Raw genomic sequence first — 57,671 nt, 5'->3', positions numbered from 1 at the left:
CGCGACAAGCTCTAACAGGTAGCTACCTGTTGCTGCCGGTGCGGTAATGGTGGTGGGGCTGCTTTCCGCACTGGCGACCAGGCCACCATCGATATAGATGTTGGCACCGCTGCTTTTGCGCTGGTTGAAAGCGACGGTGATTGTTTCTTCTACCAAGTATTCACTACCGGAAGTCGGCGTCACGATATCCAGCACCGGATTATCATTGCCGTAAAACTCGCTTACCGTAATACCTGTTTCACTGCTGCCAAGTGGCACCTGGTGATCCAGGCCTACAAACTTGCCATCCGTGTTCTGCCACAGTGCCGGTTTGAGCAGCGCGTACTTTTCTTCATCCCAGGTTTTCCAGTCATAGCCCCAGAGACCGCCGGTATCGCCGGAGTTGGGGTTCAAGCACCAGAAGGTGTGGTGCAGCTTGTGCTCCACAATCAGATCGCGGGCGTAGGTCATCCATTTTTCGTTCTGACCGCCGTCCATAAAGCCGCCCCATTCACCGAACAGCAGCGGCGAAATTCCCTGTTCATACAGGTAGAACCAGTTGTCTCTCCAGGCGTCCTCCATCAGGGATTCATAGGTAAAGTCCGGCTCAAACCAGGGCTGAAGGTAGACCGACGGACCGTAGATATGGGGTGAGTAGACTAGCTGATCCTGGTGCGGGCCGAGATCGATCGGGTGATCTGCCACACCGCGCAGGTTGCCGCCCCACCAGTAGTTGTGAAAATCTTTACTGGAATCGCTGTCCCAGGTCACGCCGTCCTTCGGGTAAGACTCGATGCCTTCGCACAGAACCAGCACGTTGGGATTGATGGCGAGAATACGCTTGGACGCAGTTTCGCAGGCGTATTTCCAGTTGTTTTCGTCAGTAGAGCTGTCCCACTTGGCGTAGGGAGAATCCGCCCAGGGTTTGCCGTGAGGCTCGTTCTCAATATCGAATGCAATGACGGTGTCATCATTTTTATAGCGATCCGCCATCCACTCCCAGGTTTCGTAGAAAATTTCGGAAGTGAGCTCTTCGTTGTACCACATGGGCGCGAAGTGACCGGAGTTATCCGCTTTGGCACTGTGTACATCCACCATGATTTTGACGCCGTACTTTTTCGCAAGCGCCACTGTGGTGTCGAAAATCTCAAGTGTGGTTTTCCCGGCAATCTCCGGGTTGGCGTAGTCGTTGATGCTCGGCACTGCGGCCATACCGCTTTGCCACTCGTAAATCAGTTCCGTGGAAATGGGAACACGGAGAATATTGATACCGCGGCTGGCGATATCCGCCATAGCGTTTTCGAGGTTTATTGCCCACAGGCCGTGAAATACCCGCTCACTGGCGTTGAATCCGAACCAGTTGGCGCCGGTCAGCCATACCGGGTTGCCCTGTTGATCGACAATCTGGTTGCCTTCCACACGCAGCCAATCGTCATCTGGCAGTGCCTCGGAAAATGACGGAGCAGAGAGGGACGCGGCCAGCGCAGTGGCCAATGAAAGTGTTGTCAATGTCTTCATTGTATTTTCAAGACTCTAATTAATATTTGAAGAGAAACGGAAAAACACCCGACAGACGCGATGTCTGTCGGATGCTCATTGTGGGTGCTACCGGATATCAGTCAGCGCTACAGGTTGGCAGGGCGAAGTCGCCATTGTGTCCGCCCTGGAAGCCGGCACTGGCAGAGGCGCCCGGTTGCAGGTTTCCATTCCAGGCGGCGTTGGTGACGCTGACGCTGCGGCCATCAGAGGACAGTTGGAACTCGCCGTTCCAGCCATTCACGATGCTGATGGGGTTGGCAAACGTAAGCGTTACTTCCCAGCTGCTGATGGCGCTATCACCGTTGTTTTCCACAACGATGTTATTGATGACAAAGCCGGTGTTCCAGCTGTCGGCAGTGTCCACGGAGCACTGCACACCTTCTCCACCACCGGAAGATTGCTCTTCCACGACGATGGAAACGCTGTCGGTAGCGCTAAGCTCTTCACCATCGTCCACAGCGCGCACTTCGATCACGTGGTTGCCGAGTGAGGGGGCATCAATTACCAGGTCGGTGGCACCATTGGCACTGCCGGTGAGCGCTCCGTCCAGGTACAGGTTTACACCGTCTGCATATTGCAGGGTGTACTGCACGGTAATGTCTTCCCCTTCCTCAAAGGTACTGCCGTTGGCCGGCGAGGTGATGCTGACCGCAGGGATGGGCGGGGACTCTACATCGATGGTCACGGTGGCCGGTGCGGAAACAGCGCCGGCATCGTCACTGACGGTGTAGGTGAAGCTATCGATGCCGAAGAAGCCGGCATCCGGTGTGTACAGCAGTTCTGCGCCAGTGCCACTCAGGCTGCCGTTACCCGGGGAGGTTTCCACGGTGTAGCCGGTGATGCTGCCGTCGCGATCGCTGCCGGACAGGGTTACCATCACCTGAGACTCGAATCCGGTTTCAACGAAAACGTCGTCAGCCACCGGAACACAGTTCACACCGGAGCTGCCGCCGCAACCTTCACCGGGCTCCTCACCCCAGACCAGATTGCCGTCGTCGTAGAGGGCAATGCGCGGCGCTTCTTCACGGCTGCTGCCGTAGTTGTCCCAGGATGGATCATTGCTCTGATCCCAGGGCAAACCTTCGCGCACGCCAATCCGGAACTGGGATTCCTTTTTGCTATCGGACTGGCCGCCGGGGAAGATATCCACACCCTCGAAAGACACTTCGACGTAGTAGATATTGTCTGCGGGATCACCCCAGGGGTGCGGGCCGGTAAAATCACTGCCCTGGTTGTAGGCGGTATTCAGTTCCAGGTCGCTGGCAGAATAGCCGGCATCCACCAGCTCGGAAATATCCACCCAGTAACGCAGGCTCAGGTTGTCGGTCAGACGTGCCGGCCAGGCGCTGCGGTTATGCGGGCGCGCGCTGATTTCGGTGTGGCGCGGGCCGGTGGAATTCAGCTTCGCATCTACGAAGAATTCTGTATCCCGCTCTTCCGGTGCCGGGAAGCTGTCTTCCGGAATCGGGTTGCCGCCAAAGTCCATCCACAGGCGTGCCAGGGCGCCGGTGAAGCCGGCGTTATAGTCGGTGGTTACTTCGTTGAGAATGTAATCGCCGCGGTCATTTTCAAACCCATCACTGGCATCCGGACCGCCCACCAGTGCACCCACCAGAGTGTGGCGGTTATCCACCGGGTCAGACAGGCTGTCGTTCCAGGAGCCGTGTGCGGTGCGGTGGTGCGGTGATGTGGGATACACAGAGCCGTAGCCGATCTGATAGCTCATATTCATCGGGTTGTCGCCGAGCAGATATTCCATCTGGCTGACGGCGAAGTCGTAGTAGGTCTGTGCCTTGGGGTTGTCCGCATCGTTTGCTTTCAGGTAGTCGGAATAGATCAGCGCGATGAAAGCGGTGTTGGAGGCATAACGGGCGGCGCCCCAGCGATCCAGGTGCGCCAGGCCACCGGGGGTATAGGTTACGCGGTTGCCTTCATAGCCGGTGGTCCAGTAGTCCAGCCAGCGCTCGGCGTCAGCGCGATACTGGGGGTTGTCGGTGAGCATAGACATCAGCACGTAACTGCCATAGCCCTTGTCGTCCCAGGCGTGGGTCCATTTGTAAGAGCGCACTGGCGACTGTGGCTCGGTCGAGAGGTTGTCGTAATAGCTGTTGGCTTTATCCAGATAGGACTGGTCGCCTGTGGCGCGATAGAGCCACGCCGCACCCCAGACCAGCTCGTCGTTATAACCGCTCCAGGAATTGTAAAACGCGGTGGCATCGGTGATGCAGTCGCTATATTTCCCGCGATAGTTATCAGCAAAGCTGTAGAGTTGCTTGGCGTGCTCCAGCAGGGTCGCTGAATACTGTGGGTCGGAATTTTCGAAAACCATGGAAATCGCAGCCAGTGCCGCAGCGGTTTCACCGGCCAGATCCGAGCCCGGACAGTTCTCGTCAATTTTGTAGGATGGACGTGGCATCTGCATCACTTCCGCAGAGCCCCACCAGGCGTGATCCACCGCACCTTCACCCACCTGTCCATACAATTCGTTCGGCGCGGTATGCGCCTTTACGAAATAGTCAGCGACAAATTTCAGGTTATTTTTCAGATGTTCGAGCTGACCGGTCTGTGCATAGGCCGCCTGGTTCTCAATGGCACCCCAGGCGAGCATGGTCGCTGTTGCTGCCATCGGGAAACCGAACTTTACATGGTCGCCTGCGTCGTACCAGCCACCGGTGAGGTCTACGTTGTTGTCGGCACCATCCTGCATGCCGGAGTCGCCGCGCCATTCGTTACGGTTCCAGCCAGGGATGGGACCGGATTGTTGAGCCTCATAAAAATAGATGGATTTTTGCAGTGCTTCACCGTAGTTGGCAGCGACGGCACCAGTAGAAAACAGGCCGATGCCCGCCATGCTTACACCGGCGATCGCGGCTGCAAGCGGTTTTGTGGTTCGAGTCATTCGCTTCATGGGACTTCCTTCATTTTTGATTCTTTATCTGCGGGCAGGATCAACTGCCCAGCGAATCTATAGTTCGCAACAGAAGGACGTGTATGTAACCGCTGCTGGAATGAAATTTACGCCAGCGTTTTTGAAGTGTGACGAGATCCCCGTTGCCATGGCGACGGGGTTAAAAAGGGGAGGGAGACTTCGATTTTTTGATTAAATTTTTACAGCGTCGACAGGGTTTTGCACATGGCAGAAGTGAGCGAACTTAGGTCGCCTGTACTAATTATGTATGGGGGCATGGTGTACACGAGCTTTCCAAATGGCCTCAACCAGATACCTTGATTGATCAGGCTTTCTTGCACGGTTGTATTATTTACGGGCTTTTGCATTTCCACGACACCAATGGCGCCGAGTACCCGAACGTCGGCAACGCCCTCGGCATTTTTCAGTGGGGTCAGTTCCGCTTTCAGTTGGGTTTCAATTCGATCAACCTGCTGTTGCCAGTTTCTTCGCAGTAGCAAGTCGATACTGGCGTTGGCCACGGCGCAGGCCATGGGGTTGCCCATAAAGGTGGGGCCGTGCATGAATACACCGGCTTCGCCGTTGCAGATTCCGTTGGCCACCTTGTTAGTGCACAGGGTGGCGGCGAGGGTCATGGTACCGCCGGTGAGGGCTTTGCCGAGGGTGAGGATGTCGGGGGATATTCCGGCGTGCTCGCAGGCAAACATTTTGCCGCTGCGGCCGAAGCCGGTGGCGATTTCGTCGGCGATCAGGAGCAGATCGTATTGGTCGCAGAGTTCACGCACACGCTTCAGATACTCCGGGGAGTAAAAGCGCATGCCGCCGGCGCCCTGGACAATGGGTTCGAGGATGACGGCGGCGAGGTCTTGGTGGTTCTGTTCGATCAGTTGTTGCAGTTCGGCGGTGTCTTGCTCTGTACAGGGTTCGTCAAATTTTGGTTTGGGGGCGGGGGCGAACAGGTGTTGGGTGAGCTGGCTGGCGAACAGGTGGTGCATGCCGGTGACGGGGTCACAGGTGGCCATGGCGCCGAAGGTGTCGCCGTGGTAGCCGTTGCGCAGCGCGAGCAGTTTGTTTTTTTCCGGGTTTCCCTGGGAGTGCCAGTATTGCAGGGCCATTTTGATGGCGACTTCGACGGAGACGGAGCCGGAGTCGGCGAGGAAGACTTTCTGCAGTGGCTCCGGGGTGAGGGCGACGAGTTTTTTGCAAAGTTCGATGGCGGGTTCATGGGTGAGGCCACCGAACATGACGTGGCTCATTTTTTCCATCTGGTTTTGCATGGCGGCGTTTAGTTCGGGAACGTTGTAGCCGTGCAGGGTGCTCCACCAGGAACCCATGCCGTCGATCAATCCGCGTCCGTCTTCCAGGTAAATTCTGACCCCTTCGGCGCGTGCGACGGGGTACACGGGCGGTGGATTAATCAAGGAGGAGTAGGGGTGCCAGATATGGTTTTTATCGAACTCTAAATCCATCATGGTTTGGTGGAATTCTTCTTTATCAGGTTTTGTGGCGGCCGGTCGCCGGGTATTCATTTTCAGAACCGCTGTGAACCCATCCCTGGGCGCTGCGGCGCAAACATCCTGTTTGCGACGCTTCTGAAAATGAATACCCGGCGCCCGCCCTTCGCATTTGATTTCTGTACTTCGTAAGCCCTGTTTTATCGTCATTCCGGCGCAGAGCCTGTGCCGGACTTGATCCGGTACCGGAATCCAGAGCTACGAAGCCGCTAATCAAGCCAATTCCCGCAGAACTTTAAGCGGCGGCTGACTAACCGCACTGCGACACGCCAGCGTACCCGCGGTACCAACCAGCAATGCCCCAACCAGCGGCCCGATCAGCCACAGTCCCGGGTGGAAATTAAACGGCATATCAAAGACCCGCTGGGTCAGTACCGCCAGTGTGGCTTCGGTCCCAAAGGCAGCGAGTAATCCGGCGGCAATACCCAGCAAGCCGAACTCGATCATCAGGCTGCGCATCAGCAGTTGCCGGCGGCCGCCCAGTGTGCGGATTACGGCGGCTTCCTGCAAACGTTCGGCGATGCTGGCGCGGACCCCGGCGATCAGTACGAGTACGCCGGCGACTAACATGAGCGCGAGAACGGACTCGACGGCGATGGCGACCTGGCCGATGGTTTCGCGAATATTTTCCAGGATTTTGTCCAGTTCGATGATGCTGACGCTGGGGAAGTTTTTCACCAGTTCGTTGACGAACAGTTTGTCTTCCGGCGGCAGGTAGAAGCTCTGGATGTAGGTGGCGGGGAAGGTGTCGAGGCTTCCCGGGGCGAACAGCATGAAGAAGTTGGGGCGCATGCTGTTCCAGTCCAGGGTGCGCAGGCTGGTGACGGTGGCTTCGGTTTCGAGGCCGCCGATGGAGAAGCGCAAGATGTCGCCGAGTTGGAGACCGAGGCGGGCGGCGACTTCGACTTCGACCGAAACACCTTGGGGAGAGACGCCTTTGTTGAGGTCTTCATCCCACCATTCACCGGCGACAATTTTATTGTCGGCGGGGAGGGTGTCGGTCCAGCTCAGGTTGAGTTCGCGGCGGATGGCGCCGGTTTGGTGTTTCCGTTCGTCCACAGGGGTGCCATTTACGGCGATAAGTCGGCCGCGCACCATGGGGTAGAAGTCGGTGCCTTCGAGGTTTTTGCCTTCCACTTTTTGCTTCACGCCATCCAGCTCGTAGGGGGCGATGTTGACGAGGAAGTGGTTGGGGGCGTTTGCCGGGAGTTGCATCTGCCATTCGTCGATCAGTGCGGTGCGCGCGTAGTACATGGCGAGCATGGCGAGCAGGCTGGTGCCGAAGGCGGCAATCAGCAGAGTATTGAAGCCGGCACGGCGTTGCAGGCTGCCCAGTGCAATACGCCAGCTGCCGCCGAGGGACGCGAGTCTTCCGCGCACCAGCAGGCGGTTGATCAGGGCGGCGCCAGCCACGAGCAGGCCGAGGCCGGCGAGCAGGGCGACGGTGATGGCGATGCTGCCGGAGAGCCACCAGATCAACAGCAGCATGGACAGGGGGCCGGGGGTCAGGCCGAGCCATTCCCGCTTGTCCGGATTGCTCCAGTCCTGGCGCAGGGTCTGCATGGGGGCGGTCTGGGCGAGGCGGAACAGGGGCGGCAGGGCGAAGCCGATCACGCAGGCGACGGCGGTAGCAAGACCCACGAGCAGAGGTTGCAGGCCGCTGGGGGGCGGGGTAACCGGGAAGAAGCCTTCCAGCAGGTTTACCGCCTGGGACTGGATGAGGGAACCGAGGGCGAGACCGATGGCGGTGGCGATCAGGGCCAGGGCGGTCATCTGGCCAATGTAGATTCCGAGTATTTTGCTCTTGCCGGCGCCGAGGCTTTTCATCACCGCCACGTAGTTGGCGTGGCGCAGGCCGTAACGGCGGGCGGCGAGGCCGACGGCAACACTGGCGAGCAGTACCGCGAGGCTGGCCGCCAGAAACAGGAAGCTCTCTGCGCGATCCAGAGTGCGGGCGACACGGGGTTGGCCCTCTTCCAGGTCGATCACCCGCTGGTGGTCAGTGAGCTGGGGTTTGAGCCAATCGAAATACTGGTCGAGAGTCGAGTCGTCACCGGCAAACAGGTAGCGATAGGTGACGCGGCTGCCGGGCTGCAGGATGTTGGTGGCGGCGAGATCCGACTGGTGCATCATCACGCGCGCGCCCATGGAGAAGAGATTGGCACCGCGGTCCGGTTCGTGGTCGAGGATACCGGCGACCCTGAGATCGGTGTCACCCAGCTGCAGGTCGTCGCCGATCGACAGATTCATCAGCGGCAGCAGGCGCGCTTCCAGCCACACTTCTCCGGGAGGTGGGCCCTGATGGATCTCGCGGGAAATGTCATCCGCACTTGCACGCATTTCCAGGTGGCCGACCAACGGATAGTCATCACTCACGGCTTTTACCGAGGCGAACTGGAATTCATCTCCGGCGGAGAGCATGGAGGCAAAGGTGGTGGTCTGGGCCTGCTTCAGCCCCAGTTCATCGGCTTTGGCCAACCATGCCTGTGGGACTTCCTTGCTGCTCTGTACCACCCGCTCTGCAGCCAGGAAGCTCTGGGACTGGATATGCATGGCACGAGTGAGTCGGTCGGAAAAGTGGGCGATTGCGGTGACACAGGTGACCGCCAGCACCAGGGCGGTGGCAATGAGAGCCAGTTCACCGCCGCGCCAGTCGCGGCCGAGGAGTTTCAGTGGCAGCATCAGGCGGACACCTCCGTCTGATCACCAAACTGATCTCCTAAAAACGAGTCGGGAATATCGGCACTGGTGATTTCACCGGCGGCCATGCGCAGGTGGGCACCGCAGCGCTCGGCGAGGCGCTGTTCGTGAGTGACCAGTACCAGGGTGGTACCGGTCTCGGCATTGAGGTTGAACAGCAGGTCGATGACTTTCTCACCGTTATTGGCGTCCAGGCTGCCGGTGGGTTCGTCGGCGAACAGAATGCCGCTATTTATTCCGGAAGAGGTGTCAGAGCTCTGGTTGGCAATACTGCGTCCGCCGGCAGCGATACTACAAAAGGCGCGGGCGATGGCGACGCGCTGCTGCTCGCCACCGGACAGCTGGCGCGGGTAGTGGTGCAGGCGATGGCCGAGGCCGACGCGCTCTAAAAATTCCTCGGCGCGCTTGCCGGCGTTGCGCTCGCCGCGAAGTTCGCTTGGCAGCATGACGTTTTCCTGCGCGGTGAGGCCGGGCAGCAGCTGGAATGTCTGGAACACGAAGCCGACACAGCGGGCGCGCAGGGTGGCACGCTGCTCTTCGTCCATGGCGGTGATTTCCTCGCCCGCGAGCCAGATCTTGCCTTCGGTGGGGCGATCGAGGCCGGCCAACAGGCCCAGCAGGGTGGATTTGCCGGAGCCGGAAGCCCCGGTGATAGCCAGGCTCTGGCCGGGGGGAAGTTGCAGGGAAATGTCGTTCAGAAGGGTCAGCGGGCCTTCGCTGGTACTGACGCGGTGTTGAAGGTTTTCGGCTTTGAGCATCACTGACATGGCAAGTCCCTGTAATTCCTGCAAAATGTGCGTGTTCAGAAGTGGAGAGTATGACATGGCGGCAGTTTTTTTCCGGCACCTTGCCCCCGGTTTTATCGTGTGTGGTCTGCTGTTGACCGCTTTGTGTTACGGGTACACGGCGAGAGCGGATGAGCCGGCTGCAGAAGAGGGCACTCTGTTGATACTGGGAGATAGTATCAGTGCGGCCTATGGCCTGGATGAGCGCGAGGGTTGGGTGCAGTTATTGCGGGACCGGCTAGCCGAACAGGAGCTGGCGGTGAAGGTGGTGAACGCCAGTATCAGCGGGGAAACATCCGCCGGTGGCCTGACCCGTTTGCCACGCTTACTGAGTGAGTATTCACCCGACTGGCTGGTGCTGGAGCTGGGGGGCAATGATGGTCTGCGCGGTTACCCACCGCGGGCGCTGCACAACAACCTGGCGCGGATGGTGAAGCTGGCCCGGGAAGGGGGCGCGGAGGTGCTGATTCTGGGTATGCAGATGCCGCCAAATTACGGTAAGGCGTACACCAAGGCGTTTGCGGCGGTCTATCCGAAGGTGGCCGAAGAGCAGCAGGTGCCGCTGGTGCCGTTCTTTCTGGAGACGGTAGCGCTGGTGGAGGGGGCGATGCAGACCGATGGTATTCACCCCACGGCCAAGGCACAGCCGGCTCTGCTGGATCATGTGTGGCCCTGCCTGGAAGCCATTTTAAAAGCTAATGAGGATGCTCGGTCCGATAGCCTGTGCACTTCCTGATCGGAAAGCGTACAATCGCGCCCTGATTTTTGCTGGGGCTCCATTTAGTGGTGGGGCTTCGTAGATGGCTCCGGGGCGGCCCTGTCCCCGGTGAAGCCATTGCGGGACACGCTACGAGTTCATCCATGAACGCTCGGCTGTGGCCATCCATGGCCACAGACGGTCCCGCAATGGCTTCACCGGTGTCAGCGCCTTAGCGCAATAGTTTTCAATGCTGACCGGCCCACTTGCAATACCTCAAGAATTTTCGAGAACTACCCAATGTCTGATCTGGAAAACCGCCGCGAGCGGCTGGAATTCAACAAGCTGCAAAAGCGCCTGCGTCGCAATGTGGGCAAGGCGATCGCTGACTTCAATATGATTGAAGAGGGCGACAAGGTGATGGTGTGCCTGTCTGGTGGTAAGGATTCCTACGCGATGCTGGAAATCCTGATGAATCTGCAGAAGACGGCGCCGGTGCATTTTGAACTGGTGGCGGTGAATATGGATCAGAAGCAGCCGGGTTTCCCGGAGTATATTTTGCCGGAATACCTGCAATCCATTGGCGTGCCTTATCACATCGTGAACAAGGACACTTACAGTGTGGTGAAGGAGGTGGTGCCGGAAGGCAAGACTACCTGCGGCCTATGCTCACGCCTGCGCCGCGGCACTCTGTATGGCTTTGCCGAAGAAATCGGTGCCACCAAGGTGGCCCTGGGGCATCACAAAGACGATATAGTCGAGACGCTGTTTCTGAATATGTTTTATGGTGGCCGCCTGAAGGCGATGCCGCCGAAACTGCGCGCGGACGACGGGCGCAATATTGTGATCCGCCCGCTGGCCTATTGCCGCGAGACGGATCTGATTGCGTTTGCGGATCACAAGCAGTTCCCGATTATTCCGTGTAATCTTTGCGGAAGTCAGGAGAACCTCCAGCGTCAGGCGATCAAGGGGATGTTGAATGAGTGGGACAGGAAGTTTCCCGGTCGTAGCGACAATATCTTCGCCGCACTGACACGGGTTTCACCCTCGCAGCTGGCGGATCGGGACCTGTACGATTTTGAAAGCCTGGAGCTGGATCGCTCTAAGCCCGCACCTGCGGTGGACGCGCGTGCGATCGAGCAGTACGTGGATTCGTGGATTCCGGAGGATGCGCGCGATGAGGGGCCGGAGCCCGCAGAGGAGGCGGCGCAGCCGATGTATATTGAGGCGCGGAATCTATAAGCTCATCTTCTTCCATCAGCAGGCAATCGGTTTTCTTGCTAGCTGTCTTTTCCCTAGCCGCGGTTTTTACTGCGGCTTTTTCGTTTTCAGGTGAAGGTTTTTCGGTGGGTTTCACCAGTTTGCTATAGCTGTCTACAAAATCCCGTAGGCGTGCGCTCGGGCCATGGTGAAAGTGTTTTTTCCACAACTTGGCCATCTTCGGCAGGTTGTCACTTTCCACATGGTCGACACCGGCGGCGCGGTACACCAGCCAGGCAATTGCGGTGGCGTAGCGTAGGTTGGTAGCGAGTTCGGCGTGGGGGTGTTGCAGGAAATCCCGTTGGCTGGCAAGGCCGCGGACTTTGGAAGCGAGCGGAGGGAAATTGATCAGATATTTATCCCATATCTGTCGATGGGTGCTGGGAAGTATCTGGAAAATCCCCATTCCGTGGCGACGCCCCTGCTTGAGGTGAAAGCCCAGTTCGGATTCCTGTGCCGCAGTGCCGAGTAGCAGAGCCTCCATTCCTGGAGACCAGGCACGCAACTGCTTTAAGGTGGGACGAACGACGAACTGGCGCAGCTCGTCCAGACAAATACCCATAATGCTTTCGCTTTCCTTAACTGCTCAGTCTGTGACCGCCATCCATGGCGGCTTTTGGTAACTGTACATACCCTTGGTTTAGTTTGTGGATTGAGTAACCGCCAGCGAATGGGTAGATTTACGCGCAATAAAGACCAATAACGACGGATTCAGCCTATTCTTTCGCGGGACGTGGCTAAATCTGCCAAATTTGATGGGGAATCCCAAATGTCCGGACAGTGGCTCGTTGCCCTCACCTTTATCGCCTATCTCGCACTGATTCTCGCCATCGGCGTGTACGCCTACCGACGCACCAAGGATGCCAGTGACTACTTTCTCGGCGGCCGCTCGCTGCCACCCGCAGTTGCAGCGCTGAGTGCGGGGGCGTCGGATATGAGTGGCTGGCTGCTGCTCGGTTTACCTGGAGCGGCTTATGCCACGGGACTTTCTTCCGGGTGGATTGCTATTGGCCTGTTCAGCGGTATTGTCTTGAGCTGGACCACCATGGCGCGCCGGTTGCGCATCTACAGCTATGCGCTGGACGACTCGCTCACCGTACCCGCGTATCTGCACCGTCGCTTCAATCTCTCGACCCCCTGGCTGCGCACCATCTGCGCATTTTTCATTTTGCTGTTCTTCCTGTTCTATGTGGCCTCCGGCCTGATTGCTGGCGGCAAATTATTCGAGACCGTATTTGGCTGGGACTACCAGTGGGCGGTGGTGATTGGCGCGATCGCGGTGATTTCCTACACCCTGTTTGGCGGTTTTCTCGCGGTGTCCTGGACCGATGTCTTCCAGGGGTTACTGATGAGCTTGGCATTGGTGATTGTCCCGATTATGGTGATTTCCGATGAGGGCGGCTGGGGTAGCGCCTGGACGACCATGCAGGCGGAGCATCCGGAATTGATGCACTGGATGAGGGACAACACTGGCGCCACCCTGGGGGTGGCTGCGATCCTGAGTTCTCTGGCGTGGGGGCTCGGGTACTTTGGTCAACCGCACATTCTGGCCCGTTTCAAGGCTCTGCGGCATCCGGATGACATGCCGGCTGCGGCTACTGTCGCTGCGATCTGGTCTCTGGCCGGCTTTCTCGGTGCCATGTGTGTGGGCCTGTTCGGCCACTTGGAGCTTACCGCGACATTGCCGGATGGCGAACGGATCTTTATGGCCCTGGTAGAGTCTCTATTTCACCCTCTGGTTGCCGGTATTCTACTGGCGGCGATCCTGTCGGCAATCATGAGCACCGCAGATTCCCAGTTGCTGGTGTCATCCGCGGCACTGGCAGAAGATATTTACCATGTGTGGTTCGGCAAGCAGGCATCGTCGGAAAGTATCGTGAAAGTGGGCCGTTGGGCAGTGGTGGCGCTGTCATTAATTGCGGTGGGCGTCGCGATGGACCCGGGCTCCAAGGTGCTGGATGTGGTCGCCTATGCCTGGGCGGGGCTGGGAGCTGCATTTGGCCCAGCAATACTGATCAGCCTCTACTGGTCGCGGATGACCGGTGCAGGTGCGATTGCAGGGGTTCTGGTCGGGGGTATAACCGTAGTGGTATGGAAACAGCTCTCTGGTGGCATCTTCGATATATACGAGCTTTTACCGGGATTCGTACTCTCCGCAGCTGCTATTGTTTTAGTAAGTGCCGTGACGCATTGCCCTGAAGGAATTTCAACGCGCCACCGTCAATTACTGGGGCAAAAGCAGTAGTCTGATCGCGGTATTCGCGCAACGTTGCGCAATTGATCGGTGGTGCCGCGGCTGGAGTAGTTGGAGTGATCGAAGTACACCTCGGTGATATCACTCGGTTGCATGTGGATGTAATCGTCAATGCAGCCAACCAGAGGCTCCTCGGCGGAGGCGGCGTTGATGGCGCCATCCACCGTGCGGCAGGCCCAGAGTTGATGGAGGCCTGCCGCGCTATTGGCGGTTGCCCGGTAGGGGAAGTGCGCGCCACCGCCGGATACCGGCTGCCGGTGAAGCGAATCTATCACACGGTCGGCCCGGTCTGGCGTAGCGGTAATCTTGGCGAACCGGAGCTACTCGCCAGCTGTTATCGCCAGTGTCTCAACCTTGCGCGGCGCGAACACGCCCATTCCATTGCATTCCCTGCCATCAGCTGTGGTGTCTACGACTACCCCCCGGAGCTTGCAGTAGAAATTGCCGTTGAGCAGGCTCAGAACCATCTCGACCGCGACGGCGGTCCCCGCCACGTTATTTTCTGCTGTATAGACGAGGAAATGGCTGAACTCTACCGCATGCAGTTGGATGCCTGTGTTCGCCGTTAAGCACCCGTGAGGTCGATTGCATAAATTCGTAAGCGTACCAGTTAGTCGCGATAACTTTGCGGGCGTGCAGTCTCGTAGTCGCGGCTAACTGGCACTGCCGTAACAGTCAGTGTTGCGCACAAAACATAATCGGTAAATTCTCCACAGTTTTCCCCATTTCATCTCGCGCGCCGCTTTGCCGTGCCGCGCTCTTAATTTAGAATTTCTCCTTCAAGGATTTGCGTAACTGGCACCATCGTTCATGATGTGGGCTTGGGGTCGCTGCGTAGTGGAAAGGGAAAGTTCATGCAGGTGTATGTAGAGAATCAACGTGGTCAACGGTTTCGCGTGGTTGCGGGCTGGCAGAGCCCCAATTTTATGTTTGACAACGACGCCTCTGCAGATTTACTGAGTACGTTTCCTCTATCTGCACTGGATAAAATCTTTGATCTGTTTCTCGCCAATGACACAGCCTGTGCTGTTGATGCCTTCGCGCCTGAGAAACATTCGCTCCTGCACACCGCACAGTTCCCCGGTATTCCGCCGCATTTCTCCGAAGAGCACAAAGCGGTGTACGCCGCAGTGCGCAATCACCGAATCCTGATCGAGGAAGCCCCGTTCGGTGAAGCCGTGCTGGAAGAGCGTCAGTCCGGTATTCGCCACAAAATCCGTCTGGCGCTGCAGAAGATTGTCGCGGAAGAACGCATCGAAGCTGCACGTATTCAGGCCGTTCACGAAAAGCGTTCCGAACTGGAGAAAGTCGGTGCCCACATCAGTCAAGGCGCCAAAGGTTTTGGCGATGCGGTTTGGGGTCTGGCGGTATGGGCGAAAGACCTTGCCGAAGTGGCGATGGTGGTCAATCCGGTCCGCATGCAATACGAATTGGCTGGCGCGACATACGATTACTTGGTGCACGATAAGAGCTTTGAGGCGTCGCGCAACGAATACGCCGGTGAAGTCAAAAAAGAAGTGGTGGACGTACTTGGTTTCGATCCGTCCACGATTACCGAGGAGCAGTTAAAGCAGGCCTTCGAAGTTGCACAGCTGGTCTACGACGACTCGGCCCTGCGCAATGATATCAGCCGCTTTGCCAGGGATTACGTAAAAGCACAGCACAGCCTGGAAATATCGGAGTTTGCCGGCGGTGGCGTATTCGAAATCGTATTGACCATTGTGCTCGCCGCCTTTACCGGTGGCGTTGGTGCTGCTGGCGCCATGGCGAAGAACGCGCGCCTGATGTTTCGGTTTAAAGATGTGGGTGATTTGATCATCGATTTTGCCCGTTACCAAAAGCAGCGAAAAATTCTGCAGAAAAAACGCGGGGCCAAGATCGATAACTCGTCCTACAGTGCTTTGAAGTCTGAGGAGGTTGCGGTTCCGGGCGGTGGCAGTGGTGGATCTGGTGGTGCTGCGACAGGAGGCGGGAAAAAACAGTCTGCGGCCGGGAAACAAAAAGAATCCCCCGGCAACGGACCTGAACCCCGCGATTCTGATGCGCCCGACAACCAGAGTGATGCGGTCGGCACCACAGAGTCCGGTAAAACGACGCAATGCAACGCCCGTGCCTGTGAAAGCGGCGAGCCGATCAACCTGAAAACCGGGGAGGAGCGGCTCACTCTGGTGGATACGGTTCTGGACGGGCCCCTGCCATTGACGCTCGCGCGCACCTACCGCAGTAGCAGTACCCGGGACAGCGGTCTCGGGGTGGGGTGGAGTCACACCGTTGGCGAAACGCTCATTATTGAAAGGGCGCGGAAAGAGGTGGCTCTGCACGATGCCGAGGGGCGTGTTATTCGCCTGCCCATTCCCGGTGCAAGCGGCCGTAGCCACAACGTCGTGGAGCAATTGTCCATTGCCCGGGAAAATGATGATCACTGGATTATTACCCCATACGGTGCCCCGCGAGGAGTGCAGAAGCACTTCCGTGCGGCAGGTGCCGGGGGCCCGCTCAAACTGTCAGAGATCCGTGATGATTACGGCAACTTCTATCGCTTTCACTATGTAAAAGGTCAGTTGATTTGTGTGGAGAGTAGCCTGGGCGAGGCGCTTCACATCACTCCGGTGAATGGCAGAATTGGTGAGCTGAAAAAAGAAAGTCGCGATGGTCAGATCTCATCGCTGGCGCGGTACGAATACGATGAGCAGGGTGACCTCGTGCGCGCGATTGACGCGAATGGTCACAGCGAGCAATACGAGTATGTGGGCCACCTGATCAAGAAACGGACCCTCAAAACCGGTTACAGCTTTCACTTCCGCTGGGATGACACAGGTCCCGGTGCCCGCTGTCTGCGCCAGTGGGGCGATCCCATCGACGGGCAGGCCACCTACGATTACACCTTTGTCTGGGATGAGGACGGCAAGGGTGTGGCTGTCACCGATACCCGTGGCGGGACGGAACGTTATCGTTTTAACGAACAGGCGCTGCCGATCTACTACCGTAACGCCGAAGGTGGCGAGACGCTGTATCGCTATAACCGACTGGGGCAGCCCACCGAAGTTCAACTGCCCGCCGAAGAAGGGTTTGAGCACAAGGAACTGTTTGAGTACGACAGCTTCGGGCGCCTGATTGCCAAAACCGATGCCAGTGGTGGCGTTCAGAAGATTGAGTACAGCCGCAACGGCCAGCCCGAAAAGATAACCGACGCCGCGGGTCGAATCTGGCAGCGTGAGTTCAATGAAAGTGGGCAGGTTACCGCCAGTATCGACCCCCTCGGGCAGGTCACCCGCTACACCTATAACCCCATCGGCCTGATCGGCAGTATCACCAATCCGCTTGGGCAGACCACCCGCTACCTGTGGAACCCACAGGGTAAACTCTCGGCGGTGCACGATGCTGCCGGTCGCTCCCAGCACTACCGCTACGACATGCACCAGCGTCTGATCGAGGTGCAACACGGCCCGGATCTCTACACCCGTTACGAGTACGATGCGCAGGACCGTATAAGTGCCGTTATTGCTCCCGATGGAGGACGCACTGAGTACCGGTACAATCCCCAGGGGCTCCTGGCCGAAATTATTGATCCGGAAGGACGCAGCACCCGCTATGACTACGATGGGTTGAGTCAGGTAAAAGTACGTACCAACCCCGATGGCAGCTGCCTGCAGTATCAGTACGATGGCGAGCGCAATCTGATTGGTCTCACCAACGAAAAGGGCGAGCAATACCAGCTCAAGTATGACCTGAACGAGCGCCTGACCGAAGAAGTCGGTTTTGACGGGCGTACCACGCGCTACGCCTACAACCGCGCTGGTCACCTGATTGCCAGTCGCGCCGTTACCGACCTGGCCACAGGCAAGGGCGTGGACACTCTGTACGAGCGGGATGCCTTCGGCCGTCTGCTTCAGGAAATTACCCCGGACGGCACCACCAGCTACCGCTACAATCGTGCCGGACAGATGATTGAAGCGGAAAACGCCCACCGCAAGTTGCGCTGGGACTACGACGCCTGCGGTCGCCTGATTGGCGATTGGCAGGACAACGCAGAAATCCTGCATCGATACGATAAAGCGGGCAACCGTATCGTCACCCGCCTGCCCAGTGGCGAAGAACTGAACTACGCCTACAACGAAGTGGGCCAGTTCCAGAGCCTGCACACCCGGTTTGCCGGCGCAGAAGCGGCGACACTATTGGCCTCTATCGATCGCGACGCGCTCGGTAGAGAAGTCGCCCGGGAACACGGCAACGGCCTCATCACCAGTAGTAGCTACGACCCCCAGGGGCGCCTGCAAAGCCTCCGGGTGGGCAAGGCTGCGGATATAAATAGGCCCGTAGAAAATCCGCTGCTGGAGCGCAGCTACGGCTACAATCGCAGTGGCCAGCTCACCCAGATCAACGACAGTCTGCGCGGCAACCGCAGCTACCACTACGATGCACTGGATCGCCTGACCCAGGTAGACGGCCCGTCCCCGGAACATTTCGTCCACGATCCCGCGCACAATATTCTCGCCGCTGCAGGCAGCGCGGAAGAAGCGAAGCAGCAGGCCAGCAGTACCCAGGTAAATGGCAACCGCCTGCAATTCCGCGGCGACACCCACTACGAATACGACGTCCACGGCAATCGCACCGCGGCCCTGCGCGGCAAAGGCCAAAAACTCCAGACCCGCTATCGCTACAACAGCAAGCATCAGCTTGTCGCAGTAGCGCAATACAAGGTGGATGATACCGGCGAGCCACAACTCCAGTCGGAAACCCAATACCAGTACGACCCCCTCGGTCGTCGCGTGCGCAAGCAGGGGCAGGGCACTACCACCGAATTTCTGTGGAATGGCGATGTACTGCTTCAGGAAACCACCCGGGATTCCGAAACCAGCCAGGACCTGAAATCCCGCACCTACTATTTTGAGCCGGAAACCTTCAAGCCGATCGCGTTAAGTGAAAATGGCGAGGTCTATCAGTACCACCTGGATCACCTGGGTACACCGGATACCCTGACCAATGCCAACGGTGAAGTGGTCTGGAACGTCAGCTATAAAACCTACGGTAACCTGGCCATCACTCACCGAGAAGAAATCGCTCAACCGATCCGGTTTCAAGGGCAGTATTTTGATGAAGAGAGTGGGCTGCATTACAACCGGTTTAGGTATTTTGATCCCGATCACGGACTGTTTTTAACACAGGACCCTATTGGCCTTTTGGGTGGTGTAAATAATTATCGTTATGCTCCTAACCCCCTTAATTGGATAGATCCTTTTGGGCTTTCTTGCAAAGAACAACCGGTACATGATCCTTCCCTTGCTACTGAAATTGTGACTTTCCCGGGCGAGCCATGGGAAGGTATCGCCAGGCAAGAAAATTCTGTTCAAGCGTTAGCCGCACGAAAAGAAGTGGCGGACGGTGCTCCTCTGTACAGAATCGGAAAGATGGGGAGGAGTGATGCTGTTGAAGGACAGTTTTGGGCAATAGAGCCTCCGAATTCGCCTGGCTACGCTGCGCGTTACGGTATTCCGAGAGACAATGTTGAAGCTGCAGATTTTTATGAAGTTGGTCGCTTGAAGCCTGGATCTGAATTTGTGACTAGGTCTGCTCCTGGGGATCCGAAAGGTATTAATCCTGGGGGCGCGATTGAAGTTGTCGTTAACTCGAAAGACGTCCAAGTGGAATATTTTGGGGCAAATGTCGAAACCCCCTATACAGGAAACTAGTATGAGTGGAGAACTTTGGGATGATTTTAAATACTTGGATAGTCTTCTAATTGAATGTGGTTTTGAACAAGAATCGGCGATATTAAACGAGACTTTGGAGTTTAGTACTAGTAGTAGCGAGCTTTACTTTAAGGTGTCAGGGATCCTAAAGTTTTTTCTGTCTCAAGACGCTTGCAGTAACGAAATTGCAATGAGAAAGTTGAATGATCTGAATGCGAGGCTAGATGAATTGCTGACGTGAGGGAGGCACTCCGTGGTATTTTAGCATCACTAGCAACCCCTTCTTCTCAAGGCGGCGTCAGGTTTTATGTTTTTTCTGCGATGGTATTTGTGAGGTAGAAGATTGGGTGGCGAGTGTTAGAGACGTCACCTTTGAGTTGGGATATGTCTAAAATTGCGCAAGAGAATTTGACTAAGATTGTGAATCAGATAGATAAAACTATTGATGATCTTGCGAAGAAGGAAAGTCAGTCAAATGATGAATATGTTAGAAAAATGTTGAAGAAATATCTCCGCGCTAAGTCAGATTTATCCCTGAAAGGATGTGATGTAGATATCGTGAATCTTAAGAAGTTGCTCAATGGTGCTCGAGGTTATATGGAGCGCTCGTCGGATTATAGTCAACGCTTTCTACATGAAATGGGGGAAGCGGAAAGGCTTATTAAATCACTCTGATGGGTTTTGCCAGGCGCTGATCATTTGTCTCCTGGGAGAAGGTTGGTAGGTTACTTGGAAAGGCTGCGTACCTGAGATTCAATCATGGGTGAATCTAATTCCTTAGATCTTGTTGAGCTAAGATTTCGGGCGGCTGATGCATTGATGGCCGTATCTACTTTTGAAAATTTGAACGGAAAGAGTCCCATCTTGGATTCTATTCGGGCACAAATGACTTTTATTTTTGATGAAGCTGAGCGTGGGAAAAACCCGATGGAAAGTATCCGGCCAGATAGACCGTTTACGTTCGGTATTCTTTCGTCACGGGAATTTGCCTGTCCAGATGAGCTAAAGCTCAAGGTGAAGTTGAACCGTGTTGCAGAGTTGCTTTACTAAATGGCTGAAAGTTTCCTTGTTGCAAGTGTAGGCCGTGTGACCGTTTGGTCTATTAGAGTTCTACTGTACCATCCCCAAAAGCCAATCCAATAACAACCAAGGCGAGGGAAAACCATGCGTACAGCAGACCAGTGGTTCAGCGAATACGGCGAGAGTCACCAGAATTCCACCAACAAGGCCATCCATTGGGTGGCGGTTCCTTTGATTTACTTGACGGTAGTGGGGCTTTTCTGGTCCGTCCCGCAGCCGGAGTGGATGGCTGCTTTGCCTTGGCTGAACTGGGCAATTGTTGCGCTGATCCCCACCATCCTCTTCTATATGCTTATGTCCTTCCCTCTGGCGTTGGGGATGCTGGCGCTTTCCCTACTGTGTCTCGGTGCCTGTAGCGTCATGGAGCGGGCCGGTATGAGTGTGCTCTGGTGGTCTGTGGGCCTGTTCGTGGTGATGTGGGTGTTCCAGTTTGTGGGACACCATATCGAGGGCAAGAAGCCTTCTTTCTTCAAGGACCTCCAGTTTCTGCTGATTGGCCCGGCGTGGGTGATTGGCTTCCTGTACCGCAAGCTGGGCATCAAATACTGATTCTGTCTTTGTATATGCTGTAGGAGCCTGCAGGCAGGCTCCTACAAGCGCGATTTCTACCGGTTGTAGTGGACCGGTACCTCCAGTGTCTCTTTTACCTGCTCCATTACCACATAGCTGGTGCATTCCTGCACTTCCGGCAGTGTCAGCAGCGTCTCTCCGTAGAACTTCCGGTAGGCACTCATATCGGCCACGCGCGCCTTGATCAGGTAGTCAAAATTCCCCGACACCAGATAGCACTCCTGCACCTCTGGCAGGGCCGAGACCGCATTGCGGAACTCTTCAAAGGCATCCTGGGCTGAGCGGTTGAGGCGGATCTGCACGAACACCACCAGGGCGGCATCCAGGTACTCGGGGTTGATCAGGGTGGTGTAGCCCTGGATAACCCCATCACTTTCCATCTTTTTGACCCGCTCCACACAGGGGGTGGCGGTCAGGCCTACCTGACGGGCCAGCTCCGCATAGCTGGTGCGGCCGTTTTTCTGCAGTACCCGAAGAATATTGCGGTCGATAGTGCTGAGTTCACTGGCGCGTCTTTTCATGATTTACCTGGCTGTATCTCGGGCTTGACTTGGCTGTGGCGCCCCACTGGGTTCCGTTTGGCTAAAAAGTAGTCTTTTTGACGTATTACTAGTTGAATCCACTAATAGTATTAAAAAATCTACAGAAATCCACTTTAAAGAGGCGCCTATACTGCGGGAATCCAACAAAAGAAGAGCGTACCAGATTGCGCTAACAGGGTAATTGAGGAGAAGTCATCATGTTGATCGGTGTACCGAAAGAGATTAAGAACCACGAGTACCGTATTGGCCTGACGCCCGCGAGCGTGCGCGAGCTGATCGGCCACGGTCACGAGGTGATCGTGCAGAAGGACGGCGGCGCATCCATCGGTTTCACCGATGAAATGTATGAGCAGGCCGGTGCCAAGATTATCGACACGCCGGAAGAGATTTTCGCCACCGCGGATATGATCGTGAAGGTGAAAGAGCCTCAGCCCCACGAGTGCGAAATGCTGCGCCCGGGCCAGCTGCTGTACACCTATCTTCACCTGGCGCCGGACCCCAAGCAGACCGAGCTGCTGGTGAAATCCGGTGCGACCTGTATTGCCTATGAAACCGTAACCGACCGTTTCGGCGGCCTGCCGCTGCTGGCGCCGATGTCTGAAGTGGCCGGCCGTATGTCCGTGCAGTGCGGCGCGCACCACCTGGAAAAAGCCCAGGGTGGTCTGGGTGTTCTGCTGGGTGGTGTACCCGGTGTTGCCCCGGCCAAAGTACTGATTATCGGTGGCGGTGTGGTTGGTACCAACGCGGCCAAAATGGCGCTGGGTATGGGCGCCGACGTGACCATTCTGGATCGCTCCCTGCCGCGCCTGCGTCAGCTGGACGACATTTTCGGTGGCGCGGTACGCACCGAATATTCCACCAACGACGCGATTGAATCTCATGCGCTGGAAGCGGATCTGGTTGTGGGTGCGGTACTGATCCCGGGTGCGGCGGCACCGAAACTGCTGACCCGCGACATCATCAGCCGTATGAAGAAAGGTGCGGTCGTTGTGGATGTGGCGATTGACCAGGGCGGTTGCTTTGAGACCTCCAAAGCAACCACTCACCAGGAGCCTACCTACGTTGTGGACGGCGTGGTGCACTACTGTGTCGCCAACATGCCCGGCGGTGTAGCGCGTACCTCCACCATGGCCCTGAACAATGCCACCCTGCCGTTTGCGGTAGCGCTGGCCAACAAGGGGGCCAAACAGGCTTTGCTGGACGATGCCAACCTGCTGGAAGGTCTGAACGTACACGCCGGTATGGTGACCTACAAAGCTGTAGCTGATGTACTGGGTTACGAATATGTGGATCCCAAGCTGGCTCTGCAGAAATCCGCTGTTGATTCCGATGTTGCCGCTTGAGGGCTTTGGCCTTCAAGGGTGCAGAACTGAATTTTATCAGTTCTCTTCTGGGGCGACCCCACGCCCCACTCTGTGAGACCCGGCAGTGTCTGACTGCCATTGCAGCCGCGCTTTTTAGCGCGGCTTTTTTCGTTTGGGGCTCTGGCCGCAAGTGTGCTTAACCGGCGGGGAAGAGACGGCTGAGCAGTACCGGGAGGGCGGTTTCCACACGCAGGATACGCGGCCCGAGATGGACGGACTGAAAGCCCGCTCCCTGCAGCTTTTCCACTTCGTAGGGGATAAAGCCGCCTTCGGGGCCGACCGCCAGGGTGGTCTGCTGCTGGATATCCACAGGGCAGGGCACATCGGTCACCGGGTGTGCCACTAACTTGCGGGAGTGTTCGGCAATGGCCGGCAGTTCGTCTTCCACAAACGGCTTAAAGCGTTTGCGCAGTTCGATCTGCGGCACCGCCGTGTCCACTGCCTGTTCCAGGCCGAGTAGACACTGTTCGCGCAATTTTTCTTCCGCGAGCCAGGGGCTTTGCCAGAACGATTTTTCCACCCGGTAAGCGTTGATCAGGTAGAGCTTTTTGACCCCGAGTGCGGTGGCGTGCTGGATGGTGCGCTTGAGCATTTTCGGACGGGGCAGCGCCAGAATCAGGGTCAATGGCAGGGGGGGCGGTGCCTGCTTGTGTAGCGTGACTGACATGGCGATGTGGTCGTCGCCGCGGCCGGTGATTTTGCCCTCGCCAATCTGGCCATCGATGACACCCACTTTCATGCGGTCGCCAATCTCTGCGCGATGCACTTCGGTTATATGCTGAAAGCGCCGGCCGTGCAGGAGCACTTCGGTAGAGGCCCCGGAGGAAGACTGAAAATCCTCCGGCGCTAACAAAATCAGATTCATCGATTACCGCCTGGCGCTGGCCACGGCACCCTTGCCAATGCCTTCGTAGGCGCGCACGGTGATGTCCTTGCCGGTATTTTCTTTTGCCAGCGCGTCCGCAATATATTGCGCGAGCTGTTCGACGGTGGTGTCACAGTCGAGGATTTCACAGCGGCTGGCGGGGATACTCAGGGTGAAAGCGCCCTGGCGTGCCTGATAGGCGAAGTGCAGCTGTACCTTGTCCCCCTCACCGGATTCCCCGGTGAGATCCTCCCGCGTGCCCAAGTAAATATCTTCCCAGCGTTCTGCCCACAGTGTTTCGAGCTCGGAGCTGCGCTGCCCGTCAACATCGATACGAATACGCGAGCGGTGGCCGTGGGCAATGCGCTGACAATTGCCATCGTGTTTTTTGAGGCCGTGACTGTAGTGATAGAAGGGCGAGTCGATCTGTTCGTTGCTGAAGCCGAGAGTGAGCTGATCCACACTGGTGGGGAATACACCGTCCAGCTGTGTGACGCACCAGCGCGCTACGGTTTCTGCTGTGATGGATTCTGCTTCCACCAGGGCGAAGGCCTGAGAGGGGCCGCCGACGGCGATGGCTGTGCCATCGGTCAGAGCCCACTCCAGGTTCAGTTGGTCGCCGTCGCGCTTGATCGCGATGTGTGGTGATTGGGTGGGCACCAGCAGTCGGTGATCCAGTTCGTCGTCCAGCCAGTTGCGCAAGGTCTTTTTCACGATGCCGAAATCGCACACCATGCCCTGGTGATCCAGAGCGCCATCCAGTGCTGTATTGGCCAGCCAGGTTTCACCCACGATTCCCCGGGCGTGGTGGAGATAACTGAAGTCCACATTGGTGAGGCTGTCGACGAATAGGTGCATAGATGGCTCGGTTAAATCGAAGGGCTCGGTAAGGTCGCAGAAAGCGGGCCCAGATCGGGCGCGGCACAGTATAGCTTTTTTGCCCTGGCAATTTGAGCGGTGCGGGTGAAAATCCGCGGAGGATTGAATAGGGGGGAAATAGGGGCTGGAACCTGGCGCCAGGAGTCTCTATAATCGCGCCCTCTTCGAGTGCAGCGGTACCTGATATTGCATCTCATGCAGTAACGGCTCGGTACCAGCGTCAGTGCTATTCTGTGTGCTCGAGCGTTGTGGCGGCCCTTCCGGTCTCCTCGCAATGATCAGCTGTGAACCCCGCCAGGCCCGGAAGGGAGCAACGGTAGCAGTGACATCATGTGCCGGGGGTGTGCTGGTTGGGCTGCCTCCAATTTCCCTCCCCAGTCTTTCCCATCGCTTTTTTTCGCCTTGAGCCTGCGCGGTTTTTGGGCAGTTCCAGTGCGCGTCGCGACTGTTCGCGAAATATTTCTCCAGTCCAGTGGCTTTACGGGGAATTTTGTGCCGAAGTCCTCTGAGGATCTGTGTCAACGTCTCGGCACGGGCGAAGCCTGTGCTATAAAACCGCGACAGACTTTTTTCCTGTTGCCGCCCGCTCAGCCCGGGCGAAGCCCCAAATAACGTCAAATAATGACTCACGATCAGAGGACGCCGATGAAAAAGCTCGCGTTGGTAATCGCCGCCGCCACCTTCACCCTGGCGGGGTGTGACCGAGAATCCCCGGATGCCGGAGCGCCAGTACCCGCGGCACAATCCAAGGCCGCTTACGGCGCGGATACCACCGATGCCGGCACCGTTGCCAGGGCTCAGGATCAGGGCCAAGACGGTAATGGCGACCAGCTGGATGCCGAGGCCGCCAAGGCGTTTCTGGATAATGCCCAGGAGCGATTGGCCAAGATGTCGGAAGAGGCGAGTCATGCCAGCTGGTTGGCGTCCACATACATCAATGTGGACTCTCAGTACACCGAAGCACTGGCCATGGAGCGCTTCACCTCAATGGCAGTGGAGCTGGCCCAGGAAGCGGCAAAGTTTGACGACGTCGAACTGGACGCGGAAACCCGCCGCATGCTCACCATGCTCAAACAGGGACTGGTTTTTCCCGCACCCAATGATCCCAAGCTGACCGCAGAACTGGCTCAGATCGGCTCGAAAATGCAGGGCATGTATGGGGCGGGTAAGTATTGTCCAGATAACAAGCCCGGTGACGAAAAGCCTGCTGCCAGCGACGACGGCGAAAACAAGTGCTACACCCTGACCGAAATGGGCCAGATGATGGCCAACAGTCGCGACCCAAAATTGCTCAAGGAGCTGTGGGTGGGTTGGCGCAAGGTGTCGCCGCCGATGAAGCCTTTGTACGAACGCCAGGTAGAAATTGGCAACGCCGGCGCCAAGGAGCTGGGTTACGACAACCTCAGTGTCATGTGGCGCTCCAAATACGATATGCCCGCGGATGCCTTCGCCGCGGATATGGACAATCAGTGGAACAAGGTGAAACCCCTTTACGAAGCGCTCCACTGTCATGTGCGCGCCCGACTGAATGAACACTATGGCGATGATGTTGCACCGGCCACCGGCAAAATTCCGGCGCATCTGCTGGGCAATATGTGGGCTCAGGAGTGGGGCAATATCTACGACGTCGTTAAAGATGACGACATGCAAGCACCCTATGATCTGACTCAGCTGGTCGTGGATTCCGGCATGAGCGAAAAGGATATGGTGAAGGTGGGAGAGAAATTCTTTACCTCACTGGGTTTCAAGCCGCTGCCGGAAACTTTCTGGGAGCGCTCCCAGTTCGTGCAGCCGCGGGATCGCGACGTGGTATGTCATGCAAGTGCCTGGAATCTGGATGGTCAGGACGATATCCGTATCAAGATGTGCATCAACAAAACCGGTGAAGACCTGATCACCGTGCATCATGAGCTTGGGCACAATTTTTATCAGCGCATTTATAAAAATCAGCCGTTCCTGTACAAAGAGGGCGCCAATGATGGCTTCCACGAAGCAGTGGGGGACACCATCGCCCTGTCCATTACGCCCAAGTACCTGAAAGAAATCGGCCTGATGGATGAAATTCCCGGTGAAGACAAAGATATCGGGTACCTGATGCAGCAGGCGCTGGACAAGATTGCGTTCCTGCCGTTTGGTCTGCTGGTGGACAAGTGGCGCTGGCAGGTATTCAACGGAGAAGTGCAACCCGGTGATTACAACAAAGCGTGGTGGAAGCTGCGCGAGGAATATCAGGGGGTTGAGGCACCGGTAGAGCGTAGCGAAGCCAATTTCGATCCGGGGGCCAAGTACCATATTCCCGGCAACACACCTTACGCCCGTTATTTTCTCGCGCGAATCCAGCAGTTCCAGTTCCACCGCGCTCTGTGTGAGGCTGCCGGTGAGACCGGGCCGTTGCACCGCTGCTCGATTTTCAAAAACAAGGCCGCCGGTGAAAAACTGCGCAATATGTTGGCTATGGGGGCGAGCAAACCCTGGCCGGATGCTATGGAGGCGCTCACCGGGCAGCGCGAACTGGACGCATCTGCGATTGCGGATTACTTCCAGCCACTGATGGAGTATCTGCAGGAGCAGAACAAAGATCGTCAGTGTGGGTGGTGAGTTACCGGCGCGCTGGGTGGATTCATTGTCTGGCGCTATTGACCATATATTCACAGTCAATAGCGCCAGGGGTTTGAATGTCGCTTTGTGACCATAGAATTAGTTGTGACCTGATGTAAATCAGACGGGGCTGTTGGTGCCGCAGGCACCATCTGGTGACCGTAGTGGGGCATATTCCGGGGAAGGCGAGCCGCAACAGGCGCGTTTTTTCATCCTGCCTCGCTGAAATGGATTTAACTCGAACCACAAAAGAGGTTGCTAATGAGCAATATTGATATCGGTATCGGTGAAAAGGATCGCGAGCAGGTTGCACAGGGTTTGAAGCGTCTATTGGCGGACTCATACACCCTTTACCTGCAGACCCACAACTTCCACTGGAACGTCACCGGCCGTCTGTTTCGGGAGCTGCACCTGATGTTCGAGGAACACTACACTGAGCTGGCGACAGCGGTGGACGATATCGCCGAGCGAATTCGTACCCTGGATGTGGTGGCTCCGGGCACCTACAAAGCATTCGCCGACCTCAGTTCCATCAAAGAGGTGGAAGACGTGCCGGCGGCAGAGGAAATGGTGCGCATCCTTACCCAGGGCCACGAACAGGTCGTAAAAACCTGTCGCGAAGTATTGAAAGCCGCCCAGGAGGCCGATGACGAATCCACTGCGGCGCTGGTGGGAGACCGCATGCGCGTCCATGAGAAGACAGCCTGGATGCTGCGTGCCACTGCACAGTAAGCAGAGTGCTTCAGCGAACGGAAAACCGGCCTCAGGCCGGTTTTTTTATGTCCGCTGATTCTGTCGTACGTGGGGACACCTTGCATTTTTATACTGTGTGTTGCACAGTATTTACTGTGTATGGCACAGTATGGGTGTTGGTTGAATGACAGAGGCGCCGGAAAAGCTCCAGCGAATCGTAATGGAGGTGCGCCGTGGGGCGCTTACCCTGGCGGTATTACTGGCGCTGGGAGAGCCCCATTACGGCTATTCCCTGCGCAAGAAGCTGGCCGCGCAAGGCCTGGAGATTGACGAGGGAACACTGTATCCACTGTTGCGTCGCCTGGAGGGGCAGGGGTTGCTGTCCAGCTACTGGCAGGAGGAAGATGGCCGCAAGCGGCGCTTCTATCAAAGGGATCAAGGCGGTGAGGTGGTTCTGGCGGCAATGCGTGATGAATGGCAGAGCCTTAATCGGGTAATCGGACAGCTGGCAAAGAAAACGGGACATGGAGATTGATTTGATGGCGAGTCAGACTAACTGGATTCAGCGCTACGTGGACAATGTCCGAACCCACTTGCCCGCCCATCTGCGTGAGGATGTCGGGAGTGAGTTGTTATCTGATTTACTGGATCAGCGGGATGATCTGCAGGCGTCACTCAAACGCTCTCTTTACGAGACGGAAATTCTCGATCTGTTAAAGCAACGAGGGCACCCCATGGCCGTGGCGGCGGATTATCAGCCACGTCGGGCTCTGGTGAGTGCACCTCTGTTCCCTGTTTATATGCAGGTACTGAAGTGGACATTGTTGATCCTTGTCATTATTTCCGCGATCGAGACCGTCGCCGGACTGTATGTGGAGGAACAACCCAATCTGATTGGCGCTGCTATCGGTTGGTTTGCCCGTTTTTATGAGAGCGGAATCCATGCTTTTGCCTGGGTAACCCTGGTGTTTTATCTCACTGGTGAAGGGCTCGGCTACCGCCAGGTTTTTTCTCGCTGGGACCCTCGCTCAATGCCCCACGTAGTGGATAATGGTCAGCGTATTAAACGCTTCGATTCCTCAGTGGAATTCGTGGTGACGCTTTTGGCCATGGCCTGGTTGAACGATACCTGGCTTTTTGGCGACGGGGCGGTGGGCGGGTTCACTGTGATGTTGTCACCGGCCCTGCAATCCCTGTTGCCCTGGCTCAATATCGCGTTGGGCGCCAGCGTGCTGATTGCGCTTCACAAGTTGTTTTCGCCGTTCTGGACCCGCCCGCGCTTGTTGATCAACGGGGCGTTGAATATTTTCTGGCTGGTACTTCTGGCCGTTCTTCTCAGCTTGCCGGCACCACTTTCTATCGAATGGGGCAGCGGTGATCTCTGGCAGTCCAGTCAGGGGGGATGGCAAGTGGCCGTCGGTGTGGTGATTGCCATTACCGCCTGGGACCTGTTTGGAAATCTGCGCAATCTGGTGCAGGCGCGATCACCCGCCAGCGTCTAGGGCAATTCTCAAAAACGCCTGTGCTGGTGTGGAAAGAGCGCCGGTCTTTCGCGTGAGCGCACCCACTGGATGCATCACTACCGGGTCTGCCAGGGGGCGGCATCGCAGTCCGTATGCGTGCATCTGCGCCTCACACATACTGGGTACCGCGCTTACTCCCAAACCACTCTGAACCAGTCGGCCTATGGTGCTGAGCTGGTTGGCTTCACACAGCAGTCGCGGGGCTGTTGTGCCCGGGGCCGAGCTTTGTTGAAAGGCTGCGTCGGTCCAGCGGCGTACTGCAGATCCCCGATTCATCGCGATAAACCGTTCTCTTGCCAGGTCCTGCCAGTGCACAACCTTGTTGTCGGTCAGCGGGTGCGTATCGGGGAGCACGGCGACAAAGCGATCATCGGCAATGGGGGTGAAGCTCAAGTTGCCCAGGTCCTCGGGACGAAAGCTGAACCCAAGTTCTGCGCGCCCTTCCTGAACCGCGCGCTCTACTCGCTCCATCACAATATCTTCCAGCACGATATTGATGTCCGGGTGCTGCTGATGAAACAACTGTAACAGGTCGGGTAACCGGTTCAGGGCAAATGCCGGTATGGCGGCGATGGAGAGCTGGCCCTGTTGCAGGCGGAATCGCTGCTGCACTGCATCCAACGTGTTGTCCCAGTTGTGGAGGAGCTGTTGGGCGCGCTCTACAAACGCGGTGCCCTCCGGTGTGAGAACCAGCTGCCGACCGTCGCGACTGAACAGGGCGCCGCCCAGGGACTCTTCCAGGGTACGAAGGGCGATGGAAATGGCCGGCTGCGAAACGTGCAGTTGAGCGCTGGCCTCCGCCAGGCTGCGGGTTCTGGCGACGGCCACAAAGGCGCGCAGCTGTTTGATAGTGGTGCTCATGCAGGCAATCCGGTGACTCAGAGGTGGAATCTTATGGTTAATAAAAACTTATTAAATGTTAATAAGTTTAAATTAGTCTTAAATGTTAGACCAAGGCATGATTGTCCACATGGCGAGACGGCCAATAATGGTCAACCATACAGACAGCCAACCGAACAGCAGAAAAATGAGAGAGCCCGCCGAAATGAGTAACCCAGTACAACCCCTTTGGCAGCCAACGGAAGAGGCGATCGCCGCGACCCAGATGGATCAATTTCGCCGTCAGGTGAACGAAGTCCATCAGCAGTCACTGCCGGACTACCACGCCCTGCACCAGTGGTCTGTGGATAATCGCGAGACCTTCTGGCGCCAGCTGTGGGACTTCGGGGAAGTGATCGCCAGTGAGCGGGGCGAGCGGATTCTGGGCAAAGACACCATGCCTGGTGCCGAGTGGTTTCCCGATGCGCGGCTCAATTTCGCCGAAAACCTGTTGCGTTTTCGCGATGACCGGGTGGCGCTGATCGAGCGTCTGGAAAATGGTGGCCGCCGCGAGCTGAGCTACCGGAAACTGTTCGAGCGGGTAGAGCGGCTGGCGGCGGCGCTCGCCGGTGCCGGTGTAGAAACGGGCGACCGGGTCGCGGGATTTATGCCCAATATCATCGACACCGTAGTGGCAATGCTAGCCACTACCAGTCTCGGGGCCATCTGGACGTCCTGCTCCCCAGACTTTGGCATCAATGGCGTGCTCGACCGGTTTGGTCAGGTCGCGCCGAAGATTCTGTTCGCCTGCGAAGGTTATTTCTACAATGGCAAGACGATTGACTCTCTGCCGCGCCTTGAACAGATCGTCGATCAGATCGATTCCATTCAGCAGTTGGTCGTCGTGCCGGTGGCGCGTTCGCCGGAGCAGACGGAAACCGCTATCGCGGCTGTGGATCGCGCCATCAGTCTCGATCACTTTGTGAATGCGGCTCCCGCACGTGCGTTGACATTTGTGCAGACCGAATTCAATCATCCCCTGTATATCATGTACTCATCCGGCACCACCGGGGTACCCAAGTGCATTGTGCACGGGGTTGGCGGCACCTTACTGCAGCACATCAAAGAGCACCGCCTGCACACGGACATTTCCCGCGACGATACGCTGTTCTATTTCACAACCTGTGGCTGGATGATGTGGAACTGGCTGGTTAGCGGGCTCGCCTGCGGCGCCACGCTGGTGCTCTATGATGGCTCGCCGTTTTATCCGGCGGCCCAGTGCCTGTGGGATATGGCCGATGAGGAAGGTATCAGTGTTTTCGGTACCAGCGCCAAGTACATCGCCGCCCTGGAAAAGGCCGGCTGCAAACCCGGTGAATCCCATCGGCTTGAGCAGCTGCGTGCGGTACTCTCCACCGGTTCACCACTGGCCCACGAGGGGTTCCGCTACGTTTACCGGGACATCAAGGCGGATCTGTGCCTGAGTTCCATTTCTGGTGGTACCGATATCGTCTCCTGTTTTGCCCTGGGTAATCCGACACTGCCTGTGTACCCCGGTGAGCTGCAGTGCCGCGGCCTGGGAATGGCTGTGCAGGTTTGGAACGATGATGGCAAATCGGTGCAGGAGGAGAAGGGCGAGCTGGTGTGTGCCACGTCTTTTCCCTGTATGCCGATCGGCTTCTGGAACGATGACGACGGCAGCAAGTACCACGGGGCCTACTTTGAGAGCTGGCCCGGTGTCTGGGCTCACGGCGACTACGCGGAAATTACCGAGCACGGAGGAGTGATCATCTACGGTCGCTCCGACGCCGTTTTGAACCCTGGTGGGGTACGTATTGGCACCGCGGAAATCTACCGGCAGGTGGAAAAAGTGGAAGAGGTACTGGACAGTATCTGTATCGGTCAGGATTGGCGCGATGACGTACGTGTCGTACTGTTTGTGGTGTTGCGGGAAGGGGTTAGCCTGGACGACGACCTCATCCAGAAAATCCGCACCACCATTCGCGCTAATACCACCCCTCGCCATGTGCCGGCGAAGGTGATTCAGGTGGCCGATATCCCCCGCACCATCAGCGGCAAGATTGTGGAGCTGGCAGTGCGAAATGTGGTACACGGCAAGCCGGTGAAGAATCAGGAAGCGCTGGCGAATCCGCAAGCCCTGAAATTGTTCGAGGACTTGCCGGAACTGGCCGGAGATTAAACGTGGTCTTTGTGTACGGAGGGCAAGTTGCAGAGGGCAGGCGCCAACAGGTAACGCCGGGTAAAGCGGGTGCTCGCCCGGCGAGTCGCCGTCAGTATCAGTGAGCAGCCTTTTGCGGTTGGCGGGAAAGTTCCTCATTCATTTTACGTAAAGCCATACGAGTGATATAGCCACCCATCAGGCACACGAATGCGATAATACCGAGGCTCAACAGGCCGGAAAAACTGGTGAAAAGGTCGATCATTGCGTCCATTTTCGGGCTCCTCAAGGGGGGCGATAGGTCTGGATAGCAGTCTCAGCGCTAGGTAGCCTCACTGCTCTTGCTAAGTTGCCGCCAGTCTAAAGTGCGGCGTGTCGCCGCTCTTGATCTGAATCAATCGACAGCTCAATAGGCGCTCGCCGAAAACCCCGTTGAGATGTGCTACCGAGCCCTCCGCCCCATTCAGCGGGAAAATGAAGATTCACTGGTCATTTACCCCCGCTTCCACTTGCTCTCGGCATGTCCTATCCGCCAAACTGCGCTACCCTGTGGAGTAGTGATTCCACGCCTATAAACTGAATAAATTCACGGAAGATCCGCATGATTACCTATCTCTACTGGGCCGCAGTCATTTCCCTGGTGGTGCTCTGTCTGTTTGCCGGTAGTCGACTTGGCAGCCTGGGCAAAGGGGCTGTCGTCGGCGCCATTGTTTTCCTGTCCGGCTGGCTTGCCTACTACTTCCACTTCGAACAGGTCTTCGTAAAGCGTTTTGGCGGTGTCATGTACATCAGCGTGCCAGACGGCCAGCGCCACCTGGGGTCCACCTGGAAGGAAGACAATCTCTGGGTAGAGAACTACGATCCCGAAACCAACCAGTGTATTTTTTCCGAATACTCCAAGGGCAATCTGCTGGAGGGGCGCGTGGTGATCAAAAACTGCAACCCGCTATTGGAGCCTGCTGACAGACCTTCCCGCGCCGCCCAATAAGTCAGGGTGCGAAGCAACTTTTTGGGTCTCCCGGCGTCGCAGTAGGGATGGTTGGCAAACGGATTTTTGTCTTGCGCGATTCTTTACCCGCTCGTGGAGCGGAATTCATACCACTCGTAATTGGCGTTCTGTTGTCGGCGTTGTTGCTTTTGCCGCAGCCTGCCGCTGCACTTCCCTTTTTCGACCGATTGCCCAAATTCAAAGTCCGGGTGCTCGAAAACCGTGAACTGCAGGAGTGGCTGAAAGATCAGCTGAGCGAGCAACGCAAGTCCAGTAGTGTTCTCAAATCCTACGAGGACCCCCACGACGTCGCACGCTATGAGCGTGGAACCCTGGAAAAACTGTTGCGCTCTCGCGGTTACTACGATGGTCGGGTGCGCCAGTCGGTTACCGGCGGCGAGATTCTGTATCGCGTGGTACCTGGGCGTCAGTTTCGGATCAAATCCCTCGATATCGACATGCCGCCACGCCTGCGTGCGGGTTTTCCCGGCGTTGGTCTACAGGTGGGGGACCCTCTGGAAGCCGTAAAGGTGTCTGAAGGGGTCAAAAGAATCGAAACCTATCTTGCGGACAACGCCTGCCTTTTGAATGTGGATGTGGACTACAAGGCGACCGTTATCCACAGCGAACACGCCGCGCGACTGGTGTATCGCGTGGCACCAAGCCCGGAAGTGCATATTGGGGAATTGAGTATTGCCGGGGCCACCAGCGTTAATGAAGATTACCTGCGCAAGCGATTGAAATTATCCCCGGGTGACTGCTTTAACCGCGCCAAACTGGATGCTGCCAAGCTGCGCCTGTTGCGCACAAACCTTATTGCCGGCGCCAATGCCGAGGTATCTGAGCCCCACGATGGGGTGGTGGACGTTACCTTTCTGGTGATCGAGCGCAAGCACCGTACGATTCGCCTGGGAGTGGGGTATGCCTCTGATGAAGGCGCGGGTGTATCGGCGGGCTGGGAGCACCGCAATATTCTCGGGCGCGGGGAAAAAATTGAAGTGGAGACCCGGGTCAGCGAAATCACGCAGTCTCTGAAAGGCGAATTACTGGTGCCGCGCTTTTTCCGCGATGACCAGGATCTGGCGGCCACCGCTGAGGCATCCAATGAAGATCGGGAATCCTATCAGGCGGAATCCGTCACCATCGGCGGTACCATTTCCCGGCGGCATACCAAGCACCGAACGTTCAGTGTGGGTAGTGAATTGAAGTTCAGTAAGGTGCAGGAAGAGGGCGAAGAGAGTGAGAATTACAATCTGCTTTCGTTTCCCCTGGGTATCAAAATCGATACCACCGATAACCTGCTGGATGCCCGCCGCGGAGCCACCGTGGCATTGGAGGTAAGCCCTTATTTTGACCTGAAGGGCAGCAGTACACGGTTCGTCAAGAATACCCTGGTGGGCACGGGCTACCTTACGGGCGATGATATCCGTTTTGACCCGACATTGGCGGTACGCATCAAGGCGGGGGTAATCAGTGGTATCGACAATCTGGATATTCCTGCGGATGAACGCTTCTATTCCGGCGGCGGCGGATCTGTGCGTGGCTATGCCTATCAGGCCCTCGGTCCACGGCGCCTGATCCCATCGACGGTCGCCGGTGAACCCCCAACTCTGTCTGACCCTATTGGCGGGCGAGGCCTCAGTGAAATTTCCGTGGAAGGGCGCTTTCGCTTTACCGAGACCTGGGGCGGTGTGCTGTTTGTAGATGGGGGGAATGCCTACGCGGACCCGCAACCGAGTTTTGATGATCTCTACTGGGGAATAGGCATTGGCGTGCGTTATATGACGTCGTTTGCCCCGCTGCGCTTTGACATCGCCTTTCCACTGGATCGTCGTGAAGATCTGGACGACAGCGCCTATCAGATTTATGTCAGCCTGGGACAGGCATTCTGACCATGGCTGATTCCCGCTCTGCCAAAGCCCCGCGCTCCCCCCGGCGCAGACTCTGGGCAAACCGACCGCGATTGACTCTCTTTGCGTTACTGCTACTGGTGCCGCTGATATTCAGCCTGTTTCTGCTCGGCTCTGAGGGCGGGCGCGAGCTGTTGACCCGTGGTGGCCTGTCCGTAGCGCGTTACTTTCTGCCAGATCTCGAAATCCGTGAGCAGGGTCTGCGCAGCCCCAAGTGGGGTAAGTGGACGTTCGATTTACTCGAGGTGCGCTACAAGGAGCGCATCATGGTGGAGGGAAAAAACCTCACCCTACACCTGGCGTTGCGTCCACTGTTACACAATCAGATTCATATTCCTGAAATCAGTGCGCAGTCGTTCCTGTTCGACAACCTGGTACTGGGAGAATATTTGCAGGATCACGTCAGTGAAGAGGAGGTTGAGGACGCCGCCGAAGAGGTGGACGACGCGACCGTGCCGGCTATCTGGCTCGAACGACTGGCGGTCGATCGTCTCACTCTGATTGACGGTAACCTCAAGGACTTTCCGATTGTGGCGGTGAACGGCCGCGGCAGTTATCGCTGGCCGGGCAAGCCGTCGGAGCTGATGTTGGATATTGCCGAACACGGCGGTCACGAACTTCACCTGCGCCTGAACGGGCAAATGCAATCCACGGAACAGTATCAACTCACTCTGTCTGCCAATGAATTGGCGGGCGGGTTTCTGGGGCGAACCCTGCAGTTGCCGCAGGGGAATGGGCTGGACGCCAACGGTGAATTGCTGTTGCAACTCTCTGGGGGTAATCGATTGCAGGTCACGATTGCCCGCTTTTCTTTACCTCTGGTTCGCCACCGCTTTGGCTTGAGTGGAAAGAGTGACGTGGTGTTGTCTCCCTGGTCGGTTTCTACAGAGGGGCTCATTCTGACCGTAGATGACACGCGGCATAACATTCGTGGGCGGGTGAGTGGTGAAGCCATGGACCTGCAGATCAATCTGAACCGGTTACCGGTGGCGATCACTCAGCCGTTTCAGCCGTATCTGCAAGGTGGCTGGCTTTCTGCCGATCTTGCGGTGAAGGGGCCGTTGACCTTGCCGAATGCGGATGGCTCCGTTGAATTACGCACAAGTTATCAGGCGCAACCGATTCATCTGACAGCGCAGGTGGAAACTGTCGCAGACGATATTCATATCCGCAGTGCTCAGCTGTCACTGGCCGACGCGAAAGTGGAAGCTGCGGGGCTGGTGGACATCAAGGGGGAGTCCATCGACCTCAACGCCAGGCTGGAGCCACTTCCGCTGGTGAAAATCCGCAGTATTCTCGGTGCCCTGGAGGAGACCCGCGAGATCGAAATCCCGCCGGAGTTAGACGGAACCGTGGAACGCTTACAGGTTTCTGCGAAAGGGCCCTGGGTGAATCCGGAGTTCGCCGTAGAGTTATCCACTGCGGTGCAATACCAGGAATTTTCCGCAAAGGTGCAGGGGCATGTCACCGGCGATCCGGAGAAATTTGCCGTGCAGGATTTGCTGCTGGAGGGAGATGGGCTGCGGGTGAGTGGCAGTGGCGAGGTGGATGTGAAAGGCAAAGCCCTGCAGGCGCAACTGGACGTGGCCGCCCGAGGCTTGCAGCCGGCGGAACAATTTGACGTGCCCGTGGACCCCGGTACTCAGGTTGATCTGGATGCGGTGGTATCGGTGAGTGGCCCCTGGGACAACCCGAAAATGTCCGCGCAGCTTTCCTCGGACGGAAACTATCGGGAGTACCGATATCGCCTGCGTGGCGGCGCTGCCGGCAATGCCCAGGCCATCACCTTCGACCGTTTGCGCCTGGACCTGTATCGCGGCCAGGTCGCTGCGGGAGCGTCAACGTTCGCACGCGAACAGTCCTTGCGGCCCGATGAGGTGGTGGAACCGCAAGAGGACTATCCCCTCCGGCAGCCTGCGGCGGAATCAGCGGGCCAGTCCCGCGAGCGGCTCGTGGGTGCGGCGGCACTGGCGCAGGACGCGGAGCAGGCGCGTCAACGAGGCAATGCCTGGCTGGAGCTCAATGGCGTTGTTGAGCCAAAGGCGCAGCGAGCCAATGGCAGTGTGGCCGGGCGCAATATTCCGTTGGGGCTGGCGGAATTAGTCGGGGTAAACCTGCCTCCTTCTCTGCGCGGTGAACTCAGCCTTGACGGAAATTTCACCGGGCCATTCCAGTCTCCGGAAGCCAGTGTGAACGTGCTCGGGCTCGGGGAATTTCAGGGGGAACCCTGGCATATTCAGGGGGATGTGAGTTATGGACAGGCGGCGGTTACCTTATCGGAAGTAAAACTGTTGTGGGCAGGGCGCAACCAGCTCACCGCCGATGGCACCTTGAGTGAACAGGCTTTGGACCTGGAGCTGCAGGCACAGGCGGTGCTGGCGGACTTCGAGGAGTGGTTGAGTGGCGACATCACTGAAAATGGTGAGCTTTCTCTGCGCGCGACCGCATCCGGTACGCCGCGCGAGCCCAATCTCGCCGGGGAACTGCGGGTCACCGGCCGTGCACCGGCGCTGCGGGACGATGCCCTGGTCCAGTCTCCGTTGGTTTTGTCTCTCACGTGGGAAACCGTAGCGGAAAACCTGCAGATGCAGCTCGGGGCCAGTCATGGCAGTCGCCAAGCCGCCGATGCCCGCGCCAGACTCGCGATCGCGCCAATTCTGGAGCAGCTGTTCCGCGACAGACTGCCAGGGGAGTCGCCACCGCTGCCGATTGATTTTGATGCCCGGGGCGAGGCAGACCTGGCCACTCTCGGGGCCCTGTTCGACCCGGAAATTCACACCATGCGCGGCAAACTGAATTTTAACCTGTCGGCAGATGGCAATAGCGGTGCCCCCAATGCCCGCGGCAGCATCAACCTCCGCAACGGTTACTACGAGCACCGCCCCAGTAACACCCGACTGCGCCAGATAGTATTTGTGGCCGAGCTGGCTCCGGATGCCTGGCGCGTGGTGGAAGCCAGCGCCCGCGACGGGGAGCGCGGCCGGGTAGAGCTGGAAGGCGCTGTGCGCTTCAACGGCCCGGAGCCCGCCACCCTGGACTTTTCCCTCGTTGCCCGCAATGCACACCTGTTGAACATGCCCGGTGCCAAGGGAGCGGTCAGCGGCGATCTGCGATTGTCTGGTGACACCACTGATGCGGCCCTCGCGGGGACTCTCAATCTGCGCCCGCTGGCCATTCAGGTGGAGCACTTTATTGGCAGCAGCGTACCGGAAATCGACGTGATCGAAGTGGAGGTCGACGGGACGACCGAGGAGCCCAGTGGTCCACCTCTGATGGAAAATATCGCACTGGCCATTCAGGTGGTACTGGATCAGCAGTCGTATGTGCGAGGCCTGGGGCTCGATTCTGAATTGAAGGGGACTGTGGATATTGCGGGTACCGCTGCCAATCCACAGGCCTCGGGCACCATCAGTATCGTGCGCGGTAAGTTTGACCTGCTGGGCAAGAAGTTCGAGCTGCAGGAAGGGCAGGTACAGTTCGAGAATAATGTGGCCGCGATTTATGTAAAGGGAGTTCATACCTATACGGAAGGTGAGATAACCGCGGAAATTTCCGGCACCACTGATGACCCGAAAATTGAATTCAGTTCGGATCCCGCTGCGGCACAGGATGAAATCTTCGCCCAGTTATTGTTTGGCAAATCTCTGACGGATATCTCACCCCTGCAGGCTGTGCGTTTGGTGAGCGTGGTGCGGACCCTGCAGACGGGTGGCACTGGTTTCGACCCCCTTGCCAGTACCCGCGACCTGGTTGGTCTTGACACCCTGGACTTCGAGTCTGAAGCTACCGAAAGTGGCGAAGATCAGTACTCCCTGAGCCTCGGGAAATACATCACCAGTCGTATTTATCTGGAGCTGCAGCGCAGCACCGATCCCCTGAATCCATGGCGTGCGGAGATGCAGATCGAGTTGCGCAAAAACCTACGTCTGGATTTCAAGTCATCAGACAACAACGAAAGCGGTGCCGGAAGTGTGGAGCTGCAGTGGAAGAAGGATTACTGAGCAGCTATATAAATTGAACACCAAAAAAAGCGATGGGAGAAAACAAAATGGAATATTCAGTCGCGGTTTTAGCCGCCGGTTACTCCCACCGGTTTGGCAGTGATAAGCGTCTGGCGAGTATTCACGGCGAACCCATGCTGCTGCGTACACTGCAGACCGCCATGGATGCGGCCAGTGCCTTTGAAGATGCGTCGGTTCAGGTTGTTTTGCGCGCGCGTGACCCAGTAATTGCCAATGGTCTGAAAAAGCTGCCGATTCAGGTGCTGCACGCACCCGTATGGCCTGTCGGAATCGGTGCGAGTCTGGCGCATATCGTAGAGCAGCTGCAACGCTCCGGCGCCAATCCCAGAGCGGTACTGGTGTGCCTGGGGGATATGCCCTTCGTGGAGTCGGAAACCCTTGTTCGCCTGCTGCAATCCTCGAGCGAAGATACTATCTGCGTGCCGGTATGTGCCGGTACCCGCGGTTACCCTATTGCCATTGGCCGCAAGTATCTGTCGGCGCTGGCGCGTATGCGCAACACCGGGATGGAAAAGCTATTGAGAATTTTTGCCGATGGCGTCGTTGATATGGACGTTTCCGATCCGGCGATAAACTGCGATATCAATCGGCCGGATGACTTCCACGCAGCAATGCGGCCGGATCTGTTCGGAAAAATTTTTGCATCTCGCGATACAGCGACGGATGCGCCGCTTCCATTGCTGTCGGAATGATAAAAAACGCCTCAGTGGCCACCGCGAAAAACTCCGCGGGCGATTGCGCGCCATAAGTATCGAGTACCGAAGGTTTCTCCGCGAGCCCCACCGACGGCTCTCCTTCCGCCATTTCCGCTTCGCCATGTAGCGCCTGCAGGCGCTGGCGCAGTTCTGCAAATGCTTCCCGCATCACCGGTGCCCAGGTTTTTCCATCGGCCCTTTTCTCAAAGGGTGGACGACCATCCACATAGCCGTCTTCTTCATCCAGTTTGTGGGCAAATTCGTGGATGGCTACATTGTGACCGTGTTGCGGCTGAGCCAGGCCCCGCTGTAGGTCCCCCCAAGACAACACCACCGGGCCGCGGTAGTGGGCCTCACCGGCCCGGGCACTCATATGGGAAGACTGTATATGTCCGTGGTGGCGGGTTTCTTCGGCCACATAAGAATCCGGGTAAACCAGAACAGTTTTCAGGTTGGGATAGCAATTGTTGGCACGCTCCAGAAGTAGCAGACATGCGTGGGCGGCGATGGCGATACGGATTTCCTCGGTAATTTCCAGGCCGTCACAGCCGACAAACTCCTTGTCACGTAGGAATAGGCTGATATGTTCTTTCAGCTCCCGCTGACGTGGCGCGGGGAGATAGGGGTACAGCGCCAGGGTAGTGCAAAGCAGATGTTCCTGCTGGGCCGTCAGGGGGCGGGAACGCAGGTAGCGCCGTCGCCAGCGTTGCCACAAAACGGGTAACACCCAGGCCAGCACCGCGAGGATTATGACGATTAGAAAGCCATTCACACTGTATTTCCTTGCACCAGGTGGAAGATTGACCTCCGGTGAAATTCTGCGACCATGTTGCCCGCGTCAGAGTTGGCGCCACTGAAAACAAGATGCGCTTAGGGAAATGATTGGGGCATGGATACGGGTATTCAATTCGCGGGGGCGAATAAAGGTTTGGCTGAAATGGCAGGAATGGGGAGTAATTCCTGCGAGCAGATTGCGGTAAATACGCGGTATCAGCTGGTACCTCACGGATATGACCGGAATAATACCGGCTGCATCTGGGTTGCCAATTTCGAAACCACGGCTTCACAGTCTCGATACTGGTTGCGTATGGAACCCTCGGGAGCACCCGGGGACCTCGCGCAGGAATCCCGCTGCCGGGATATTCCCGTGGTATTTGACCGCCGTGCTGTGGATCTGCGTTATTCCCTGGTAAAGGTGCGGCTACAGGCCGGTTTGCACTATCGTCTGTCCCTTTGGCGGCGGGGCGTTCATGACAGCGAGGTCGCGCAAGTCGTAGCAGATGCAGAATGTGCCGGGCTACCGGTCTCTCTCGCGCAGGGTTTTAATGTCTGGTATGGCACCTGTTTTTATCGTCCTGCCGACAGGGGGGCATTTTCGCGCGCCATGGCAGCACTGCCGGCTGAGCATCGTCCCCAGGTCTCTTTTCTCGGCGGTGACCAGGTTTATCTGGATACCGCTTTCTCCAATAGTGGCCTGAGTGTTATCCCGGGTTTTGGCAGCCGTAACTTCTCACCACTGGCACTGCGCTCGCGGCAGACCATCCGCCGCAAACTCAATCGAGTGTTTTCCAAAGAATATCGGGATAACTGGCGGACAGGGCTTGGCTCTAAGTTGCGCTGCGGAATGCACTATTTTCTTGCCGGCGACCACGAGTTCTGGAATGACTACCCCAATCCTCCTGGTTTCCTGCCAGTGCTGTGGCCGCAAAAAGTACGCAGAGTCTGGGAAGCCTGTGCACGAAAATTATTCGATGCGTATCAGTCACCGGGAAATGGTTACTTCAGCCAGTTTGATGTCAGCGATTCTCTGGGTTTCTTTGTGTTGGATACCCGGTTGCAGCGGGGCGTGGGTCGAGACGGCCGCTTCACGGACGACGCAACCTTTGCGCAGGTGATCCAATGGCTGAGAACGCTTGATCGTCCAGGTGTACTCGTTTTACCGGCGCCCTTATTGGCTCGCTGGCAATTTCGCAAACCGGGTATAGGAAAATCCCTGCTGGTGCGCCTGGGGTTTGGGGATCACTCTCTTGCGGATACCGGCCAATACCAGGATCTGGTGCGGGCACTGCGCGACTGTCCTCAGGATGTTCTGATACTGGCCGGTGATGTGCATTTCAGCCGATTTGCCCGAATGGATCTGGGCGGCAAGCAAGTGGTGGAGGTGGTTTCCTCGCCGCTTGCCTGTCTCCCCAGTGCTGTCGCCGCCCGCGATCTGACACCGGAGTTTTTCCCCGACAGGCCTACCGATGATATTCGTGCGAAAGTGCACTACTGGCGGCACGAGGAGACATGTGAGAAACCCCGGGCACACAAAAACGGCAACAACAACTTTGTGACGCTGGGGTTCAAGCCTGGCGATAGTGTCGATGACATTCAGGTGAATGTCGTCTGTTGGAATATCGAGGGGCGTGATGCGGATGGTGCGTTGATCCCGCAATGGCAGGTTTCTGATCTGGTACTGAAAAAGCACCGCCCGGCCGTCGCTGAACCCGAATCCGAGTCAAGGCCGGCACCACCGCCGCAGCAAAGCCCGGTCGCGGTGGCTGACCCCGAGTACTGAGAACAATAAAAAAGAGAATCATTATGTCGAGATCCCTGTTTATCCTATTGGGGCCGATCCTGAGCGCGGGCTTTTATCTGTTGCTCTCCGCGTTGGGCATGGCTTACCTGCCTGCGGTTACTGCTGCCATCACATTGCTTACGGTGATTTGGTGGATCACCGAAGCTCTGCCGATTCCCGCGACATCGATTGTGCCGTTCGTGCTGCTACCGGTGTTTGGTGTAGCGGATCACAAGCTGGTGGCGTCGTCTCTCGGCAGTCATGTGATACTGCTGTTGATGGGCGCCTTTATGTTGTCGAAGGCACTGGAAAAAAGTGGTGCGCACGAGCGGCTGGCACTGTATATGTTGCGGCTAGTGGGGGTTTCCAGCGGTCGCCGGCTGGTGTTGGGTTTTATGCTGGCGGCGGGGCTGCTCAGCATGTGGATCTCCAACACCGCCACCACACTGATGATGCTGCCCATCGCTCTGGCCATCCTTTCCCGCGTGAACAATCACCGCCTCACTGTTGCGCTGATACTCGGAATCGCCTACGCCGCAAGTCTGGGGGGGGTAGGCAGTCCATTGGGTACGCCGCCCAATGTCATTTTTATGGGAATCTATGAGGAAGTGACCGGACGTGAGTTCAGCTTCGCCAGCTGGATGAAGATCGGTTTGCCGGTAGTGTTGATCACCTTGCCGCTGATGGCGCTGTGGCTGACTCGGGGTATTCAGCTGCGCAAATCTCTGGAGGCGCCCAAGGTGGGGGCATGGCGCGCGGAGGAGGTGCGCACCCTGGTGGTTTTTGCGGTGGCGATTCTGTTCTGGGTGACTCGCAACGAGCCGTTTGGTGGCTGGAGTGAACTGTTAGGCGTGTCGAATGCCGGCGACAGCACTGTGGCTTTGGCTGCGGTGGTATTGATGTTCCTGGTGCCGAATGGTAAGGGCGGGCGCCTGCTCGACTGGCAGACCGCGGAAAGCATTCCCTGGGGCATGTTGCTGCTGTTTGCCGGTGGTATAGCCATCGCCAAGGGGTTCGCCGCATCCGGCCTCAGTGACATGATGGGGCAGGGGCTGACCTTCCTCACGTCCATGCCCTTGTGGCTGATGCTGATTCTGTTGTGCCTCTCGGTTACTTTCCTGACAGAAATCACCAGTAATACCGCCACCGCGACCCTGCTGATGCCAATTCTCGCGGTAGTTGCCAGCAGCGCGGGGTTTGATCCAATGGTATTGATGATTCCGGCGGCGATGTGCGCCAGCTGTGCCTTTATGCTGCCGGTGGCCACAGCCCCCAATGCCATCGCCTACGGCACCGGCAAAATCCGCATTCAGGAAATGGTACGGGAGGGGGCTATGCTCAGCGTGCTCGCGTCGCTGATCATTGCCGGGGTCTGCTGGGTAATGCTGGTTTAGTCGGCCCTGCGGAGTATTTGACTGTATATTTGTTGGGCTATAGATTTATTGACCTCTATTTATCCTGATTGCCTGCAAAAAAGAAGGTCTGTTTTGTAAAACACCGAATCCCTTGATCTGCTGACGTGAATTGGGTTTCCTAGTCGGCTTATCCATGATTCTGTTGACGACCGGAAGGAGTCCCAAACGTGAAAAAAATAACCATCCTGGCGATGGCCGGTGTGCTGGCGGCCTGCGCGGGGGAGTCCCCGGATGCAAGCAAAAAAGAGACATCCATGAGTGACGTTGAAACGGCCAATGTGCCTTCCGTAGTCGAATCTGCGCTGACTTACCCCCAGACCCGTAAAGATGACGTGGTCGATACCTACTTCGGCACCGAGGTGGCTGACCCCTACCGCTGGCTGGAAGATGACCGCAGTGATGAGACCGAGGCATGGGTGAAGGCGCAGAACAAGGTCACTTTCAGTTATCTGGAGCAGATTCCCTATCGCGATACCCTCAAACAGCGCCTGGAAGCACTGTGGAACTACGAAAAAGTGGGCTCTCCCTTTACCGAGGGTGACTACACCTATTTTTACCGCAACGATGGTCTGCAGAATCAGTATGTGGTCTGGCGGAAAAAAGGGGATGGGGATGCGGAGGTTTTTCTCGACCCCAATACCTTCAGTGAAGACGGCACCACGTCACTGTCGACCTTGAAATTCTCCAAAGACGGCTCCATCGCGGCGTATTCCGTATCCGAAGGCGGCAGCGACTGGCGCAAGATCTACATCATCGATGCGGAATCCAAGAAGGTGCTCGAAGAGCCGCTGGTGGACGTGAAGTTCTCCGGTATTTCCTGGAAAGGCAACGAAGGTTTCTACTACTCCAGCTACGACAAGCCGGAAGGCAGCGAACTGTCGGCGAAAACCGACCAGCACAAGCTGTACTACCACAAGCTCGGCCAGCCTCAGTCCAAGGACACTCTGGTATTTGGTGGTAGCGAGGAAGAGAAACGCCGCTACGTTTCCGGTTATGTCACCGAAGATGACCGTTTCCTGGTGATTTCCGGAGCGACGTCAACCTCTGGCAATGACCTGTTTATCCAGGATCTGTCCAAGGCCAATGCGCCGCTGGTGCCGGTGCTGACTGATTTCGACTCCGATACCTACGTGCTCGATAATCAGGGCAGCAAACTGTTCCTGGTCACCAACCGCGAAGCGCCCAACAAGAAGGTCGTCACCGTTGATGCGGCAGATCCTGCTCCGGCAAACTGGCAGGACTTTATCGGTGAAACCGAGAACGTACTGACCGCTTCAACCGGTGGTGGTTACCTGTTCGCGGAATACATGGTGGATGCCCTTTCCAAGGTGTATCAGTACGATTACAGCGGCAAGCAGGTGCGTGAAATTGCCTTGCCGGGGCCGGGCAGCGCTTCTTCCCTGAGTGGCAAGCATGCGGACGAGATTCTCTATTACTCATTTACCAACTACAAAACGCCTTCCACTATTTTTGCGTTCGACGTGAACAAGGGGGAGTCCAGTGTGTACCGCGAGTCCGGCGCACAGTTTGATCCGGCGGCCTACGAGTCCAGGCAGGTGTTCTACACCTCCAAGGACGGCACCAAGGTGCCGATGATGATTACCCACAAGAAAGGCCTGAAACTGGACGGCAAGAACCCGACCATCCTGTACGGATACGGCGGTTTCAATATCAGTCTGACCCCGTCCTTCAGCATTGCCAATGCAGTGTGGCTGGAACTGGGTGGTGTCTACGCGGTGCCGAACCTGCGCGGTGGCGGTGAGTACGGCAAACGCTGGCACGATGCCGGGACCAAGCTGCAGAAGCAGAATGTGTTTGACGACTTTATCGCTGCGGGTGAATACCTGGTCGAGCAGGGCTACACTTCCAGTGACTATCTGGCGATTCGCGGTGGTTCCAACGGCGGCCTGCTGGTCGGCGCCGTAATGACCCAGCGCCCGGATCTGGTGAAAGTGGCGCTGCCCGCAGTGGGGGTGATGGACATGCTGCGCTACCACACCTTCACCGCAGGTGCCGGTTGGGCCTACGATTACGGCACTGCGGAACAGAGCGAAGAAATGTTCCGGTACCTGAAAGAGTACTCACCGGTACATAATGTGCAGGCTGATACGCGTTATCCGGCCACGCTGGTCACCACGGCCGATCACGATGACCGTGTTGTGCCGGCGCACTCGTTCAAATTTGCCGCCGAATTGCAGAGCAAGCAGGCGGGCCCGGCCCCCACGCTGATTCGTATCGAGACCAATGCGGGCCACGGTGCAGGTACCCCCGTATCCAAGACCATCGAACAGTATGCGGATATTTTCGGGTTTACCCTGTTCAATATGGGGATCTCCGAACTGCCGGGAAGTTGACCCCGCGATTTCTGTCATCGTTTCGGCATGAATCGGGGGCAAGATAATGGCTTGACGGGAGGGGTGTGACCAGCTGGTCCAGCTTCCCGTCGCGAGGTATCATTTGGAGCCACAAGATTTATGCCGAGATTTAATGCTGTGCCAAAGGCAACGGACCGGTCTACCCCTTTGCAGATTGAGCTGAGCACCCGCCCGGCCATTCTCCCCCTGTACTTTCGCGTACTGACTGCCCGTAAGAAGAAGGCTTCTGCTAGCCAGGGAGATACGGTTCTGGCCAGTGTCAGCCTGCGGGGGCAGCAGGTGGATGTGGAGCGCCTGCGTGCCTATCGCGATGTGTGCGGTTTTGCTGCAGGGGGCCAGCTGCCCGCTACTTACCCGTTTGTTCTGGCAATGCCGCTGCACCTGAAGTTACTGGTGTCCGATGCATTCACCTTTCCGATCCTTGGCCTGGTGCACCTGCGCAACCAGATTACGCAGCACCGCCCCATCGCGCCTGATGAGGCACTGGATATCCGTTGTGATCTGCTGCCACCGGTTGCGGTGAAGCGGGGTTATGAGTTTGCACTGACTACCCGGGTCAGTGTGGCGGGTACCCTGGTATGGGAGTGCGAGAGCGTCATGCTGAGCCGCGCCCGACACAGTGGAAAAGACAAGCCGTTGCAGTCGGGACTGGTGTTGTTGCCACAAGACATTCAGGGCATGAGTGGCCACGGCGGCGACAGCTGGGATATTCCGGAGGCGGCGGGGCGCAATTACGCGCGGGTGTCCGGCGACTGGAACCCGATTCACCTGTTTGCGTCGTCGGCGCGCCTGTTTGGCTTTTCCAGCGCCATTGTTCACGGTATGTGGACCAAGGCGGCTTGTCTCGCTTCTCTGGAACGGCGGTCCGGCCTGCCTGAGAGCTTCAGGCAGAGTGTTGAATTCAAACGCCCGGTGCCGTTACCGTCATCGGTGCGCTTCCAGTCTCAGGCTGGTGCCGGGGCGACGGTATTCCGTGTGGCCGATGACAGTGGCAAGACCCAGTATCTGAACGGGTTACTGGAGCCTCTTTAGCCGGCAAGGCTTTTACCGCAGTGGCAGAGTAAAAATCGCAGTAGGAATCAAGGGAAGCATGACGGACAGTGACAATAAGCAGCGGCTGGATCTTGCGCTTGAGCTGGGTGAAGAGTTGACCCGGCTGGGGTGGCGGGTGACTACCGCTGAGTCCTGTACCGGAGGCGCCATCGCTGCGGCGATTACTGCGGTTGCTGGTTCTTCCAGCTGGTTTGATGGCGCCATAGTGTCATACGCAGACCGGATCAAGCGCAGTTTTCTCGGTGTCGACCAGCACGACCTGGATACCACTGGTGCGGTCAGTGAGCCCGTGGTTCGGCAGATGGCAGTGGGCGCGCTCAATCGCCTGGACGCCAATCTGGCGGTGGCTGTCAGTGGTGTCGCCGGCCCCGATGGCGGTAGCGACGACAAACCGGTGGGTACCGTCTGGATTGCCTGGGCCCACGTGGACGGTCAGGAACCGCTCTCTGTTGAGGCCCGGCGAGTACACTTCAACGGAAGCCGTGCCGAGATACAGGCTCAGACCGTGACCGAAGCCCTGAAGGGCCTGCTGGAGATTACCCGCAGCCATCCCGCCTGACCGTTTGTCCCTGACTTTTTTGCACACTGGTGCCAGGTGCGCGCGCAGAGGTCCCGAATACTCCCCATTCCCGATTACTGGTTGCTTATACAGTAATTTTTCTCTAAGCTCCCTTCCCATAGCAGTTATTACACAGCAAATTTCAGGTACATATGGGAAAGGTCATGGACTCCAACAAAGACAAGGCTTTACAGGCGGCGTTATCTCAGATCGAGCGCCAGTTCGGCAAGGGCACCGTCATGCGTATGGGAGACAAGGAGCGGCAACGCATCCCGGCGATCTCCACCGGCTCTCTTGGTCTGGACGTGGCACTGGGTATCGGCGGCCTGCCGCGCGGTCGTATTGTAGAGATCTATGGTCCTGAATCCTCTGGTAAAACCACCCTGACCCTGCAGGTGATCGCCGAAGCCCAGCGCAAAGGCGGTACCTGTGCTTTTGTGGACGCGGAGCATGCGCTGGACCCTATCTACGCCGAAAAGCTTGGCGTGAATGTGGATGAACTGATTGTTTCCCAGCCGGATACCGGTGAGCAGGCTCTGGAAGTCGCGGATATGCTGGTGCGCTCCGGTGCGGTAGATGTGCTCATCGTGGACTCCGTAGCAGCGCTGACTCCGCGCGCGGAAATTGAAGGCGAAATGGGCGATTCCCACGTAGGCCTGCAGGCCCGCCTGATGTCCCAGGCCCTGCGCAAACTGACCGGTAACATCAAAAACACCAACACCCTGTGCGTGTTCATTAACCAGATCCGTATGAAGATCGGTGTGATGTTCGGCTCCCCGGAAACCACCACCGGTGGTAACGCGCTCAAGTTCTACTCTTCTGTGCGCCTCGACATCCGCCGTATCGGCTCCGTGAAGGAAGGCGATGAAGTGGTTGGTAACGAGACTCGGGTCAAGGTCGTGAAGAACAAGGTGGCTCCGCCGTTCAAGCAGACCGAGTTCCAGATCATGTACGGGCAGGGGATTAACCTGCTTGGCGAGATTATCGATTACGGTGTAAAAATGGGCCTGATCGACAAGGCCGGTGCCTGGTACAGCTACAAGGGCGACAAGATTGGCCAGGGCAAGGCCAATGCGGTGAAGTTCCTCAAGGAAAACGAAGATATCCGCAATGAGATCGAATCCGCGCTGCGTGCCCAGCTCCTCGGTGACGTGACTCCGGCCCCGGCCGAAGAAGTGGAAGCTGCGGAAGACTGATCTTGTCTTTCTTGCGCAATTCTAATGGCGGCGGGAGCAGTGTTGACTGCGAACTCCCGTCGCCAGGCTCCTCTCTCTCCCTACCTCAATCCCGTCCCGGTGGTCGGCCACAGGAAAGGCCAGTTGATACTTTTCAGGCGCTGTTCAATCACGCCTTGGAACTGCTTGCCCGCCGCGAGCACTCCTGTGAAGAGCTCAGGCAAAAGCTGGCCCCCAAACACCCTGAAGCCGACTTTGATAGCGTGCTGCAGCGGTTGCAGGAGCTGAACTACCAGTGCGACCGGCGCTTTGCGGAAACTTTCTGCCGCTCCCGGGTCAGTCGTGGGCAGGGGCCGATACGCATTCGGCAGGAATTGCAGGTTCGCGGTATTCGCGGTGTGCTCGCTCAGGAGGTAATGGAGGCCCTGCAAGAGGAGGTTGACTGGTTTGAGCTTGCTCTCGAACAGTTACAGCGTAAGTTCCGTCAGCCGCTCGATCTTTCCCAGCCGCGGGAGCAGCAACTTAAAGAGCGCGCGCGGCGTCAACGATACCTCGCTTATCGCGGCTTTTCTGGCGATGCGATTCAGTACGCTATTGAAGAGCTGAATAGCCCGCAAGACTGAGTCACAAAAGGTTCCACATGAAATGGGATAGAGGGAGCGGCGGACCGTTACAGCGCTCGCCCGCCAGGAGGGAGGTCCCCACAGCGTATATACTGGCTTTAGCCGGAGCCCACGATCACTGTGGGGCTGCCGATCGTGAATAACAAAAAGTCCAGAGCTGGCGCCTCGTATGATTCTCTCCATAGATCAGGGTACTACCGGTACCACCGCGTTTGTTTTTGATGCCGAAGGCAGACTGCGTGGCCGCAGTTACTCCGAATTTTCCCAGTATTATCCCGAACCCGGATGGGTGGAGCATGACGCCAGTGAAATCTGGCGGGTGACGTTGAAAGTATGTGCGGCGGCGCTACAGCGCGCCGGAATCGACGCGTCAGCGTTGAGCGCACTTGGAATAACCAATCAGCGCGAGACCACGGTCCTGTGGGATCGGGCCACTGGTGAGCCGGTACACCCTGCCATTGTGTGGCAATGTCGCCGATCCGCGGGTATCTGCGGTGACTTGCGTAGGGCCGGCGCCGAGCCGATGGTACGGGCAAAAACGGGCTTGCTGCTGGATGCCTATTTCTCTGCCAGCAAATTGCGCTGGATCTTTCGCGAGTCACCGGATCTGTACCACCGCGCTGAGGCAGGGGAGCTTTGCTTTGGCACCATCGACAGCTGGCTGATCTGGTGCTTAACCGGCGGCCGTCAGCACCTCACCGACCACACCAATGCCAGCCGAACTCTACTGTATGACGTCGACCGGCATCAGTGGGATAGTGAGCTTTTGGCATTATTTGAATGTCCCAGTGCGATTCTGCCGGAAATACGGCCGTCAGCGGGCAGCTTTGGTGTTACTGATCCTGCGACCTTTTTCGGGGCCCGCGTACCTATTTGTGGAGTGGCAGGGGACCAGCAGGCGGCCCTCTATGGGCAGGGCTGCTTTCAGCCGGGCAGTATGAAAAACACCTACGGTACCGGTTGTTTTATGCTCGCCAGTGCCGGTAAGCGTCGTCCGCTGGTGCCAGAGGGGATGCTCACTACGGTTGCCTGTGATGCAACGGGCCAGCCGCAATACGCGATCGAGGGCTCCGTATTCAACGGGGGCGCGGCAGTGCAGTGGCTGCGTGATGATCTGGGAATCATCCAGCACGCAGCAGACTCAGAGCAGCTGGCACAGTCCATTCCCAGTACCCGCGGAGTATATATGGTGCCTGCCTTCAGTGGCCTTGGGGCGCCGCACTGGGATACGGATGCTCGTGGTGCGCTGTTCGGGCTTACCCGCGGGGCGGGGCGCGCAGAAATAGTGCGTGCGACGCTCGAGTCGATCGCATTTCAGAGCCATGAGTTGGCTGAGCTGATGGCGCGGGCATTGAATGTCGAATTGCAATGCCTGCGGGTCGATGGCGGCGCCAGTGCGAATAATTTTCTGATGCAGTTCCAGGCGGATATTTCCAGTCTGCGAGTCGAGCGCCCGCGCCAGATAGAATCTACCGCCGTGGGTGCAGCGCTCCTGGCCGGTGTGGGGGCTGGTCTGTGGGAATACGGTGCGCTGCCTGACTCTCTGCAGGACATAGAGCAAGACTTCTTGCCACAGATGTCTGTACAGACTCGCCAGTCTCATCTGCAGGGTTGGCGCAAGGCCGTGGCCGCCTGTCGCAGCTTCTAGCGCCGTACCATTCGGCGCCTGTTGCCTACCGCCTGTGGTTCAACCGAGCCCCGGTGAATTCTCCCATCATTCGTGAAAAGCCTGAAAAAGCGTTGTACCATACGCGGTCATTTTTGCCTGCCAAGCCCCGGGGCATCCCGTTTTCAGGGCGGTGGGCGCTATCTGAGTGAAACACCGAGATCGACATGGATAAGAAATTACTGAGTTTACTGGTCTGCCCTGTCAGCAAGGCACCTCTCGAGTATCACGAAGAGGCGCAGGAGCTGGTGTGCAAGGCGAGCGGCTTGGCCTATCCGGTGCGTGATGGTATCCCGGTGATGCTGGAGTCCGAAGCGCGCCAGCTGACAGCGGATGAGAAGCTGGAAAAGTAGCCGGTCGCGCCGCAATTTGGCAGCGCTGTTGGGGTAGGTAGTGTCAGGAGGGGACATGGAAGAAGTCAGTGTATTCAGTCGCATTATTGCCGGGGAGATTCCAGCACCGCGTCTGTATGAGGACGACCAGTGCATTGTCATCAAAGATCGCGCGCCCCAGGCGCCGACGCACCTGCTGATTATCCCCCGTAAACCCCTGGTCAGTGTGGCTGATGCCCGCGAAGAAGATGTGCCATTGCTCGGCCATTTGATGTGGGTGGCTTCGAAAATGGCAGAGCGCCTTGAGTTGGAAGACGGTTTTCGACTGGTGGTGAACAACGGCCGGGGAGCCGGCCAAACGGTGTTTCATCTACATATACATTTGCTGGCCCAGCGCCAGCTGCCAGAAGAGGGTCTTGCTGAAGACCTGCGAGATTGAATGGTTGGCCGCGCAATAACGTAGCCAATAAGAATTTACCGACGATGTGGAAACAGCCTGAATGAAGAGCGCACAGATACGCGAAGCATTTCTCAATTATTTCGCCGAGCAGGGGCATACCCGTGTCCCATCCAGCTCCCTGGTGCCGGGTAATGACCCGACACTGCTGTTTACCAATGCCGGCATGGTGCAGTTCAAAGACACTTTCCTCGGTCAGGAGTCGCGCCCGTATGTTCGCGCTGCCAGCTCCCAGCGTTGTGTGCGAGCCGGCGGGAAGCACAATGATCTGGAAAATGTTGGCTACACCGCGCGTCACCACACATTCTTTGAAATGCTCGGTAACTTCAGTTTTGGCGATTACTTCAAACGTGAAGCTATCCAGTTCGCATGGCAGTTCCTGACCCAGGAACTCAAGTTGCCAGAGGAACGTCTGTGGGTGACTGTGCATATCAGTGACGATGAAGCGGCAGATATCTGGCTGAAAGAGGTTGGTGTCAGTGCCGACCGCTTCTCGCGCCTGGATGAAGACAATTTCTGGCAGATGGGTGATACCGGCCCCTGTGGACCAAGTTCGGAAATTTTTTACGACCACGGTGCTGATGTGCCCGGTGGCCCTCCCGGTTCCGAAAATGATGACCTCGACCGTTATATTGAAATCTGGAACCTGGTGTTCATGCAGTTTGAGCGCTCGGCCGATGGCGAGTTGCACCCGCTGCCCAAGCCTTCGGTGGATACCGGTATGGGGCTGGAACGCATTGCGGCGGTTATGCAGGGGGTGCACTCCAACTATGAGATCGATCTGTTTCAGGCGTTACTGAAGGCCGCCGGCGAGGTGGTCGGCTGCAGCGATACCGAGGAAAAATCTCTGCGGGTAATTGCCGATCATATCCGTTCCTGTTCGTTCCTGATCGCCGATGGTGTGATGCCCTCCAATGAGGGGCGCGGTTTCGTGCTGCGTCGCATTATCCGCCGCGCAGTGCGCCACGGGCACAAGCTGGGGCATAAGGAGATTTTCTTCTACAAACTGGTGGCTGCTCTGGTTGCGGAGATGGGCGAGGCCTATCCCGAACTGAAACAGAAGCAGTCGCTGATAGAAAGTGCCCTGCGCAAAGAAGAAGAGCAGTTTGCCAAGACGCTGGATAAAGGTCTGGCATTGCTGGATGAAGCACTTGAATCTCTTGACGGGAGTGAAGTGCCGGGCGAGCTGGTGTTCACATTGCACGATACTTACGGTTTCCCCACTGATTTGACTCAGGATATTGCTCGAGAGCGTGGCCTGACCCTCGATATGGACGGCTACGAAAAAGCCATGAATGCCCAGCGTGAACGGGCGCGTGCGGCGGGTAAATTCAAGCAGGATTACACCGATAATTTGGACCTGGACGGGGCGACGGAATTTCTTGGCTACGATCGAGTTTCTGATAAGGGTACGGTAGTTGCCATTATCAAGAATGGTGAAGTGGTGGACACGCTGCAGGAAGGTGAAGAGGCAGCCATCGTGTTGGATCGCACCCCGTTTTATGCGGAGTCAGGAGGCCAGGTTGGTGACAGCGGTTACCTCCAGTCTGATACCGGCCGCTTTGAGGTGGGAGATTGCATCAAGCATGGGGCCCATCATCTGCACCAGGGCAAGTTGTTGTCTGGCAGTCTGGCAGTAGGTGCGCCGGTAAACGCGGAAGTCGCTGGTGATGTCCGTCAATCGACGGCGCTGAATCACTCGGCGACCCACCTGCTGCACGCAGCATTGCGCAAGGTACTGGGTGAGCATGTTACGCAGAAAGGCTCCCTGGTGGACTCAGAGCGTTTGCGCTTTGACTTTTCTCATCCAGAAGCTGTGACCGGCAAGCAGCTGCGCGCTATCGAAGCGCTGGTGAACAGTCAGATTCGCGCCAATACGCCCGTTGAAACGGAAGAAACCGACATTGAGACCGCAAAAGCCAAGGGGGCCATGGCGCTATTCGGTGAGAAGTACGGGGATACCGTGCGTGTTCTCACCATGGGCGAGCGCAGTGATTCCGGCGCCTTCTCTGTTGAGTTGTGCGGCGGTACACATGTGGCGCGCACCGGTGATATCGGCTTGCTACGCATTGTGGCCGAAAGTGGTATCGCATCGGGTCAGCGGCGTATCGAGGCGGTGACCGGGGCGCACGCACTGGCCCTGTTTGATCAGGCGCAACAGCGCCTGGATCATGTGGCCGCCCTGCTTAAGGCACGGCCAGAGAATCTGGCCGAGAAGGTTGAGCAGTTGCTGGCGAACAATCGCAAGTTGGAGAAGGATCTCGCGACCCTGAAAACCCGTCTTGCGAGCGGCGCAGGCGGGGATCTGTCCAGTCAGGCGGTGGAGGTTGCCGGTATCAAACTGCTCGCCGCATCAATTGAAGGTGCGGATGCCAAATCTCTGCGTGATCTGGCCGACCAGATGAGAAATAAGCTCGGCAGCGGCGCCTTGCTACTGGCAGCTCCCGGTGATGGCAAAGTGGCGCTGGTCGCAGCCGTGACCAGGGACCTCACCAGTCGCCTGGCTGCGGGGGACCTGATGCGTTATGCCGCAGGCGAACTCGGTGGAAAGGGCGGTGGTCGCCCCGATATGGCGCAGGGTGGTGGTACTGATGTGGCAGCACTGCCGGCACTACTTAAAGCCATTCCCCAGTGGGTCGAAAACAATATCAAGTAAAAGCAGGCGCCGATTATTTCGACGCCAGGCAACCAAAAGAAGGTTTTTCGTCGAAACTCGCAATTTTTCGGTTGATTTGACCAAAGATTGGTGATTTAGTGCGCGACTCCCGCGGATCTGGTACCGCGCACCAAGGTAGTAAGGAACACTAGAGCGATGAGTTTGTTCGTGCAGAAATACGGCGGCACTTCGGTAGGCTCCATCGAGCGTATCGAGGCTGTGGCCGACAAAGTGGCGGGCTTCAAGGCCCAGGGCCACGATATGGTCGTCGTGCTTTCCGCCATGAGCGGGGAGACGAATCGTCTGATCGGCCTGGCAAGCCAGATCCAGGAAAACCCGGATCCCCGGGAGATGGACGTGCTGGTTTCCACGGGTGAGCAGGTCACCATTGCGCTGTTGAGTATGGCTCTGAAGAAGCGTGGTTACGACGCCTGCTCCTACACCGGTGGCCAGGTCAAGATTCTTACGGATAACGCTCATACCAAAGCCCGAATTCAGCGCATCGACGTAGAGCGTATGCGTCGGGATCTGGACTCTGGCAAGGTTGTTGTCGTGGCTGGCTTCCAGGGGGTGGATGAAGAGGGCAATATCACCACCTTGGGGCGCGGTGGCTCTGACACCACCGGTGTTGCCCTTGCTGCAGCGCTTGATGCCACCGAATGCCAGATTTACACCGATGTTGATGGTGTATACACGACAGACCCCCGGGTTGTGGATAGCGCCCGTCGTCTCGACCGCATTACCTTTGAGGAAATGCTGGAAATGGCGAGCCTGGGTTCAAAGGTACTGCAGATCCGCGCGGTTGAATTTGCGGGAAAATATAAAGTCCCCCTGCGTGTCCTTTCCACGTTTGAGGACGGCAACGGCACACTGATTAGTCTGGATGAGGAAGACAACGATATGGAACAGCCTGTAGTCTCCGGCATAGCGTTCAACCGCGACGAGGCAAAACTGACAATTCGCGGTGTGCCGGATACCCCCGGAGTGGCTTGCCGTATCCTTGCGCCGGTAGGTGCGGAAAACATCGAAGTCGATGTCATAGTGCAGAACATCAGTGCAATCGACGGCACCACCGACTTCACCTTTACCGTGCATCGCAATGATCTCGGCAAAGCGCGTAAGGTGCTTGAGCGGGTGGCCAGCGAGCTTGGCGCGCGCGAAGTGGTATCTGACGACAAGATCGCCAAGGTTTCCATTGTGGGCGTGGGCATGCGCTCTCATGCCAATGTGGCTTCGCGCATGTTCGAGGCGCTGGGTGAAGACAATATCAACATCCAGATGATTACTACGTCCGAAATCAAAATTTCGGTCATTATCGACGAGCGCTATCTTGAGCTTGCGGTACGTGCGCTGCACAGCGCATTTGAGCTCTCGGAACCGAAGGCCTCTGCGTAACTATAACCAGAGTGATGGATACTGCTGACGACCATAGCAATTCGGTTGTTTGGCGCATGGTACGACGTGTTGAGATTTTCTGCGTCTGGGCAATACTGAATAAAGTGACGGACAAGGTTCTCGGTTTGCAGCGATCTCGGGTTATTATGGCCCAAGGTGCGGGCCAGGGATAACCGGTCGTACCAAATCACAGGATGATCAAGGAGAAGTAGGTAATGTTAATTTTAACCCGCCGTATCGGTGAAACACTGATGGTTGGTGACAATGTGACGGTTACCGTATTGGGTGTGAAAGGCAACCAGGTACGAATCGGAGTCAATGCGCCGAAAGAAGTAGCGGTCCACCGTGAAGAGATTTATCAGCGCATCCAGCGTGAAAAGCAATCCTCCAGCGAGGGGAGCGCCGACTGAGACCTGTCCCTGAGTGACAGCTTTTGTCGATGAGAAAGAGGCCGCAAAGCGGCCTTTTTTGCGTCTGTATGAATTGTGAGCATCGATGAAGAAATCCCAAAAAGTTATTGATTCCCCATTGATTTTTGCTTCGCCGTTGGTATGATGCCGCTCACTTTCAGCAGCCAAGACCAATTGTTCGCGGTTGTTGTGGCCCTGCCAAAGCAGGGCGGAAAGTTATACGGTGAGGTGGCCGAGTGGCTGAAGGCGCGCCCCTGCTAAGGGCGTATGGGGTTAAACTCATCGAGGGTTCGAATCCCTCCCTCACCGCCATACAAAAAAGGCTCCATGCTTTCGCATGGAGCCTTTTTTGTATGGCGGTGAGGGAGGAGAACCCTCGCGGGTTCGATCAACTCGCGCAAGCGAGTTGAGACCGAGGCGCAGCCGAGCCCGAAGGGGAAGAACACGCCTGAGCGTGTTTTGAGTCCATCCCGTCCGGAGGCGGCTTCCTCTACTTAAGTTATTTACAAAAGGACGAAGCCGATTTTGGGTTTGCGGTTGAGCTGGGCATCAGCTTTCTACGGGTAACGAACTGACCCAGGTGGGGCCCACAAAAGCTCCATCCCTGACACCCATAACCTCCAACCAAAAAAACTTCACAAAACCCTTGCGTGCCCTCCGTCACCCCCGTATAGTTCGCGCCCTCGCTGCTTGAGCGGCAACGCAAACAGCGGCGAGATGGCAAGATAAGCTTTTGATTTTCTGAGAGTTTTACTCCGAAAACAATTTCAAAAAGCACTTGCCAAGGTGGAGGAGGTCGCTATAATGCGCGCCACTTCAACGGTCACCCAGGGCGGTGGTCGAGAGGCTGGAAAGCGTTGATTTGTAACGGTTTCGCGCTTCAAAGAAGTCTGCAAAAAGCACTTGCTTCAGCAGATTGGATGTGTAGAATACGCGTCCCAC

Annotated in this window: 43 protein-coding genes, 1 tRNA gene and 1 other RNA gene (1 of these 45 running past the window's edge); 34 read left to right on the top strand and 11 right to left on the bottom strand. The window is 57.1% G+C overall.

Annotation, left to right across the window (positions count from 1 at the left end; translation table 11 throughout):
- The 5 genes from AAFH99_RS13825 to AAFH99_RS13805 all read right to left on the bottom strand — a co-directional run.
- On the bottom strand, window positions 1–1,497 hold the 5' portion of the coding sequence (locus AAFH99_RS13825) for a cellulase family glycosylhydrolase (RefSeq protein ID WP_406828002.1). 393 nt of this gene lie to the left of the window's left edge; the window shows 1,497 of its 1,890 coding nt (coding positions 1–1,497); the start codon lies at window positions 1,495–1,497; the stop codon falls past the left edge of the window.
- A gap of 97 nt (window positions 1,498–1,594) precedes the next feature.
- On the bottom strand, window positions 1,595–4,426 hold the full coding sequence (locus tag AAFH99_RS13820; RefSeq protein ID WP_406828001.1) for a glycoside hydrolase family 9 protein: 2,832 nt from the start codon (window positions 4,424–4,426) through the stop codon (window positions 1,595–1,597).
- 200 nt (window positions 4,427–4,626) lie between these two features.
- Window positions 4,627–5,898: an adenosylmethionine--8-amino-7-oxononanoate transaminase gene (gene bioA / locus AAFH99_RS13815; protein ID WP_406828000.1), complete on the bottom strand. Its 1,272-nt coding sequence runs from the start codon at window positions 5,896–5,898 to the stop codon at window positions 4,627–4,629.
- A gap of 255 nt (window positions 5,899–6,153) precedes the next feature.
- On the bottom strand, window positions 6,154–8,622 hold the full coding sequence (locus AAFH99_RS13810; RefSeq protein WP_406827999.1) for an ABC transporter permease: 2,469 nt from the start codon (window positions 8,620–8,622) through the stop codon (window positions 6,154–6,156).
- Window positions 8,622–9,407, bottom strand: coding sequence for an ABC transporter ATP-binding protein (locus AAFH99_RS13805; protein WP_406829182.1), 786 nt, complete (start codon window positions 9,405–9,407; stop codon window positions 8,622–8,624). Before AAFH99_RS13805 ends, AAFH99_RS13810 begins: the two co-directional genes overlap by 1 nt.
- Window positions 9,408–9,462: 55 nt before the next feature.
- Here AAFH99_RS13805 and AAFH99_RS13800 point away from each other — a divergent pair, with 55 nt between their 5' ends.
- The 9 genes from AAFH99_RS13800 (at window position 9,463) to AAFH99_RS13760 (ending at window position 20,955) form a co-directional block, all read left to right on the top strand.
- A complete protein-coding gene (locus tag AAFH99_RS13800; protein WP_406827998.1) occupies window positions 9,463–10,161 on the top strand; it encodes an arylesterase in 699 nt (232 codons plus the stop codon).
- A 261-nt stretch (window positions 10,162–10,422) separates the two neighbouring features.
- On the top strand, window positions 10,423–11,364 hold the full coding sequence (gene ttcA, locus AAFH99_RS13795) for a tRNA 2-thiocytidine(32) synthetase TtcA (RefSeq protein ID WP_406827997.1): 942 nt from the start codon (window positions 10,423–10,425) through the stop codon (window positions 11,362–11,364).
- A 319-nt stretch (window positions 11,365–11,683) separates the two neighbouring features.
- Window positions 11,684–11,854 (top strand): hypothetical protein, encoded by a 171-nt coding sequence (locus tag AAFH99_RS13790; protein WP_406827996.1) that lies wholly within the window; start codon window positions 11,684–11,686, stop codon window positions 11,852–11,854.
- A gap of 297 nt (window positions 11,855–12,151) precedes the next feature.
- Entirely contained in the window at window positions 12,152–13,627 is a 1,476-nt protein-coding gene (putP, locus tag AAFH99_RS13785; protein ID WP_043318581.1) for a sodium/proline symporter PutP, read from the top strand.
- Window positions 13,628–13,692: 65 nt separating this feature from the next.
- Window positions 13,693–14,205 (top strand): O-acetyl-ADP-ribose deacetylase, encoded by a 513-nt coding sequence (locus AAFH99_RS13780; protein WP_043318579.1) that lies wholly within the window; start codon window positions 13,693–13,695, stop codon window positions 14,203–14,205.
- Between the two features lie 285 nt (window positions 14,206–14,490).
- A complete protein-coding gene (locus AAFH99_RS13775) occupies window positions 14,491–19,326 on the top strand; it encodes an RHS repeat-associated core domain-containing protein (RefSeq protein ID WP_406827995.1) in 4,836 nt (1,611 codons plus the stop codon).
- A 384-nt stretch (window positions 19,327–19,710) separates the two neighbouring features.
- Window positions 19,711–20,001, top strand: a complete 291-nt coding sequence (locus tag AAFH99_RS13770) for a hypothetical protein (protein WP_406827994.1) — start codon at window positions 19,711–19,713, stop codon at window positions 19,999–20,001.
- A gap of 84 nt (window positions 20,002–20,085) precedes the next feature.
- Window positions 20,086–20,376 carry a hypothetical protein gene (locus AAFH99_RS13765; protein ID WP_406827993.1) on the top strand — a complete coding sequence of 97 codons (291 nt, stop codon included), beginning with the start codon at window positions 20,086–20,088 and terminating at the stop codon, window positions 20,374–20,376.
- Window positions 20,377–20,490: 114 nt separating this feature from the next.
- Window positions 20,491–20,955 (top strand): DUF962 domain-containing protein, encoded by a 465-nt coding sequence (locus AAFH99_RS13760; protein ID WP_043318575.1) that lies wholly within the window; start codon window positions 20,491–20,493, stop codon window positions 20,953–20,955.
- 56 nt (window positions 20,956–21,011) lie between these two features.
- On the opposite strand, the gene AAFH99_RS13755 is transcribed toward AAFH99_RS13760, so the two are convergent.
- A complete protein-coding gene (locus AAFH99_RS13755) occupies window positions 21,012–21,497 on the bottom strand; it encodes an Lrp/AsnC ligand binding domain-containing protein (RefSeq protein ID WP_255876059.1) in 486 nt (161 codons plus the stop codon).
- A gap of 218 nt (window positions 21,498–21,715) precedes the next feature.
- Here AAFH99_RS13755 and ald point away from each other — a divergent pair, with 218 nt between their 5' ends.
- Window positions 21,716–22,861, top strand: a complete 1,146-nt coding sequence (gene ald / locus AAFH99_RS13750) for an alanine dehydrogenase (RefSeq protein ID WP_043318571.1) — start codon at window positions 21,716–21,718, stop codon at window positions 22,859–22,861.
- Between the two features lie 157 nt (window positions 22,862–23,018).
- On the opposite strand, the gene AAFH99_RS13745 is transcribed toward ald, so the two are convergent.
- Together AAFH99_RS13745 and AAFH99_RS13740 are read right to left on the bottom strand one after the other, a co-directional pair.
- Window positions 23,019–23,747: a 16S rRNA (uracil(1498)-N(3))-methyltransferase gene (locus AAFH99_RS13745; RefSeq protein ID WP_406827992.1), complete on the bottom strand. Its 729-nt coding sequence runs from the start codon at window positions 23,745–23,747 to the stop codon at window positions 23,019–23,021.
- Window positions 23,748–23,750: 3 nt separating this feature from the next.
- Window positions 23,751–24,605, bottom strand: coding sequence for a 6-carboxytetrahydropterin synthase (locus AAFH99_RS13740; protein ID WP_406827991.1), 855 nt, complete (start codon window positions 24,603–24,605; stop codon window positions 23,751–23,753).
- A gap of 279 nt (window positions 24,606–24,884) precedes the next feature.
- On the opposite strand from AAFH99_RS13740, the gene ffs reads away from it, so the two are divergent.
- The 5 genes from ffs to AAFH99_RS13715 all read left to right on the top strand — a co-directional run bounded on the left by ffs (window position 24,885) and on the right by AAFH99_RS13715 (window position 29,419).
- Window positions 24,885–24,981, top strand: an RNA gene (ffs, locus tag AAFH99_RS13735) — signal recognition particle sRNA small type.
- Window positions 24,982–25,271: 290 nt separating this feature from the next.
- Window positions 25,272–27,224 carry a M2 family metallopeptidase gene (locus AAFH99_RS13730; protein ID WP_406827990.1) on the top strand — a complete coding sequence of 651 codons (1,953 nt, stop codon included), beginning with the start codon at window positions 25,272–25,274 and terminating at the stop codon, window positions 27,222–27,224.
- A 261-nt stretch (window positions 27,225–27,485) separates the two neighbouring features.
- Window positions 27,486–27,956, top strand: coding sequence for a Dps family protein (locus AAFH99_RS13725; RefSeq protein WP_043318564.1), 471 nt, complete (start codon window positions 27,486–27,488; stop codon window positions 27,954–27,956).
- Between the two features lie 145 nt (window positions 27,957–28,101).
- On the top strand, window positions 28,102–28,452 hold the full coding sequence (locus AAFH99_RS13720) for a PadR family transcriptional regulator (protein ID WP_043318562.1): 351 nt from the start codon (window positions 28,102–28,104) through the stop codon (window positions 28,450–28,452).
- A 4-nt stretch (window positions 28,453–28,456) separates the two neighbouring features.
- Window positions 28,457–29,419, top strand: a complete 963-nt coding sequence (locus AAFH99_RS13715) for a hypothetical protein (RefSeq protein ID WP_406827989.1) — start codon at window positions 28,457–28,459, stop codon at window positions 29,417–29,419.
- Here AAFH99_RS13715 and AAFH99_RS13710 read toward each other — a convergent pair.
- Entirely contained in the window at window positions 29,402–30,301 is a 900-nt protein-coding gene (locus AAFH99_RS13710) for a LysR substrate-binding domain-containing protein (protein WP_406827988.1), read from the bottom strand. The genes AAFH99_RS13715 and AAFH99_RS13710 overlap by 18 nt on opposite strands.
- A 184-nt stretch (window positions 30,302–30,485) precedes the next feature.
- On the opposite strand from AAFH99_RS13710, the gene AAFH99_RS13705 reads away from it, so the two are divergent.
- Entirely contained in the window at window positions 30,486–32,459 is a 1,974-nt protein-coding gene (locus tag AAFH99_RS13705; RefSeq protein WP_406827987.1) for an acetoacetate--CoA ligase, read from the top strand.
- Between the two features lie 97 nt (window positions 32,460–32,556).
- Here the strand turns inward: AAFH99_RS13705 and AAFH99_RS13700 are convergent, their stop codons facing one another.
- Complete coding sequence (locus tag AAFH99_RS13700; protein WP_081848018.1) at window positions 32,557–32,712, bottom strand: DUF3149 domain-containing protein; 156 nt, start codon at window positions 32,710–32,712, stop codon at window positions 32,557–32,559.
- A 327-nt stretch (window positions 32,713–33,039) separates the two neighbouring features.
- Between AAFH99_RS13700 and AAFH99_RS13695 the strand changes: the two genes are divergently transcribed.
- From AAFH99_RS13695 to AAFH99_RS13680, 4 genes are all read left to right on the top strand, one after another.
- Window positions 33,040–33,426 (top strand): hypothetical protein, encoded by a 387-nt coding sequence (locus AAFH99_RS13695; protein ID WP_043318554.1) that lies wholly within the window; start codon window positions 33,040–33,042, stop codon window positions 33,424–33,426.
- A 209-nt stretch (window positions 33,427–33,635) separates the two neighbouring features.
- Window positions 33,636–35,318, top strand: coding sequence for an autotransporter assembly complex protein TamA (locus AAFH99_RS13690; protein ID WP_406827986.1), 1,683 nt, complete (start codon window positions 33,636–33,638; stop codon window positions 35,316–35,318).
- Between the two features lie 2 nt (window positions 35,319–35,320).
- Window positions 35,321–39,337 carry a translocation/assembly module TamB domain-containing protein gene (locus AAFH99_RS13685; protein WP_406827985.1) on the top strand — a complete coding sequence of 1,339 codons (4,017 nt, stop codon included), beginning with the start codon at window positions 35,321–35,323 and terminating at the stop codon, window positions 39,335–39,337.
- Between the two features lie 47 nt (window positions 39,338–39,384).
- Window positions 39,385–40,050: an NTP transferase domain-containing protein gene (locus AAFH99_RS13680; RefSeq protein ID WP_197023804.1), complete on the top strand. Its 666-nt coding sequence runs from the start codon at window positions 39,385–39,387 to the stop codon at window positions 40,048–40,050.
- On the opposite strand, the gene AAFH99_RS13675 is transcribed toward AAFH99_RS13680, so the two are convergent.
- Window positions 39,941–40,825: a zinc-dependent peptidase gene (locus AAFH99_RS13675; protein WP_406827984.1), complete on the bottom strand. Its 885-nt coding sequence runs from the start codon at window positions 40,823–40,825 to the stop codon at window positions 39,941–39,943. The genes AAFH99_RS13680 and AAFH99_RS13675 overlap by 110 nt on opposite strands.
- A 174-nt stretch (window positions 40,826–40,999) precedes the next feature.
- Here AAFH99_RS13675 and AAFH99_RS13670 point away from each other — a divergent pair, with 174 nt between their 5' ends.
- The 14 genes from AAFH99_RS13670 (at window position 41,000) to AAFH99_RS13605 (ending at window position 57,041) form a co-directional block, all read left to right on the top strand.
- Entirely contained in the window at window positions 41,000–42,613 is a 1,614-nt protein-coding gene (locus AAFH99_RS13670; protein WP_406827983.1) for a hypothetical protein, read from the top strand.
- A gap of 23 nt (window positions 42,614–42,636) precedes the next feature.
- On the top strand, window positions 42,637–44,007 hold the full coding sequence (locus tag AAFH99_RS13665; RefSeq protein WP_369797803.1) for an SLC13 family permease: 1,371 nt from the start codon (window positions 42,637–42,639) through the stop codon (window positions 44,005–44,007).
- A gap of 188 nt (window positions 44,008–44,195) precedes the next feature.
- Window positions 44,196–46,382 carry a prolyl oligopeptidase family protein gene (locus AAFH99_RS13660; RefSeq protein WP_406827982.1) on the top strand — a complete coding sequence of 729 codons (2,187 nt, stop codon included), beginning with the start codon at window positions 44,196–44,198 and terminating at the stop codon, window positions 46,380–46,382.
- 120 nt (window positions 46,383–46,502) lie between these two features.
- The gene (locus AAFH99_RS13655) at window positions 46,503–47,435 is read left to right on the top strand and encodes a MaoC/PaaZ C-terminal domain-containing protein (protein WP_081848015.1); all 933 of its coding nucleotides are present in this window, start codon (window positions 46,503–46,505) and stop codon (window positions 47,433–47,435) included.
- Between the two features lie 58 nt (window positions 47,436–47,493).
- Window positions 47,494–48,015, top strand: coding sequence for a CinA family protein (locus AAFH99_RS13650; RefSeq protein WP_043318540.1), 522 nt, complete (start codon window positions 47,494–47,496; stop codon window positions 48,013–48,015).
- A 164-nt stretch (window positions 48,016–48,179) separates the two neighbouring features.
- Complete coding sequence (gene recA, locus AAFH99_RS13645) at window positions 48,180–49,211, top strand: recombinase RecA (protein WP_043320223.1); 1,032 nt, start codon at window positions 48,180–48,182, stop codon at window positions 49,209–49,211.
- 2 nt (window positions 49,212–49,213) lie between these two features.
- Entirely contained in the window at window positions 49,214–49,813 is a 600-nt protein-coding gene (locus AAFH99_RS13640) for a regulatory protein RecX (protein WP_231491758.1), read from the top strand.
- Between the two features lie 169 nt (window positions 49,814–49,982).
- Entirely contained in the window at window positions 49,983–51,461 is a 1,479-nt protein-coding gene (glpK, locus tag AAFH99_RS13635; RefSeq protein WP_043318538.1) for a glycerol kinase GlpK, read from the top strand.
- 185 nt (window positions 51,462–51,646) lie between these two features.
- A complete protein-coding gene (locus AAFH99_RS13630) occupies window positions 51,647–51,832 on the top strand; it encodes a Trm112 family protein (RefSeq protein WP_043318535.1) in 186 nt (61 codons plus the stop codon).
- A 55-nt stretch (window positions 51,833–51,887) separates the two neighbouring features.
- Window positions 51,888–52,250 (top strand): histidine triad nucleotide-binding protein, encoded by a 363-nt coding sequence (locus AAFH99_RS13625; protein WP_043318533.1) that lies wholly within the window; start codon window positions 51,888–51,890, stop codon window positions 52,248–52,250.
- Window positions 52,251–52,311: 61 nt separating this feature from the next.
- Window positions 52,312–54,924: an alanine--tRNA ligase gene (gene alaS / locus AAFH99_RS13620; protein WP_406827980.1), complete on the top strand. Its 2,613-nt coding sequence runs from the start codon at window positions 52,312–52,314 to the stop codon at window positions 54,922–54,924.
- 156 nt (window positions 54,925–55,080) lie between these two features.
- Complete coding sequence (locus tag AAFH99_RS13615) at window positions 55,081–56,319, top strand: aspartate kinase (RefSeq protein ID WP_043318529.1); 1,239 nt, start codon at window positions 55,081–55,083, stop codon at window positions 56,317–56,319.
- A gap of 215 nt (window positions 56,320–56,534) precedes the next feature.
- Window positions 56,535–56,729, top strand: a complete 195-nt coding sequence (csrA, locus tag AAFH99_RS13610) for a carbon storage regulator CsrA (protein WP_010131831.1) — start codon at window positions 56,535–56,537, stop codon at window positions 56,727–56,729.
- A gap of 222 nt (window positions 56,730–56,951) precedes the next feature.
- A tRNA-Ser gene (locus AAFH99_RS13605) sits at window positions 56,952–57,041 on the top strand.
- Window positions 57,042–57,671: the final 630 nt, after the last annotated feature.

Source organism: Microbulbifer sp. ARAS458-1, assembly GCF_045348205.1.
Taxonomy (GTDB): domain Bacteria; phylum Pseudomonadota; class Gammaproteobacteria; order Pseudomonadales; family Cellvibrionaceae; genus Microbulbifer.
The sequence above is the reverse complement of the archived record's forward strand: the minus strand, read 5'-3'. Positions and strand labels throughout refer to the sequence as shown.

Coding starts and splice junctions, on each gene's coding strand:
- AAFH99_RS13820 (WP_406828001.1), bottom strand. CDS start 4,426: ATGAAGCGAATGACTCGAACCACAAAACCGCTTGCAGCCGCGATCGCC.
- bioA (WP_406828000.1), bottom strand. CDS start 5,898: ATGATGGATTTAGAGTTCGATAAAAACCATATCTGGCACCCCTACTCC.
- AAFH99_RS13810 (WP_406827999.1), bottom strand. CDS start 8,622: ATGCTGCCACTGAAACTCCTCGGCCGCGACTGGCGCGGCGGTGAACTG.
- AAFH99_RS13805 (WP_406829182.1), bottom strand. CDS start 9,407: ATGTCAGTGATGCTCAAAGCCGAAAACCTTCAACACCGCGTCAGTACC.
- AAFH99_RS13800 (WP_406827998.1), top strand. CDS start 9,463: ATGGCGGCAGTTTTTTTCCGGCACCTTGCCCCCGGTTTTATCGTGTGT.
- ttcA (WP_406827997.1), top strand. CDS start 10,423: ATGTCTGATCTGGAAAACCGCCGCGAGCGGCTGGAATTCAACAAGCTG.
- putP (WP_043318581.1), top strand. CDS start 12,152: ATGTCCGGACAGTGGCTCGTTGCCCTCACCTTTATCGCCTATCTCGCA.
- AAFH99_RS13775 (WP_406827995.1), top strand. CDS start 14,491: ATGCAGGTGTATGTAGAGAATCAACGTGGTCAACGGTTTCGCGTGGTT.
- AAFH99_RS13770 (WP_406827994.1), top strand. CDS start 19,711: ATGTCTAAAATTGCGCAAGAGAATTTGACTAAGATTGTGAATCAGATA.
- AAFH99_RS13765 (WP_406827993.1), top strand. CDS start 20,086: ATGGGTGAATCTAATTCCTTAGATCTTGTTGAGCTAAGATTTCGGGCG.
- AAFH99_RS13760 (WP_043318575.1), top strand. CDS start 20,491: ATGCGTACAGCAGACCAGTGGTTCAGCGAATACGGCGAGAGTCACCAG.
- AAFH99_RS13755 (WP_255876059.1), bottom strand. CDS start 21,497: ATGAAAAGACGCGCCAGTGAACTCAGCACTATCGACCGCAATATTCTT.
- ald (WP_043318571.1), top strand. CDS start 21,716: ATGTTGATCGGTGTACCGAAAGAGATTAAGAACCACGAGTACCGTATT.
- AAFH99_RS13745 (WP_406827992.1), bottom strand. CDS start 23,747: ATGAATCTGATTTTGTTAGCGCCGGAGGATTTTCAGTCTTCCTCCGGG.
- AAFH99_RS13740 (WP_406827991.1), bottom strand. CDS start 24,605: ATGCACCTATTCGTCGACAGCCTCACCAATGTGGACTTCAGTTATCTC.
- AAFH99_RS13730 (WP_406827990.1), top strand. CDS start 25,272: ATGAAAAAGCTCGCGTTGGTAATCGCCGCCGCCACCTTCACCCTGGCG.
- AAFH99_RS13725 (WP_043318564.1), top strand. CDS start 27,486: ATGAGCAATATTGATATCGGTATCGGTGAAAAGGATCGCGAGCAGGTT.
- AAFH99_RS13720 (WP_043318562.1), top strand. CDS start 28,102: ATGACAGAGGCGCCGGAAAAGCTCCAGCGAATCGTAATGGAGGTGCGC.
- AAFH99_RS13715 (WP_406827989.1), top strand. CDS start 28,457: ATGGCGAGTCAGACTAACTGGATTCAGCGCTACGTGGACAATGTCCGA.
- AAFH99_RS13710 (WP_406827988.1), bottom strand. CDS start 30,301: ATGAGCACCACTATCAAACAGCTGCGCGCCTTTGTGGCCGTCGCCAGA.
- AAFH99_RS13705 (WP_406827987.1), top strand. CDS start 30,486: ATGAGTAACCCAGTACAACCCCTTTGGCAGCCAACGGAAGAGGCGATC.
- AAFH99_RS13700 (WP_081848018.1), bottom strand. CDS start 32,712: ATGGACGCAATGATCGACCTTTTCACCAGTTTTTCCGGCCTGTTGAGC.
- AAFH99_RS13695 (WP_043318554.1), top strand. CDS start 33,040: ATGATTACCTATCTCTACTGGGCCGCAGTCATTTCCCTGGTGGTGCTC.
- AAFH99_RS13685 (WP_406827985.1), top strand. CDS start 35,321: ATGGCTGATTCCCGCTCTGCCAAAGCCCCGCGCTCCCCCCGGCGCAGA.
- AAFH99_RS13680 (WP_197023804.1), top strand. CDS start 39,385: ATGGAATATTCAGTCGCGGTTTTAGCCGCCGGTTACTCCCACCGGTTT.
- AAFH99_RS13670 (WP_406827983.1), top strand. CDS start 41,000: ATGGGGAGTAATTCCTGCGAGCAGATTGCGGTAAATACGCGGTATCAG.
- AAFH99_RS13665 (WP_369797803.1), top strand. CDS start 42,637: ATGTCGAGATCCCTGTTTATCCTATTGGGGCCGATCCTGAGCGCGGGC.
- AAFH99_RS13655 (WP_081848015.1), top strand. CDS start 46,503: ATGCCGAGATTTAATGCTGTGCCAAAGGCAACGGACCGGTCTACCCCT.
- AAFH99_RS13650 (WP_043318540.1), top strand. CDS start 47,494: ATGACGGACAGTGACAATAAGCAGCGGCTGGATCTTGCGCTTGAGCTG.
- recA (WP_043320223.1), top strand. CDS start 48,180: ATGGACTCCAACAAAGACAAGGCTTTACAGGCGGCGTTATCTCAGATC.
- glpK (WP_043318538.1), top strand. CDS start 49,983: ATGATTCTCTCCATAGATCAGGGTACTACCGGTACCACCGCGTTTGTT.
- AAFH99_RS13630 (WP_043318535.1), top strand. CDS start 51,647: ATGGATAAGAAATTACTGAGTTTACTGGTCTGCCCTGTCAGCAAGGCA.
- AAFH99_RS13625 (WP_043318533.1), top strand. CDS start 51,888: ATGGAAGAAGTCAGTGTATTCAGTCGCATTATTGCCGGGGAGATTCCA.
- alaS (WP_406827980.1), top strand. CDS start 52,312: ATGAAGAGCGCACAGATACGCGAAGCATTTCTCAATTATTTCGCCGAG.
- AAFH99_RS13615 (WP_043318529.1), top strand. CDS start 55,081: ATGAGTTTGTTCGTGCAGAAATACGGCGGCACTTCGGTAGGCTCCATC.
- csrA (WP_010131831.1), top strand. CDS start 56,535: ATGTTAATTTTAACCCGCCGTATCGGTGAAACACTGATGGTTGGTGAC.